The sequence below is a fragment of the Aeromonas sp. 603607 genome (assembly GCF_049171595.1).
Taxonomy (GTDB): domain Bacteria; phylum Pseudomonadota; class Gammaproteobacteria; order Enterobacterales; family Aeromonadaceae; genus Aeromonas; species Aeromonas veronii.
The window spans coordinates 1-44581 of the sequence record NZ_JAAKOV010000027.1 but is presented as its reverse complement, the minus strand read 5'-3'; the positions used below and the strand labels follow the sequence as shown (position 1 = coordinate 44581).

At 59.2% G+C, this 44581-nt stretch carries 43 protein-coding genes, 1 tRNA gene and 1 pseudogene; 17 read left to right on the top strand and 28 right to left on the bottom strand.

All coding sequences use genetic code 11. From position 1 onward, the window contains the following. Position 1 precedes the first annotated feature (1 nt). A tRNA-Gly gene (locus G5315_RS19895) sits at positions 2-74 on the bottom strand. A 178-nt stretch (positions 75-252) separates the two neighbouring features. Beyond that, positions 253-798, bottom strand: a complete 546-nt coding sequence (gene orn, locus G5315_RS19890) for an oligoribonuclease (protein ID WP_058057259.1) — start codon at positions 796-798, stop codon at positions 253-255. Between the two features lie 91 nt (positions 799-889). Between orn and rsgA the strand changes: the two genes are divergently transcribed. Genes rsgA through G5315_RS19865 form a run of 5 tightly spaced genes read left to right on the top strand, consistent with a single transcriptional unit; the run spans position 890 to position 3724 of the window. Beyond that, positions 890-1924, top strand: coding sequence for a small ribosomal subunit biogenesis GTPase RsgA (gene rsgA / locus G5315_RS19885; RefSeq protein ID WP_421333839.1), 1035 nt, complete (start codon positions 890-892; stop codon positions 1922-1924). Positions 1925-1952: 28 nt separating this feature from the next. Then, complete coding sequence (asd, locus tag G5315_RS19880) at positions 1953-2825, top strand: archaetidylserine decarboxylase (RefSeq protein WP_421333838.1); 873 nt, start codon at positions 1953-1955, stop codon at positions 2823-2825. Next, positions 2822-3091, top strand: a complete 270-nt coding sequence (locus G5315_RS19875) for a VF530 family DNA-binding protein (protein ID WP_005349372.1) — start codon at positions 2822-2824, stop codon at positions 3089-3091. Before asd ends, G5315_RS19875 begins: the two co-directional genes overlap by 4 nt. Beyond that, positions 3081-3332, top strand: coding sequence for a DUF2960 domain-containing protein (locus tag G5315_RS19870; protein WP_005338984.1), 252 nt, complete (start codon positions 3081-3083; stop codon positions 3330-3332). Before G5315_RS19875 ends, G5315_RS19870 begins: the two co-directional genes overlap by 11 nt. A 2-nt stretch (positions 3333-3334) precedes the next feature. Further along, positions 3335-3724: a hypothetical protein gene (locus tag G5315_RS19865; protein ID WP_421333836.1), complete on the top strand. Its 390-nt coding sequence runs from the start codon at positions 3335-3337 to the stop codon at positions 3722-3724. Positions 3725-3820: 96 nt separating this feature from the next. Here the strand turns inward: G5315_RS19865 and G5315_RS19860 are convergent, their stop codons facing one another. The 5 genes from G5315_RS19860 to gpt all read right to left on the bottom strand — a co-directional run bounded on the left by G5315_RS19860 (position 3821) and on the right by gpt (position 8755). Further along, complete coding sequence (locus G5315_RS19860) at positions 3821-5074, bottom strand: glutamate-5-semialdehyde dehydrogenase (RefSeq protein ID WP_421333834.1); 1254 nt, start codon at positions 5072-5074, stop codon at positions 3821-3823. Positions 5075-5108: 34 nt separating this feature from the next. Beyond that, positions 5109-6212, bottom strand: a complete 1104-nt coding sequence (gene proB, locus G5315_RS19855) for a glutamate 5-kinase (protein ID WP_201973445.1) — start codon at positions 6210-6212, stop codon at positions 5109-5111. Positions 6213-6391: 179 nt separating this feature from the next. Continuing rightward, complete coding sequence (gene crl / locus G5315_RS19850; RefSeq protein WP_005339003.1) at positions 6392-6784, bottom strand: sigma factor-binding protein Crl; 393 nt, start codon at positions 6782-6784, stop codon at positions 6392-6394. Between the two features lie 62 nt (positions 6785-6846). Beyond that, positions 6847-8115 (bottom strand): esterase FrsA, encoded by a 1269-nt coding sequence (gene frsA, locus G5315_RS19845; protein WP_100654469.1) that lies wholly within the window; start codon positions 8113-8115, stop codon positions 6847-6849. Positions 8116-8287: 172 nt separating this feature from the next. Beyond that, a complete protein-coding gene (gpt, locus tag G5315_RS19840) occupies positions 8288-8755 on the bottom strand; it encodes a xanthine phosphoribosyltransferase (RefSeq protein ID WP_005339007.1) in 468 nt (155 codons plus the stop codon). 947 nt (positions 8756-9702) lie between these two features. Between gpt and G5315_RS19835 the strand changes: the two genes are divergently transcribed. Continuing rightward, entirely contained in the window at positions 9703-11154 is a 1452-nt protein-coding gene (locus tag G5315_RS19835) for an aminoacyl-histidine dipeptidase (RefSeq protein WP_219594688.1), read from the top strand. 81 nt (positions 11155-11235) lie between these two features. On the opposite strand, the gene djlA is transcribed toward G5315_RS19835, so the two are convergent. Genes djlA through G5315_RS19820 form a run of 3 tightly spaced genes read right to left on the bottom strand, consistent with a single transcriptional unit; the run spans position 11236 to position 13767 of the window. Continuing rightward, positions 11236-12072 (bottom strand): co-chaperone DjlA, encoded by an 837-nt coding sequence (djlA, locus tag G5315_RS19830; RefSeq protein ID WP_421333832.1) that lies wholly within the window; start codon positions 12070-12072, stop codon positions 11236-11238. A gap of 19 nt (positions 12073-12091) precedes the next feature. Further along, positions 12092-12760, bottom strand: coding sequence for an N-acetylmuramate alpha-1-phosphate uridylyltransferase MurU (murU, locus tag G5315_RS19825; RefSeq protein WP_421333830.1), 669 nt, complete (start codon positions 12758-12760; stop codon positions 12092-12094). Continuing rightward, a complete protein-coding gene (locus G5315_RS19820; RefSeq protein ID WP_421333828.1) occupies positions 12757-13767 on the bottom strand; it encodes an aminoglycoside phosphotransferase family protein in 1011 nt (336 codons plus the stop codon). Before G5315_RS19820 ends, murU begins: the two co-directional genes overlap by 4 nt. 174 nt (positions 13768-13941) lie before the next feature. Between G5315_RS19820 and lptD the strand changes: the two genes are divergently transcribed. From lptD to G5315_RS19790, 6 genes are read left to right on the top strand one after another with little or no spacing between them, the layout of a single operon-like run. Then, on the top strand, positions 13942-16386 hold the full coding sequence (gene lptD, locus G5315_RS19815) for an LPS assembly protein LptD (RefSeq protein WP_110303425.1): 2445 nt from the start codon (positions 13942-13944) through the stop codon (positions 16384-16386). Between the two features lie 26 nt (positions 16387-16412). Further along, positions 16413-17711: a peptidylprolyl isomerase SurA gene (gene surA / locus G5315_RS19810; RefSeq protein ID WP_421333826.1), complete on the top strand. Its 1299-nt coding sequence runs from the start codon at positions 16413-16415 to the stop codon at positions 17709-17711. After that, on the top strand, positions 17711-18706 hold the full coding sequence (pdxA, locus tag G5315_RS19805; RefSeq protein WP_421333824.1) for a 4-hydroxythreonine-4-phosphate dehydrogenase PdxA: 996 nt from the start codon (positions 17711-17713) through the stop codon (positions 18704-18706). The genes surA and pdxA overlap by 1 nt, the downstream gene beginning before the upstream one ends. Next, the gene (gene rsmA / locus G5315_RS19800; RefSeq protein ID WP_005339016.1) at positions 18696-19508 is read left to right on the top strand and encodes a 16S rRNA (adenine(1518)-N(6)/adenine(1519)-N(6))-dimethyltransferase RsmA; all 813 of its coding nucleotides are present in this window, start codon (positions 18696-18698) and stop codon (positions 19506-19508) included. Before pdxA ends, rsmA begins: the two co-directional genes overlap by 11 nt. A gap of 4 nt (positions 19509-19512) precedes the next feature. Next, positions 19513-19875 carry a Co2+/Mg2+ efflux protein ApaG gene (apaG, locus tag G5315_RS19795; protein ID WP_031227971.1) on the top strand — a complete coding sequence of 121 codons (363 nt, stop codon included), beginning with the start codon at positions 19513-19515 and terminating at the stop codon, positions 19873-19875. Positions 19876-19881: 6 nt separating this feature from the next. Further along, complete coding sequence (locus G5315_RS19790; protein ID WP_005358331.1) at positions 19882-20703, top strand: symmetrical bis(5'-nucleosyl)-tetraphosphatase; 822 nt, start codon at positions 19882-19884, stop codon at positions 20701-20703. A gap of 118 nt (positions 20704-20821) precedes the next feature. Here G5315_RS19790 and G5315_RS19785 read toward each other — a convergent pair whose 3' ends face one another. The 4 genes and pseudogenes from G5315_RS19785 to G5315_RS19770 all read right to left on the bottom strand — a co-directional run bounded on the left by G5315_RS19785 (position 20822) and on the right by G5315_RS19770 (position 22884). Further along, the gene (locus G5315_RS19785) at positions 20822-21322 is read right to left on the bottom strand and encodes a 2TM domain-containing protein (RefSeq protein ID WP_421333844.1); all 501 of its coding nucleotides are present in this window, start codon (positions 21320-21322) and stop codon (positions 20822-20824) included. 123 nt (positions 21323-21445) lie between these two features. Further along, on the bottom strand, positions 21446-21673 hold the full coding sequence (locus tag G5315_RS19780) for a hypothetical protein (RefSeq protein ID WP_421333846.1): 228 nt from the start codon (positions 21671-21673) through the stop codon (positions 21446-21448). Positions 21674-21729: 56 nt separating this feature from the next. Further along, positions 21730-21846 (bottom strand): annotated as a pseudogene (locus tag G5315_RS19775) (VOC family protein); the annotation flags it as partial. A 48-nt stretch (positions 21847-21894) separates the two neighbouring features. Continuing rightward, positions 21895-22884, bottom strand: coding sequence for a luciferase-like monooxygenase (locus G5315_RS19770; RefSeq protein WP_421333822.1), 990 nt, complete (start codon positions 22882-22884; stop codon positions 21895-21897). A 210-nt stretch (positions 22885-23094) separates the two neighbouring features. Here G5315_RS19770 and G5315_RS19765 point away from each other — a divergent pair, with 210 nt between their 5' ends. Continuing rightward, entirely contained in the window at positions 23095-25986 is a 2892-nt protein-coding gene (locus G5315_RS19765) for an HD domain-containing phosphohydrolase (protein ID WP_421333820.1), read from the top strand. 131 nt (positions 25987-26117) lie between these two features. Then, entirely contained in the window at positions 26118-26456 is a 339-nt protein-coding gene (locus G5315_RS19760; RefSeq protein WP_421323789.1) for a hypothetical protein, read from the top strand. Positions 26457-26541: 85 nt separating this feature from the next. Here G5315_RS19760 and G5315_RS19755 read toward each other — a convergent pair whose 3' ends face one another. The 4 genes from G5315_RS19755 to rplU form a co-directional block, all read right to left on the bottom strand. Then, positions 26542-27912: a YjiH family protein gene (locus G5315_RS19755; RefSeq protein ID WP_216952929.1), complete on the bottom strand. Its 1371-nt coding sequence runs from the start codon at positions 27910-27912 to the stop codon at positions 26542-26544. 372 nt (positions 27913-28284) lie between these two features. Further along, positions 28285-29487: an Obg family GTPase CgtA gene (cgtA, locus tag G5315_RS19750; RefSeq protein ID WP_216952928.1), complete on the bottom strand. Its 1203-nt coding sequence runs from the start codon at positions 29485-29487 to the stop codon at positions 28285-28287. Between the two features lie 190 nt (positions 29488-29677). After that, entirely contained in the window at positions 29678-29935 is a 258-nt protein-coding gene (gene rpmA / locus G5315_RS19745) for a 50S ribosomal protein L27 (RefSeq protein WP_005304202.1), read from the bottom strand. 17 nt (positions 29936-29952) lie between these two features. Beyond that, positions 29953-30264: a 50S ribosomal protein L21 gene (gene rplU, locus G5315_RS19740; protein WP_005304210.1), complete on the bottom strand. Its 312-nt coding sequence runs from the start codon at positions 30262-30264 to the stop codon at positions 29953-29955. 242 nt (positions 30265-30506) lie between these two features. Between rplU and ispB the strand changes: the two genes are divergently transcribed. Continuing rightward, positions 30507-31478, top strand: coding sequence for an octaprenyl diphosphate synthase (gene ispB, locus G5315_RS19735; RefSeq protein WP_319919775.1), 972 nt, complete (start codon positions 30507-30509; stop codon positions 31476-31478). Between the two features lie 80 nt (positions 31479-31558). On the opposite strand, the gene G5315_RS19730 is transcribed toward ispB, so the two are convergent. The 10 genes from G5315_RS19730 to G5315_RS19685 all read right to left on the bottom strand — a co-directional run bounded on the left by G5315_RS19730 (position 31559) and on the right by G5315_RS19685 (position 42403). After that, on the bottom strand, positions 31559-31747 hold the full coding sequence (locus G5315_RS19730) for a DUF2065 domain-containing protein (protein ID WP_005339036.1): 189 nt from the start codon (positions 31745-31747) through the stop codon (positions 31559-31561). Between the two features lie 105 nt (positions 31748-31852). Further along, positions 31853-32737 carry a protease modulator HflC gene (hflC, locus tag G5315_RS19725; RefSeq protein WP_319919774.1) on the bottom strand — a complete coding sequence of 295 codons (885 nt, stop codon included), beginning with the start codon at positions 32735-32737 and terminating at the stop codon, positions 31853-31855. 3 nt (positions 32738-32740) lie between these two features. Continuing rightward, positions 32741-33889 carry an FtsH protease activity modulator HflK gene (hflK, locus tag G5315_RS19720; protein WP_319919773.1) on the bottom strand — a complete coding sequence of 383 codons (1149 nt, stop codon included), beginning with the start codon at positions 33887-33889 and terminating at the stop codon, positions 32741-32743. A 48-nt stretch (positions 33890-33937) separates the two neighbouring features. Continuing rightward, positions 33938-35224, bottom strand: coding sequence for a ribosome rescue GTPase HflX (gene hflX, locus G5315_RS19715; RefSeq protein WP_421333818.1), 1287 nt, complete (start codon positions 35222-35224; stop codon positions 33938-33940). A 63-nt stretch (positions 35225-35287) separates the two neighbouring features. Beyond that, complete coding sequence (gene hfq, locus G5315_RS19710) at positions 35288-35551, bottom strand: RNA chaperone Hfq (protein ID WP_421333816.1); 264 nt, start codon at positions 35549-35551, stop codon at positions 35288-35290. Positions 35552-35623: 72 nt separating this feature from the next. After that, positions 35624-36553 (bottom strand): tRNA (adenosine(37)-N6)-dimethylallyltransferase MiaA, encoded by a 930-nt coding sequence (miaA, locus tag G5315_RS19705; RefSeq protein WP_421206022.1) that lies wholly within the window; start codon positions 36551-36553, stop codon positions 35624-35626. Continuing rightward, positions 36543-38408 (bottom strand): DNA mismatch repair endonuclease MutL, encoded by a 1866-nt coding sequence (gene mutL / locus G5315_RS19700; protein WP_421333815.1) that lies wholly within the window; start codon positions 38406-38408, stop codon positions 36543-36545. Before mutL ends, miaA begins: the two co-directional genes overlap by 11 nt. 284 nt (positions 38409-38692) lie before the next feature. Continuing rightward, a complete protein-coding gene (locus G5315_RS19695; RefSeq protein ID WP_421333842.1) occupies positions 38693-40384 on the bottom strand; it encodes an N-acetylmuramoyl-L-alanine amidase in 1692 nt (563 codons plus the stop codon). 23 nt (positions 40385-40407) lie between these two features. After that, a complete protein-coding gene (gene tsaE, locus G5315_RS19690) occupies positions 40408-40881 on the bottom strand; it encodes a tRNA (adenosine(37)-N6)-threonylcarbamoyltransferase complex ATPase subunit type 1 TsaE (RefSeq protein ID WP_227341987.1) in 474 nt (157 codons plus the stop codon). A 10-nt stretch (positions 40882-40891) separates the two neighbouring features. After that, the gene (locus tag G5315_RS19685; RefSeq protein ID WP_421333813.1) at positions 40892-42403 is read right to left on the bottom strand and encodes an NAD(P)H-hydrate dehydratase; all 1512 of its coding nucleotides are present in this window, start codon (positions 42401-42403) and stop codon (positions 40892-40894) included. 60 nt (positions 42404-42463) lie between these two features. Here G5315_RS19685 and queG point away from each other — a divergent pair, with 60 nt between their 5' ends. Continuing rightward, positions 42464-43618 carry a tRNA epoxyqueuosine(34) reductase QueG gene (queG, locus tag G5315_RS19680; protein WP_266135433.1) on the top strand — a complete coding sequence of 385 codons (1155 nt, stop codon included), beginning with the start codon at positions 42464-42466 and terminating at the stop codon, positions 43616-43618. 111 nt (positions 43619-43729) lie between these two features. Further along, complete coding sequence (gene ppgK / locus G5315_RS19675) at positions 43730-44470, top strand: polyphosphate--glucose phosphotransferase (protein ID WP_421333810.1); 741 nt, start codon at positions 43730-43732, stop codon at positions 44468-44470. Positions 44471-44581: the final 111 nt, after the last annotated feature.

The window sequence follows — 44581 nt, the reverse complement described above, 5'->3', positions numbered from 1 at the left end:
GAGCGGGAAACGAGACTCGAACTCGCGACCCCGACCTTGGCAAGGTCGTGCTCTACCAACTGAGCTATTCCCGCAACTACCTTAAAACAGGCCGTACAGCATTTGGTTGCTTGCGCTACTGTACGGGAGCCGAATTATAAGAGCAGTCATTCCAATTGCAAGGGCTTTTTTGTCTGGTTGCGCGCGTTCGCTCAAAAGCTGGCCGAACTGTCGATTTTAGCAGCCAGCGCATGACAAACCCTTGCCGGGGAATCAGATCTTGAAGACGTGGCTGCGATAGAACTGCAGCTCGGCGATGGATTCGCGGATGTCGTCCAGCGCCTGATGGGTGCCGCTCTTCTTGAACTGATCCAGCAATTCCGGCTGCCAGCGGCGTACCAGCTCCTTGATGGTGCTGACGTCGACGTTGCGATAGTGGAAGAAAGCTTCCAGATCGCTCATGTGCTTGACCATGAAGCGGCGATCCTGACCGATGCTGTTGCCGCACAGCGGGCTGGTGCGCTCCGGCACCCACTGGCGAATGAACGCGAGGGTCTCGGCAACGGCTTTCGCCTCGTCATGCTGGCTCGCCTTGACCCGGGCCACCAGACCGCTCTTGGTGTGGGTGTTGACGTTCCAGTCGTCCATCTTGGCCAGCTCTTCATCACTCTGATGAATGGCGATCACCGGCCCTTCGGCCAGCACGTTCAGGTCCTTGTCGGTGACGATGGTGGCAATCTCCAGTACCACGTTCTCTTCGGGGTCGAGACCCGTCATCTCCATGTCGATCCATACCAGGTTCTGCGCGCTGACTGTCATGATTACTCTCTCTGTTGGGAGGAATGGCGGAATTTTGCCAATTTGCATGTATCATACTGGCTTTGGATCTGTTCATAAACTGGCGAATCGAGTGGCAAAGAAAGCAAAACTCAATCTGGGTCAACAAAGACGCGTCCAGGCCAACCGCGAGCGTCGGCTGCAAAAAGAGCACACCACAGAGGTGGATGACACCCTGTTTGGCCCGGCCATCGAAGGGGTGGTGATCAGCCGTTTTGGTCAGCACGCAGACGTGGAAGCGAGCGATGGCACCATCCACCGCAGCAACCTGCGGCGCAGCAGCATCAGCAGTCTGGTGTGCGGCGACAAGGTGGTGTGGCGTCCCGGCCTCAATGCCGCCATCGCCGGCGTCATCGAGGCGGTGCATCCGCGCCACTCGGTACTGACCCGACCGGACTTCTACGACGGGGTCAAACCCATCGCCGCCAACATCGACCAGATCATCATCGTCTCGGCGGTGATGCCCGAGTTCTCCACCAACATCGTCGACCGCTATCTGGTGGCCGCCGAGGATGTGGAGATCCGCCCCCTCATCGTGCTGAACAAGGTCGATATGCTCGATGATGTGGCCCGCGCGCGCATCGAGAGCCAGCTCGAAACCTATCGCAAACTCAATTACGAGGTGCTGCTGGTGAGCTGCGAGAGCGGCGAAGGGCTGGATGAGCTTAAAGCCGCACTGACCGACAAGATCAGCATCTTCGTCGGCCAGTCCGGGGTGGGCAAATCCTCGCTCACCAACGCCCTGATGCCGGGGCTGGATGTATTGACCGGCGAGATCTCCGAAAACTCGGGGCTCGGCCAGCACACCACCACCACGGCACGGCTCTACCACTTCCCCAGCGGCGGCGATCTCATCGACTCCCCCGGGATCCGCGAGTTCGCCCTCTGGCATCTGGAAGCCGACCGCATCACCTGGTGCTTCGTCGAGTTTCGCGACTATCTGGGTGGCTGCAAGTTCCGCGACTGTACCCACAAGGACGATCCCGGCTGTGCCCTGCGCGCCGCGGTCGACGCTGGCGCTATCAGCGCCGATCGCTTCCACAACTATCACCGCATCCTGGAAACCATGCAGGAAGCCCGTCACGGTCGCCAGCAAGCGCGCCTGTGACCCTGTTTAACCTACGTTGATGATGAACATGAGCATTACTGACAACCTGAAAATTGCCGGTCAATACTGTCTGCCCAAGCACGCCCTCTCCCGTCTGATCGGCAAATTTGCCGCTGCCGAAGCGGGCAACATCACCACCAAAGTGATCGAGGCTTTTATCAAGCAGTACAAGGTCGACATGAGCGAGGCGCTGCACGAGAGCCCGGCCCACTACAAGAGCTTCAACGAGTTCTTCACCCGCGAGCTCAAGCCCGGTATCCGCCCCGTGGTAGAAGATGCCATGACTCTGGCGCTGCCGGTGGATGGTACCGTCAGCCAGCTCGGTCCGATCCAGCAGGGTCGCATCATTCAGGCCAAGAGCCACGACTACAGCGCCCGCGAGCTGCTGGGCGGCTATGAGGATCTGGTTGCGCCGTTCAAGGATGGCGACTTCGCCACCATCTATCTGGCGCCCAAGGATTACCACCGCATCCACATGCCGCTGGACGGCGTGCTCGAGAGCATGGTGTTCGTGCCGGGGGATCTCTTCTCCGTCAACCCGCTCACCGCCGAGAACGTGCCCAACCTGTTTGCCCGCAACGAGCGGGTGGTCGCCACCTTCCGCACCCCGCACGGCCCCATGGCGCTGGTGCTGGTTGGTGCCACTATTGTGGCCAGCATCGAGACCATCTGGGCAGGCAACATTGCGCCGACCAAAGAGAAGAAGGTGGTGCGCTGGGACTACAGCGGCGACGAGGCCATTACCCTGCAGAAAGGCGCCGAAATGGGCCTGTTCAAGCTGGGCAGTACTGTCGTCTGCCTGTTTGGCCCGGGCATGCTGGCCGGTTTCGAACCCCATCTGGCCAACGGGGTCACCACCCGCATGGGTCAGCCCTTTGCCAAGCTGGCGGAGCAGGCATGAGCGAGCAACCGAACGCCTCGCAGAAGAACAACCCGCTGCACGGGCTGACGCTGGAAGCCATCGTCACCGCGCTGGTCGAACACTACGGCTGGGAAGAGCTGGGGCAGCAGATCAATATCCGCTGCTTCACCGATAATCCCAGCATCAAGTCCAGCCTGAAGTTCTTGCGCAAGACCCCATGGGCTCGGGAGAAGGTCGAAAGCCTCTACCTCTACGTCCAGCGCAAGCAAGCCAAATCGAAGAAGGAAGGGCAAGATGGCCTTTAAGATTACCTACACCTATAAAAAACAGGCCAAAGAGATCGGCTACGCGAACGACAAGTTCCGCAGCATCTACGACGCCATCGCCGCTGCCGAAGGGCTGGATCTCACCAGTTTTCACGCCATGGAGGCCCAGCTGGCTCAGGTTTGTCGCCGTGACAAAAAGAGCGTGAAGGATTACCAGGAGAACTACTTCAAGGAGCTGGGATTCTCCAACATCGTCATCGAACGGGATCTTCAGGAGTAACCATGCGCACCTTGACTCTGATGGCCGCCTCTCTGCTGCTGGCGGCATGCAGTACACCGGAACAACATCTGGTGGGCGGCGATCGCGACAGCCACGGCTGTATCGGCAGTGCGGGCTATCAGTGGTCAGCGCTGACTGGCAAATGTGTGCGCCTGTTTGAAGAGGGTATCCGGCTCAATCCGACCGATACCAGCCAGACCAGCAGCGCCTTCGTGATGTTCAACACCGACCAGACGCAGGCCGAATTGCATCTGCCAAGCGGCGAGCAGCACCTGCTGACCCGTCAAGGTGCGGAGGGCAACTGGTCGTGGCAGGGCAGCGGCTACACCCTCTTCCCCTGGAAGGGCTATGTGCTCAAATCCGGTGACAAGGTGCTCTATCACGGGGAATAACTCCGAGCGATAGCGCACTGCGTGGTATCGGCGCGATACCAGCGAAAAAAATGCCGACCCAGTGGTCGGCATTTTTGTATCTGACACAACCGGTTATCAGGCGCGGCTGAGGTAATCGGCCTGCCCTACCCACTTGTAGCTGGTGAGCTCGGTCAACCCCATGGGGCCACGGGCATGCAGCATCTGGGTCGAGACCGCCACTTCAGCCCCCAGACCAAACTGGCCACCATCAGTGAAACGGGTGGAGGCGTTGACATAGACAGCCGCCGAACCGGCGCCATTGACAAAACGCTCAGCGTTGGCCAGATCGTTGGTCAGGATGGCATCGGAGTGGCCGGCGTTGTGCTCGCGCATATGGGCCAGCGCCTCGTTCACATCCGCCACTAACTTGACCCCCAGGGTCAGCCCGAGCCACTCGGTATCGAAATCCTCCGGCCCTGCCTCGCACAGGTTGTCGGCACCCGCCAACTGCCTCATGGCGTTGGGCGCGGCCACCAGCGTCACCTTGCGCTCGTTCATCAGCGTCACCAGCTGCGGCAGGAAAGCCGAAGCGACTTTCTCGTGTACCAGCAGGGTATCGAGGGCATTGCAGGCGGAGGGGCGCTGCACCTTGGCGTTGTCGATGACCGCCAGAGAGCGCACCAGATCAGCACTCTCGTCGACGAAAATATGGCTGATACCGAACCCGCCGATGATGACCGGGATGGAGCTGTTCTCCTTGCACATCTTGTGCAGGCCCGCGCCACCACGGGGGATGATCATGTCCACATAGCGGTCTAGGCGCAGCAACTCGCCGACCAGCGCCCGATCCGGGTTGTCGATGTACTGCACCGCCGCCTCGGGCAGACCGGAGGCCGCCAAGGCATGCTGGATCACCCGCACCAGCTCCAGATTGGAGTGGAAGGTCTCGCGCCCGCCGCGGAGTATGCTGGCGTTGCCGGTCTTGAGGCAGAGACTGGCGATATCGATGGTGACGTTGGGTCGCGCCTCGTAGATGACGCCGATAACCCCGATGGGCACCCGACGACGGGAGAGCCGCAGGCCATTTTCCAGCACCCGGCTATCCATTTCAGCGCCGACCGGATCATCCAGCGTGATCACCTTGCGCACATCCGCCACAATCCCGGCCAGCCGGGCCGGATTGAGCAGCAGGCGATCCAGCATGGCTTCTGACAAGCCTGCCTCACGGCCAGCGGCGATATCTTTCGCATTGGCTGCGAGGATCTGCTCACTGCGCTCCTCCAGCTCGTCGGCGATGGCGGCCAGCGCCCGATTCTTCTGCGCCGTGCTGATGGTAGCCAGCTGATAGGCGGCTTCACGGGCCGCCTGCCCCATTTTCTCCAGACTCATCTCGGTTCCCTTTGTTCATGTCGTGCCGCCCTGATTAGAGCAGCACCATATCGTCTCGATGGATGGCTACTGAACCATATCCATAGCCCAGTACCTGCTCAATCTGATCCGAGTGGACGCCACGCAGCTTATCCAGCTCCAGATGGTCGTAACGGCAGATACCGCGCGCCAGCTCAGCGCCTTTGGGATCTAGGATCCGCACCACATCGCCTCGAATAAAGTCACCCCTGACCGCGACGATCCCCTTGGGCAGCAGGCTGGAGCCTTTATCCTTCATGGCGGCGACAGCCCCCTGATCCACATGCACTTCGCCGTGAGGGGGCGGGCCTGCCAGGATCCAGCTCTTGCGCCCTTCCAGCGGGGACGCCAGCGCCGGGAACAGGGTGCCAATCCGCTCACCCTTGGCAAGACGGCCGATCACCTCCGGCATCTGGCCGGTCGCGATCACCACGTTGACACCAGCGCGGCGTGCCACATCGGCGGCCTGCAGCTTGGTAGCCATGCCGCCGGTGCCGAGGCCGCTGACACTGTCACCCGCCAGCGAGCGCAGGGTATCGTCGATAGTCTGCACCTCTTCAATAAGCTGGGCATCGGGATTGGTGCGCGGATCGGCGGTAAAGAGCCCCTTCTGGTCTGTCAGCAGGATCAACAGATCCGCATCCGCCAGAATGGCGGCCCGTGCGGAGAGGTTGTCGTTGTCGCCGACCTTGATCTCGGCGGTCGCCACCGCATCGTTTTCGTTGATGACCGGAATAATGCGGTGATCGAGCAGGGTTCGCATGGTGTCGCGGGCGTTGAGGTAGCGCTCCCGATCTTCCAGATCGGCGCGGGTCAGCAGCATCTGGCCGATATGCAGACCGTAGAGGTTGAACAGATCCTGCCATACCCGAATAAGCTGGGTCTGACCAACCGCCGCCAGCATCTGCTTGTTGGGCAGGGTTGGCGCCAGTGGCGGGTGGCCCAGATGTTCACGCCCGGCGGCGATAGCTCCTGATGTGACGACCACAACCCTGTGGCCGTGACGGTGCAAGGCCGCACACTGTCTGACCAGCTCGACCATATGGGCACGATTGAGCTGGGAAGACCCCCCTGTGAGCACGCTGGTGCCCAACTTGACGACTATGGTTCTGTTTTCCATGGGAGCATAAAGGCTAAAAAGTAAGGAATATCTTTATACCCACGGCCATGGAGCCCTGCAAGGCAATTAACGCCGGAGGGAGGAGATGTGGCAAAGGCCCGGATGATTGCGGGCGGAAGGGAAGATGGCTGACTGATGGCCCGGCAAACAGCGGGATGCTGCTCGCCGGGCATCAGGGATCAAGCGGCGGTCACGGTCAACTCATTGGTGACCTGATCCGCTGGCGCTAACTGGCACTCCAGTGCCGTCAGTTTGTCGCTGATGAGCTTGTAGAAACGGTTGAGGGTCCGCTCCACTTCTACCTGGTGCTTCTTGGGGATCGGCTTGTCCAGCCACTCACCATCAGCATTGTAGAAACCGAGCTGATAATGGTAACGGAAATGGTGATCGTCCTGCTCCAGCACCAGCCACCAGCCCCAGAACTCCCGTTTGTCCGGCGCCGGCTTGGCGCTGACACAGACCGACAGGCAGTCGAAACGATAACGCCCCTCTTCGCAGAGATCCTCACGCAAATAGGGGCCAATGGCAGCAAACTGCCTCAGCAGTCGCTTGTAGGTCACTCTTTCAGACATGTTAACCTCCCTGTTAAACAAGCCGCGCCACCTCGGGATGGCGTCAGTTCTTTAGCGCAATGTCAGGTACACAAATGCTGTTTCAGCCACTCGACGATTTCGTCCAGCGCCTTGTCATACACCTCCAGCAAAGGCTGCTTGTCGAATACGATGGCCTTGCCGTTACGACTGGCCGCCGCCAATGCCCGTACATCCTGCTCGGGACAAATAAAATCTCGCTTGTGTCCAATACTCAATATCGGCACTGAGGTGCGAGTCCCCAGTAATCCTTGTGTTTTAAGTGAAAAAACCTGGCACTTGGTACGCATGCCGTCCCACTGCGCCGCATCGGCCCCCAACCGGTTGGCCAGACTGTCCCGCATCATGCGCGGACACTTGGCAAACAGCTCCTGATTGGTAAACACCTGATTGACACCGGCGCCGACACAGACCACGGTGCGCAGCTTAAAGGGTTCGATAAAGGCCAGTCTGGCTGCGATATTGCCCGCCAGACGCATCCCCACCATGGCGATACGCTGATGATCGACCCAGGCCACTTCGGAGAGGTAATGGAGCACCGCCTGATGGAGACGGCTAGTATCCTGCACCAGCGGCCAATGCTCGGCATAGCCAACCCCGGGCATATCGAGGGAGAGCATGCCGATACCGTTGGGCTCGAGCCGTTTGAGATAGAAGTTGAGGAAATCGAGCTGCAGGGAGTCGATCCCGCCGCTGATGATCACCAGCGGCACCGGTTTTTCGGTAGTCGGCAGGTGGAGATAACCCTGAATATGCTTGCCGCGAAAAGGCACCTGGATCTCTTTGAGCGGCACCTTGAACAGGCGACCCGCCTCGCGATAGGCCATGTTACCGAGCAGCTGGGCCTGATCCGCCAGTTCATCATCCTTGAGATGGGGATAGCTGGCGATGGAGTAGTAGCGCACCGCCTTGAGCAGCTGTTTCAAGGCGCCAGAAGGATCACCCTTCTCGCGCAATTCTCGGCCCTGCTTGAAATAGTTGCCAGCCACCTGGCTCCACTCGTAGATCCAGTTGCCGGGCACATAGCCCTTGATGGTATCGAGATAGCAGTCATGGGTGCGCTCGCCGGTCGCCATGGCGATACGGGCCAGGGTCTGCTCCACTTCGATGGGATCAGCCCCCTGCCAGGTCCAGGAGGGGCGGCGCAGCAGGCGATACCAGCTCTTTGACATGGAGCCGTCGATAAACATCTCGTCTGAGTCGGCTTGCGCCAGATCAGCCGCACTGGAGTTGGAGATCTCGGATGTTTCCAATACCTTCTTGACGCGGGTAAAGAGCTGTTCGGTCAGGTTTAGGTCTTCGTTCAAGTCCAAGATAGTGTCCCATTCATATCAGGCAATAGCTCATCTTAACCACTTTTACTGCCCATCAGCCACCCTACAACAGATTGATACACAAAAAAACAGGGCTCCAAATTGGAGCCCTGTGAAACCATTATTGCCGGTTGCGACCAATGGACGCAGCGAGCATCACATCCCGATCCCGTTACTTTTCGTCGCAGATCGGTGTGGCGAACTCCAGTGCCATATCCCACGGCTGTTCAATCCAGGTATCCTGCGGGATCGCCACTTCGAAATCGTCCAGCAGCGCTTCGCCCATCGGCTTAGCAAAGATCGCGATGAACTTGGCTTTCGGATAGAGCTCGCGGATCGCCTTGGCGGTAGTGCCGGTATCCACCAGATCTTCCACCACCAACCAACCTTCGCCGTCACCGGCGGTGGTGGCAGCCTTCACGACCACCAGCTCGCGCTGGCTGTCATGGTCATAGCTGGAGATGCAGAGGGTTTCCACATTACGAATGCCAAGTTCACGGGCCATCAGGGCTGCGGGCACCAGACCACCACGGCTGACCGCGATGATACCTTTCCACTGGCTGACAGGCAGCTGACGACGGGCCAGACGGCGAGCTTCACGTTGCAGGTTGTCCCACGACACATAGAACTTTTTCGGCATGTTATCGATCTCGAATAGTTATTTAAAAACAATCACTTAAAATAAAAACACCCGCAATTCTCCCTGCGGATGCCAGTAAATGGCGGCCCTTGCCCGACTGAATTCAGATTGCACTTCGGCTGCCTCAGGGCTAAGCCTCGGCAGCAAATCTGATAACAATGGAAGCAAGATGGGCTTATCCGGCGATCGGTTAGATGATGTGTCCAAACCGCGGACAGGCTGTTGGGCCGATATGATAGCACCGTTTGCAGAGAAAATGCCTGGCAAACGTATGCCAAAAACAGGAAAAATCGGCATCACCCTCTCCATTCGGCACATCTAGAGCGCCAAACGACTAACCTGCCGTCCCTGCTGCCGAGTCCTAATGGGCTGTGCGGCAAATCGCAGATAAAAAAATAGCAGGGGGAGGATTTACCTCACGCACCTGCTGCTTTCTCGCCTCTGCCTGGTTGGGCAGCTCGTCTTAGCGACGAGTGACGAAGGGGTTAGGGTAGCTGAAACCCTGGGTATACAAAGAAGGGGCAAACCAATAGGTTGAGTTGCTGCCTGGCATATTGAAACTCCTGATTGCTTAACAAGTTACGTACCTTTAATGCGGGCTCAAATCCTTGAACGAACACTCGGTTCCATGGAGGCGCACTTGCTTTGCTTCGGTTCCCTGGAGGCTTTCATCGTCATCCTGACGTGTGGCGAACCACGGGAGCTAATTTACCAGTCGGTGCGTTAAATTCAATATTTTTGTGAGATCGGTCACACATTTTCTTTTCTATCGGTCAGCGTCGTCCGAACCTGACGATCGTACTGCCTGGTTGCCATCAGCCAGCACAAGCTGCCTGCGATTTGCGCTGATTGCTCACATTTTTGTGTGATTGACTGTATTATCGTTATCCTCTTCCCCGGCCCGCTGATGGGGCCCTGTTAATTCCGTGCTGGTAAGGAGTCCCGACGTGGCACAGCTTAGCTCTCTCTCTCCCAAACTGATTTGGCATTTCTTCGAACAGATCTGCTCCATTCCCCACCCTTCCAAACATGAAGCCAAACTGAGCGCCTGGATCATCCAATGGGCTCAAGGGGAAGGTCTGGCGGTCAAGCAGGACAAGGTCGGCAACATCATCATCAAGAAACCGGCCACCCCGGGGATGGAAAACCGCAAAGCCGTGGTACTGCAAGCCCACATCGACATGGTGCCGCAGGCCAACGCCGACACCAAACACGACTTCGCGACCGACCCCATCGATGCCTATGTCGATGGCGAGTGGGTCACTGCCCGTGGCACCACTCTGGGTGCCGACAACGGCATCGGCATGGCCGGTTGCCTGGCTGTGCTGGCTGACAAGACCATCAAGCACGGTCCGCTGGAAGTGCTGCTGACCACAGACGAAGAGACCGGCATGACCGGCGCATTCGGTCTGGAAGCGGGCTGGCTGGAGGGCGAAATTCTGCTCAACACCGACTCCGAAGAGGATGGCGAGGTCTATATGGGCTGCGCTGGCGGTGTGGATGCCAATATCCGCTTCCCGCTCGAGCTGGTTGACGCCAGCGAAGGCGAAGCGTTCGAGCTGGCCGTAAAAGGGCTGCGTGGCGGCCACTCCGGTTGCGATATCCATCGCGGCCGTGGCAACGCCAACAAGCTGCTGGTGCGTCTGCTCAAAGCAGCCGAGCCGCTGGGTGTGCGTCTGGCCGAGATCCACGGCGGCACTCTGCGCAACGCCATCCCGCGCGAAGCCCGTGCCACCCTGCTGGTGCCTGCTGTCAGCGTAAACGAGTTCAAGGCGCTGGTTGACCGCTACACCGGGATCTACCAGACCGAACTGGCCGCCACCGAGCCGAACCTGACCGTGCTGGTCAACAACGCCGCCAAACCGGCCAAGTTGATGAGCGTCTCCCTGCAGCAGCGCCTGCTGGATGCCCTGATGGCCTGCCCGAACGGCGTGATGCGCATGAGCGATGCCATGCCCGGCGTGACCGAAACCTCTACCAACCTAGGGGTCATCAAGACTCAGGATGGCGAAGTGTACGTCCAGTGCCTGATCCGCTCCCTGATTGACTCCGGCCGCGAGAGCATCGAGCAGATGACCCGCTCCCTGTTCACCCTGGCAGGCGCCAGCTGCGAATTCACCGGTGCCTACCCGGGTTGGGCGCCGAACGTGGACTCCCCCGTCATGGCGCTGGTTCGCAACAGCTACCAGACCCTGTTCGGCACCATGCCCAACGTCATGGTGATCCACGCCGGCCTCGAGTGCGGTCTGTTCAAGAGCGCCTATCCGGAGTGGGACATGGTCTCCTTCGGCCCGACCATCCGCGGTGCCCACTCCCCTGACGAGAAGGTACATATCCCGGCGGTCGAGCGTTTCTGGCAACTGCTGGTGCACGTGCTGGAAGCGATTCCGGCCAAATAACCCGGCCTGCGCGATACGGCAAAACAAAGCCCCGCACTGCTGCGGGGCTTTTTATTGTCTGTTACAGCCAGATTTTGGCGCTTAACGGATGCCGCGAGCTTCGCGGATCCACTCCCAGGCTTGCTGGATCTCCTGGGTCTTCTCCTTGGCCATCTCCATCATCTCCGGCGGTAACCCTTTGGCGGCCAGCTTGTCCGGATGATGCTTGCTCATCTCCTTGCGGTAGGCGCGCTTGATATCCTGATCGCTGTCGCTCTCGCTTACCCCCAACAACTGGTAGGCATTCTTGAGGCGATCCGCAGAGGGTGCCGCCTGCCGATACTGCTGGCCACCGGAATGGCCCCCCTGATACTGCTGGCCATGGGCCTGATTGAAGAAGTTCATCTGCGCTTCGGCCATCGCCAGAATGCGGGCCAACTCGATGCGGCTGAAGCCCAGCTCGTCGGCAATGGTGTGCAGAATGGCGCGCTCGCCCTCCTCCACCCGCCCGTCGGCAAAGGCCGCCTGCAGTTGTACCTCGAGGAAGAAGCGCAGAATGTCGCGCTGCCCGAGGCTAGCACGGCGGAACTCGGCCAGGGTCTCGCGCAGCGGGAAGTCGGCCTCTTTACCGAGACGAAACGACTCCTGTGCCCGGGCACGCTGTTCACCCACGAGCCGCATCCGATCCATCAGGTTGGAGGCAACCCGGATCTCCTGCTCGGTCACCTGACCGCTGGACTTGGCGATATGGCCCATCACCGAGAAGGTGGCGTGGAAGAAGACGGCTTGCTGCTCCTGACTCGGGCCGCGACGAAACGCCCCTTGCAGCCCCATGCCACGGTCGAAACGGTGGCCGATCCAGAGGCCAATCAGGGCGCCGATGATATTGCCGAGCAGAAAACCGAAGAAGGCGCCCAGCACCTTACCCCAAATACGCATGGTTCAAGACCTCTTGAAGTTAATGAGTGCGGGCCTGGAGCTGGCCATCCAGCTCGCGCAGTCGATCGACCGTGCCGATATCACGCCACTCGCCAGCGAGCAGGCTGCCGCCCACCCGCCCTTGCGCCATCCAGTCACGGAGCAGAGGCGCCAGCTTGCGGGCGCCGCCCGCGAGACCGGCAAACGCCGCCGGATCATATAGTCCGACCCCGCTGAAGGTAAACGCTGGCGTATCCACGACTCGCCCTTCTTGCAGGGCAAAGTCCCCGCTCGGGTGCTGGGGCGGATTGGGCACCAGCCAAAGGTGGGCCAAATCATCGCCAAGGGGCTGGCTGACCAGAGTGTGATAATCGAGATCGAGCCAGGTATCACCGTTGATCACCAAAAAGGCTTCAGAGCCGAGCAGCGGCAGCGCCTGCACAATGCCGCCCGCGGTCTCCAGCGCGCTCTCCTCGGCTGACCAGTGGATGGTCACGCCAAGCGCACGGCCATCACCAAGGCTCTCGACCAGCTTGTGGCCGAGCCAGGCGTGGTTGATCACCAGCTCGGTCACGCCAGCTGACTTCAACTTTTCGATATGGTGGACGATAAGCGGTTTGCCCCCCACCGCCAGCAGCGGCTTGGGCAGCAGGTCGGTCAGCGGGCGCATCCGCTCGCCACGGCCAGCGGCCAGGATCATCGCCTTCATGGTTTCACCCCAGCATTGGCGATCCCCGGCAACACCACCTGCTCCAGCCACTGACCAAAACGGGCCAATACCGGATAGGCACTACCATGAGTGCGACAGACATCCACCACGTAGCCGAGGGTACGGGGAATATCCTTGAGATAGCCGGACTTGCCGTCGCGATGATAGAGCCGGGTGAAGATCCCCGCCGCTTTGAGGTGGCGCTGCATGCCGGTCAGGTCGGCATCACGACGGAAACTGGCATAATCGAGCTCGCCAAGCAGACCCGCCTGTTGCAGGGTGGCAAAGCCGTGGCGCATCCCTTCATCGATCACCTCGTCAGGCCAGCGTATGTAGCAATCTTTAAGCAAGGAGACCAGGTCATAGGTAAGCGGCCCGATGACCATATCCTGAAAATCGATGATGGCGAGTTCGCTGCTATCAGGAGTGTCTCCGCCACACACCATCAGGTTGCGACTGTGAAAATCTCTATGCATCACCCCCTGCGGCTGGGCCAGATTGCAGGCGGTGAGGCAGGCAAAGGTCTCGTCCAGCAGTTGCTGCTCTTCATGGCTCAGGGTCAGTTGCAGATGATGACCCAGCAGCCACTCGGGGAAAATGCTGTTCTCCCGCGCCATAAAAGCCGCATCGAAGGGTTCAAGCGCCAGTTCAACCGCCCCCAGGCGGGGCAGCAAATCAATCGCCTTGCCATACCAGGCCAGCACGTTGTTCTCGTTCAGGCAGCTGATCAGCTGGGTATCGCCCAGATCACTGACCGCCAGCAGACCCTGTTCGTAGTCCACCGCCTTCACCTCTGGCGCCAACAGCTGACGCGCCTGCAAGGCGGCCGCGTTACGAACAAACTCATGATTTTTTTCGGTTTTCGGATTGGCATCCACCCACACCAAACCACCACCACGAGAGTAGCGGCGGAAGCTGGCATCACCGGAAATGAGGGTAAGCGTGAGAGTGGCATCACCGGAAATACGGCGTGCCCACTGCAATAGCAGGGAATCGCGATCGTGCATAAGTAGAGGACCAAGGTGGAAAGCAGCACTTGGCTGTTAGCCCTGGCCGCAATAATGCTTTATCATTGCCGGCTAACATAAAGCAATGACATGCAATGTCAACTCGATGAAACCTGTCGTAAAATGCATGCCTTGGATCAACCGTATCTATCACGGATTGCACGAGTCTTTCACATGACAAAATGGACACTGGGGTACCGCTATCCCATCGCCCTGACTATCAGCCTGGCCCCCGCACTCACCCCTATGATGGTGCAGGCGGCCCCGTTCGAAGCGCCGCCAGCCACCGGCATTCTCGATAGTCTCTGCTATGACTATGTTCCCAAGATAGAGAAGCCTGCATCGGATCAGGATGCCAACGCACAGCCGGTCGAGGTTGATGCCGACCGTCTCGAGGCCAAACAGGGCGGCACCGCCGTCTATGAAGGTGACGTCAAGGTTCGTCAGGGTGTTCGCAAGTTTGACTCTGACTATGCCCAGCTCGACCAGAAGAGCCGGGATGTCATCGCCATCGGCAACATCTATTACAACGACGGTCAGGTGACCGTCACCAGCGACAAGACCCTCAAATCCAACCTGGATACCAAGAACTCCGAACTGGAAGAGGGCAAGTATCAGGTGCATGGCTCACCGGTGCGCGGCTTTGCCAAGCGCGTGGTGATGACCAACAACAACCAGAACATCACCATGGAGGGGGCCCAGTACACCACCTGTCCCCCCGGTCAGGAAGTGTGGACCCTCAAGGCGGGCAGTATCGACATCGACCAGAAAGAGGTGTTCGGCGAAGCCTGGAATGCCAGCCTCTGGCTCTATGATTACCCGGTGTTCTACTTCCCCTATATCAACTTCCCCATCAAGGATGAGCGGAAGACCGGTCTGCTCTACCCGGGTTACAAGCAAAGCTCCAGCAACGGCATGGATATCACCCAGCCCTTCTACTGGAACATAGCTCCCAACTACGATGCCACCATCACCTCCCGTTTTATGGATAAACGCGGCCTGATGGAGCAGGTGGAGTTCCGCTACATGCCGGACCCAGCCCACACCGGCACTCTCTATTTTGAAAATCTGGCGGATGACAAGCAGTACAGCCCGAGCAATCCGAGTCTGGCTGGCCTGTCCGATGGACATCGCTACCTGATGAACGTCCGCCACGGTTCCGCCCTGATGGATGGCAGCCTGCGTTTTGGTATCGACTACACCCAGGTGCGCGACAAGGATTACAACTACTTCAACGACTTCAGCCCGCAAGTGGGTACTCAGGTCGACAGCCAGTTGCAGCAATCCTTTACCGCCGGCTACTACCAGCCCAACTGGAACCTCACCTCCGAGGTGCGCCGCTACCAGATCCTGAGCCCATATGCGCTGCTGCCCCACGAGATGCTGCCGCGTATCGACTACAACTACTATCAGCAAGGCAAGTGGTTCGATCTGGCCTGGAACAGTGAACTGACCAAGTTTGGCTATGACAGTGGCAGTGCCGCCACTCTGCAAGCAGGTGAGCGCTATACCGCCACCCGCCTGCATCTGGCGCCAACCCTGACCGTGCCCCTGGTGGATGCACCGGGTTACTACCTGACCAGTCAGTACAAGCTGATGTTTACCTCCTACAACCAGGAGGTACCCGATAATCTGGTTAGCCAGGACCGCAGCCGCTTCACCGATGCAGACAGCAAACAGCTGACCCTGAAAGACGGCACCATTACCCGAACTCTGCCGTCCTTCCGGCTCAAGGGGGGCGTCAACTTCGATCGGCCGCTCGACTGGTATGATGGCAAGGGCACCCAAACCCTGGAACCCGAGTTCCAGTACCTCTATATCCCTTACAAAAATCAGGACGAGATCGGGATCTACGACTCCACCACCACCCGTCAGGACTACTACAGCCTGTTCAGTGACCGCCGCTTTGCCGGTCTCGACCGCATCAGCGATGCCAATCGGGTCACCGTTGGCCTGACCAGCCGGGTCTATGACAATGTGGGTGATGAACGGTTGCGTCTGGCGGTGGCCCAGGCCTTCGAAATGACGCCACCCAAGGTGCGCCTCTACCCTTCAAATCCGGAAAGCACCAACGCCCGCTCCCTGCTCTCGTTCGAGGGGGATGCCCGGATCACCGATGAGTGGTTTGCCCACGCGGGGACCCAGTACGATACCTCCGAGGGTGAATTTACGGCTGGCAACGGTGCAGTCGAGTACCGGACCGGCAAGCTGACCACTCAGGTCAACTACCGCTACATCAAGGATGGCAACCTGGACTATCGCTATCCGACCAACACGGCGCTGGCAGAAGATCTGAGCCAGGCGGGTCTGGTGATGATGGCGCCGATCGCCGATCAGTGGCAGATGTATGGCGGTTACTACCGTGACATCAAGCAGGATGTGAACATTGACCGCAAGATCGGTGTCAAATACGACTCCTGCTGCTGGAGCATCAACATGAGCCTGGAGTGGCACAATCAGCCGGACAACGTCACCCTGAAGCCTACTTCGGAAAAAGTCATTGGTCTGCAGTTTGAAATGAAGGGACTTGGCAGCGTGGGTACCGGTGGCCGTAGCGTCACCCTGGATACCGAGCTGTTGCCCTATGTTCGCCCGTTTAATCTGAAAGGCCAGCAATGATGCTGGCCCAGCCTTGAGAGATGGATATGAAAAAGACCCTGATTGCCCTGCTGACCGCGGGAATGTTCGGTGCTATGAGCCAGGCCGCACTGGCTGCGCCTGAGCTGATGGACAAGGTGCTGGCCGTGGTCAACAAGGACGTGGTGCTGTCCAGCCAACAGGACGCACTGGTCAACAAGGTAAAACTCTCCGCTCAGGAGAGCGGCCAGTCCCTGCCTGACGACGCCACCCTGCGCAAACAGGCGCTGGATCGGCTGATCCAGGAGAGCCTGCAGCTGCAACTGGCGGAGCGCCAGGGGCTGAAGATCAGCGACACCCAGCTGGAACAGGCTATTCAGGGCATCGCTGCCGACAACAAGATGACCCTGGATCAGCTGCGCGCCCAGCTCGCCCGTGAAGGGATGACCTATGCCCAGTATCGGGAAGAGGTTCGCCGCGAGATCCTGATGAACGAGGTGCGCCGCAATCAGGTGCGCCGCCGTATCAACATCTCCGAGCAGGAGGTGAAGCAGGTGGTGGAGATCCTGAAGAAACAGGGTCAACAGCAGAACGAATACCATGTCGGCCATATCCAGATTGCACTGCCGGACAACCCCACTGCCGCCCAGCTAGATGCCGCCAAGAGCAAGATCGAGCGCATTCTGGCCGCCCTCAAGCAGGGTGCCGACTTCCGCAAACTGGCCATTGCCGAGAGTAATGGTCCCAAGGCGCTGGAAGGGGGTGACTGGGGCTGGATGAGCCCGCAAGAGATGCCGACCCTGATGGCCGAAGCGGTACAGGGTGCCCAGAAGGGCGATATCGTCGGCCCGCTGCGCTCCGGTGCCGGCCTACACATCATCAAGGTGTTCGACACCAAGGGTCAGCAGCAAGTGATGCAGAGCGAGGTGAAGGCCCGTCATATCCTGATCAAGCCCTCCATCATCCTGAGCGAAGAGAAAGCCAAGGGGATGCTGGATGGCATTCTGCACGACATCAAGAGCGGCAAGGCCAACTTCGCCAGCATGGCGGAGAAGTATTCCGAAGATCCGGGCTCTGCGGTGCAGGGTGGCGAACTGGGCTGGTCTGATCCCAACGTCTATGTCCCCGAGTTCCGCGACATGGTCAACCGTCTGCAACCGGGCCAGATCAGTGCCCCGTTCCGAACCAGCCATGGCTGGCACATCGTGCAGGTGGAAGATCGCCGCAGCCAGGATGCGACCGACAAGGCTCAGGAGCAGCGCGCCTACCAGCTGATCTACAACCGTCGCTTCGTGGAAGAGTCCCAGGCGTGGCTGGATGAGCTGCGTGACGAGGCCTACATCCAGATCGAAGGAGCCGGTAGCTGATGAGCTGCCGTCGCCTTGCCGTTACCCCGGGCGAACCGGCTGGGATCGGCCCGGATCTGGTGCTGCAGATTGCCCAGCAGGATTGGCCCCACCAGTTGGTGGTGATCGCCGATCCGGCGCTGCTGCGCGAGCGGGCAATCCTGCTTGGGCTGCCCATCGAACTTGAGCCCTACGATGCCGCCGCCCCTGCCCGCCCCCAGCGGGCGGGCACCCTGACCGTCTGTCCGGTCTCCCTCGGCGCCCCCGTGGTGCCGGGCGAGCTGAACGAAGGCAATGGCGCCTATGTGCTGGCGACCCTGCAGCGTGCCTGCGATGGCAACATGAGCGGCGAATTTGCCGCCGTGGTGACCGGGCCGGTGCACAAGGGGATCATCAACCAGGCCGGGGTCTCGTTCAGCGGCCACACCGAGTTCTTTGCCCAGCAATCCAACACCGCCGATGTGGTGATGATGCTGGCAACCGAGGGGCTGCGGGTCGCACTGGCGACCACCCATATTCCGCTGGCCTATGTGGCGATGGCCATCACCGAGGATCGCCTCGGCAAGGTGATCCGGATCCTCAACGAGGATCTCGCCACCAAGTTTGGCATCGCCAAACCCCGTATTTACGTCTGCGGCCTCAACCCCCACGCTGGGGAAGGTGGCCATCTCGGACGTGAAGAGATTGACGTGATCGAACCCGCCCTGGCCACCCTGCGCCAGGAAGGGATCGATCTGGTCGGCCCGTTGCCGGCCGACACCCTGTTCCAGGAGAAATACCTCAAGGATGCGGATGCGGTACTCGCCATGTACCACGACCAGGGGCTGCCTGTGCTCAAATACAAGGGCTTCGGCAGTTCGGTCAATATCACTCTGGGGCTTCCCTTCATCCGCACTTCGGTAGATCACGGCACCGCGCTGGATCTGGCAGGCAAGGGCCTGGCCGCTCCGGGCAGCCTTGTCACCGCGATTAACCACGCCATCAAGATGGTAGAGAAAAAAAGATATGAGCAGTAAGGTGCACATGGGCCACACGGCCCGTAAGCGTTTCGGTCAGAACTTCTTGCACGACCGGTATGTGATCGATCAAATCGTCGCCGCCATCAACCCGCAGCCAGGTCAGAATCTGGTGGAGATCGGTCCGGGTCTGGCCGCGCTGACCGAGCCGGTTGCCGCCCAGATGGACAAAATGACCGTGGTCGAGCTGGACCGGGACCTGGCAGCTCGTCTGCGCGAGCACCCGACCCTCAAAGACAAGCTGACCGTCATCGAAGCGGATGCCATGCGTTTCGACTTCGGCACCCTGATGGGTGAAGGCAAGGGGCCGCTGCGCATCTTCGGCAACCTGCCCTACAACATCTCCACCCCGCTCATCTTCCACCTGTGCGAGTTCGCAGATCGGGTCGAAGACATGCACTTCATGCTGCAAAAGGAAGTGGTGTTGCGTCTGGCCGCTGGCCCGGGCAGCAAGGCTTATGGCCGGCTGAGCGTGATGACCCAGTACTACTGTCAGGTAGTGCCTGTGCTGGAAGTGGGCCCGGGCGCCTTCAAACCGGCGCCGAAAGTGGACTCTGCCGTGGTTCGCCTGATCCCGCACAAGAATCCGACCATAGTCGCAAAAGACATTCGTTGTCTGAATCGCGTCTGTACCGAGGGCTTTGGCCAGCGTCGCAAGACCATCCGCAACAGCTTCTCCAACTTCATCACCGACGCCCAGCTGACCGAGCTTGGTATCGATGGCAACCTGCGCCCGGAGAATCTCTCCCTCGAGCAGTTTGTCATGATCGCCAACTGGCTGGCGGATCAGCAACAGGCCTGATCCTGTGGCACTCCCGCACATCGAGATCCGCCCATACCCCGTGTATGTGGCGGGATCAAAAGACCCTTACCAGTTTCACTATCTGATCGAGATTGAGAATCTGGGGCCCGGCCCGGTGCAACTGCTGCATCGGCGCTGGCTCATCACCGATGCCAATGGCAAGATGCTGGAAGTGGCAGGCCCGGGCGTGGTCGGGGAACAACCCGTCATTGCCGAAGGTGAGACCTACCGCTACCAGAGCGGCGTGCCGCTGGCGACCCCGCTTGGGGTGATGGAAGGGAGCTATACCCTGCAAGATGGCTCTGGTCAGCAGTTCGAGGCGCCCATCGCCCCCTTCACGCTGGCGATCCCCAATATTATCAACTGAGGTTTCATGGCGAACTGTTTTGTCGGTGACATCCAGGGCTGTTACGACGACTTGCGCCGTCTGCTGGATCTTGCCGCGTTCGATCCCGAAAATGACGTGCTCTGGCTCTGCGGCGATCTGGTCGCCCGCGGCCCGGACTCCCTCAATACCCTGCGTTTTGTCAAAGGGCTGGGCAACCGCGCCGTTACCGTGCTCGGCAACCACGACCTGCACCTGCTGGCGGTCGCCGATGGCGTTGCACCGCTCAAGAAGAAAGACAAGCTGCAAAGCCTGATGGATGCCCCTGATCGGGATGAACTGCTGGAGTGGCTGCGCCACCGCCCGCTACTGGCCGAACATCCGGATCTGCCCATCATGATGGTGCATGCCGGGATCTCCCCCGCATGGGATGTCCGCACCGCGCGCAACTGCGCCCGCGAGGTAGAGAGCCTGCTGCGCGGTGACCAGTACAGCTGGCTGCTGCACAACATGTACGGCGACCAGCCCGATGGCTGGAAAGATGATCTGGTCGGGATCGACCGCTACCGCTACATCATCAACACCTTCACCCGGATGCGCTTCTGCTATTTCGACGGTCGTCTCGACTTCAAATGCAAGAAGGGCCCCAAGGAGTCGACCCCGGGCCTGCGGCCCTGGTTCGAGCAGCGCGAGCATCACGTGGACGACCCCATTCTGGTGTTCGGCCACTGGGCAGCCCTGATGGGCAACACCGGCAAGAGCGATATCAAAGCGCTCGATACCGGCTGTGTCTGGGGCAACAGCCTGACCCTGTGGCGCTACGAGGATGATGCCCTGATCGCAACCCCCTGCCCGGTTCACGCCAGCTAGAGGGACGCAGCAATCTGGCGGTCGCTGCCACACGGATTGCAACAACCCGCACCAATAACAAAGCCCGGCAATCTGCCGGGCTTGCTGTTTTAGGTTCCCTGTTTTCCGGCGAATGAAGTTACAACTTGCGCCCCAGCCGCTTCTCAATCTGGCGCCGCTCCCACTCGGGGCCAAACAGCTTGAAGGGCTGAAACACCCGAACAGCATGGGAGGCAAGTCCCAGCCCCCAGCCCAGGGTTGGCCACCAGGCCCAGATATACTCCGGATTGCTCAGGTAGTTGATGACAAACAGCCCGCAGATCACCACCACGTAGCTGGCGGCATGGTGATAGAAGCCCTTGAGCTCCTCCACATAGCGCATTGCCGCCCGCTCCTCTGCCGATACCTGCACCGCATCCTGAGCCATAGTGTCACTTCCTCTCATCTCGCGCTCCTGTTGCTCTGATCCATCCAGTTGAGCCACATCGAGTTCAAAGACAGCGGCCAGGGCCTTGAGAGATTCCAGTCCGGGTTGCTGCCCCTGCTCGATCCGCTGGATAGTGCGGACACTCAAACCAGTCAACGTTGCTAACTGATCCTGGGACCAACCCCGTTGCAATCTCAACTTCCTGACGATCATCTCGAACTCCTTGTGGTAATTGACAGGGCCAGCATAGGGCTTGCGCCGCGAAAGGTGACACGACAGATAGCCGACATACATCTGACAGTCCTTTAAAATCAGCTGGTTAAGATTTTGTTCTTGTCAGTCAGCCGCTCGTTCCCCCAGATATTGCACAAACCGTAACAGATAACCATCGGGATCCTGCAGCAAAAATTCGCGCTGCCCGGCCAGCATCTCGCCCACTGGATACCAGACCTCAGTGGGCTGCCGGAAAAGTGCAATCTCGGCGGCCTGCAATCGGTCGAGTAGCGGCTGGATCTCGGCCAGCTCCATCTGCAGATTGATCCCCCGACCGAACGGTGGCTCCAACGCCCCGACCTGCCAACCCCCGGATGTACCTGCTCCAGCATCAGCTGTATCTGTTGCTGCTCAAGATAAGCAAAAGGAGGGTCATCGCGCCGATAGCGGACCGAGAAGCCCAACAAACCGGTATAGAAAACCAGAGATCGAGCCAGATCGGTAACCGACAGCTCCGGTACCATGGGATTCCAATACGGCCCATCCACCGCGACAGTAGGGTTCGTTATGGCTTACAGGCTCTGCATCAGCTCGGCGCCAATTTCAAAGGAGCGCAATCGGGCCTGATGATCGACGATGGGCCCATTGAACATCAGCTCATCGGCACGGGTTTCCGCCAGCAGCGCCTTGAGGCCGTGACGAACCTGCTCAGGGTCGCCCACCAGAGAGCGGGTCAGGGTCTGCTCCATCGCCATCAACTCACGAGGTGCCCACTCGTCGCCAAGCTGGACGACCGGCGCGGGCAGCTTGCCCGCATCACCGCGATGAAGGCGCAAGAACTGCTGCTGCACGGTAGTGAACTGGAAGCGGGCCTCCTTCTCGCTGTCGGCGGCGATCATGTTGATGCAGACCACCGCATGGGGCTTGGGCCAGCGAGCAGAGGGGCGATACTGGCTACGATAGATCTCCAGCGCCTGCAGCAACATGGCGGGAGCAAAATGGGAGGCAAACCCGAACGGCAAACCCATCGCCGCCGCCAGTTGCGCGCTGTAAAGGCTGGAACCCAGCAGCCAGATGGGCAGATGCAGCCCCTGGCCGGGCACCGCCTGCACCGCGCCGATCTCGTCGCCAAAGTAGCTCATCAGCTCACGCACATCGGCCGGGAAATCATCCACCTCGCCACTGCGCATACGCCGTAGCGCCCGCATGGTGCGCTGATCGGTACCGGGGGCGCGACCAAGGCCCAAATCGATGCGGTCGGGATAGAGAGAAGCCAAAGTTCCAAACTGCTCGGCAATCACCAGCGGCGAGTGGTTCGGCAGCATGATGCCACCCGCCCCGATCCGCAGAGTGGTGGTGGCTTCGGCCAGATGGCCGATCAGCACCGAGGTAGCGGCACTGGCAATGCCCGGCATGTTGTGATGCTCGGCAAGCCAGTAGCGCTGGTAACCCCAACCCTCGGCATGGCGGGCAAGATCCCGTGAACGGCGAAACGACTCGGCAGGCACGGAACCCTCGGCAACAGGCACCAGATCGAGCACGGAATAGGGGATGGCAGACATGGGTCACTCCATTGATTTACAGGCCAGTAACAAGTGAGGCAATGTAGCACGGGATACCTGAATGAATCACTATCTCCTGCCAAGCTCTGCCTGGCAGTGGGCAACCATGGAAAAGCACAGATATCAGGCCATTATTGTCATTTCTGTTATCGTATTGACACACTGCTGACAGATCGTCTCCGCAAGCATCACTGTGACAAGGAAATGTCCATGATCACTGCCAGATCCGGGCGCAAGCCCTTCTACGTTCACATTGCCACCCTGTTTACCCTGCTGTTCAGTGTGCTGGGCATGCTGCTGATTCTGCTGCAGTTCCAGCAGGGTTCTCGCCAGATGCTGGAACATGAGCGCCACAACTTCAAACAGTACCGGGAACAGCTGGCCCTCGCTCTGCAACTGAACGAGCAGCCAGCCCGCATGTCCCTCAGCCTGCTAGCCAGCAGCCGACTGGCCGACATGAGCGATCTGGCAAGCCGACTGGAGTATCTGCCGCAGCTGGCAGAGATCCTGGCCAATCGCGACAGCTATGGTGCCGTCTACATCGGCTATGAGAGTGGCGATTTCTTTCTGGTACGAAAACTCACGGAACGGGCCCGGGCCACGTTGCAGGCAGTGCCTGAAGGCAGCCAGTTGCTGGTTCAGAGCCTGAGTAGCGGGCGGGGAGAGTTCCTCTATTTTGACGAGCAGCTGCAACTTTTGGCACGGCGAGCCATGGCGGATTATCGATTCGATCCCCGCAGCCGCGACTGGTACCGGCTGGCTCGCGGTTCATCAAAGATTGTCGCCACCACCCCCTATCTCTTTTTTACCACCAGGGAGCCAGGCATGACGCTGGCTGTCACCAGCCATAGCCAACGAGCCGTGATCGGGCTGGATGCCAGTGTCGAGGGGCTCTCGGCCTTGATTGGCGAGCTGCAGTTGCCGCTCCAAAGCCAGGTAGTGTTGTTCGATCGCTCCGCGACCCTACTGGCGGCCGATCCTGTACATCTGCCAGCCTATGATCAGCTAACCCAGCTGCCAGCGATCACGGCTCTGGGCAGCCCAGTCATGGCCGAGCTGAAAACTAGGCTAGAGAGGACGCCTGTGCTGCTGGATGGTTCTCCCCGGGAGCTGACCCTGACCACAGGGGAAAAACAAGAGTGGCTGGTCAATATCTCCCCCCTCGGCAAGGACACCCCTTTTTACATCGCCCTGCTGGTCTCGGCAGATCTGCTCTATCAGCAGGCACGCAATGAAGCACTGATCAATATGGCATGGGCGCTGACCAGCCTGTTGTTGCTGCTGCCAGTAATCTGGATGGTCTCCCGCCGTACCGCTACCCCACTGCTGGCCCTGACCCGCGAGGCCGAGCGGATCCAGCGTTTCGACTTTGGCGAGGGGCAGGTTCCAGAATCGGCCATCCGGGAGATAGATGACCTTGCCCGCACCATGTCCGGCATGCGCCAAACCCTCGGCAACTTCATGAACATGGGTAGAGCACTGGCTGCAGAGCACCGCTTCGACTCCCTGCTAAGCCGCATCCTGCATGAAACCATCGCCGCGGTACAGGCAAAAGGGGGGAGCCTCTACCTGGCCCAACAGCAAAAGATGCAGCCGGTCCAGGCCCGCTGGCAGCAAACCGAGCTGCCCCTTGGGCAGGTTCCATGGCCACAACCATTGCTATCCGGCATGGCCACTTCCCAGCGCATCTCCCTCAGCCTGGATGAGGCGACATGGAGGCAACACCTGGACAGTTGGGGTTCCTTTCCCGACCCATGCCAGCTGGTGGCTGAGCCGCTCTGCAACCATCGTCAGGAGCTGATCGGATACCTCCTGCTGATCCTGCCACGCTGCAGCGAACAGGAGCTGGCATCGCGCATCAGCCTCATCGAAGCGCTGGCGGGCACTTCCGCCTCCGCCATCGAGAACCAGCGCTTGCTGGAAGAGCAGAAACAGCTGCTCGAATCGTTTATCGAGCTGATGGCCGGCGCCATCGACGCCAAGAGCCCCTACACCGGCGGTCACTGCCAGCGGGTGCCGGAGCTGACCCGGATGCTGACCGAGGCGGCCTGCGCCCAGCGACAGGGCCCCTTTGCCGATTTCACTCTCAACGAGGAGGAGTGGGAAGCCATCCATATCGCCAGCTGGCTACATGACTGTGGCAAGGTGACCACCCCGGAGTTCGTGGTCGACAAGGCCACCAAACTGGAGACCCTCTACGACCGGATCCACGAGATCCGCACCCGTTTTGAAGTACTCAAGCGGGATGTCTATATCGAGAGCCTCGCTGCCCGCTTGTCATCAGAGATCAGAAGTGCCTGCCGGGAAGAGGCAGCCCCGCGCTGGGCCGAGCTGGATCAGGAGTTTGCCTTCATCGCCGAGTGCAATCTGGGTGGCGAGTGGATGGCCCCCGAGAAGATTGAACGGCTCGACGCCATCGCCAGCCGCACCTGGCTGCGCACCCTGGACGATCGGCTCGGCATCAGCCGGGAGGAGATCAAGCTGCGTCAGAAAGAACCATCTCCCGAGTTGCCCTGCCTCGAGCCACTGCTGGCCGACAAGTGCTGGCACCTTGTGCCTCGTCCGGATGGAGATCGGTTCGACGAGCACAATCCCTGGGGCTTCAAGGTCAAGGTACCGCACCATCTCTACAACCGGGGGGAGAGATACAACCTTGCCATCAGCAGGGGAACCCTCACCGAGGAGGAGCGCTACAAGATCAACGAGCACATCATCCAGACCATACGCATGCTGGAGCACCTCCCCTTCCCCCGTCATCTGCGCTGCGTGCCGGAGATTGCCGGCGGCCATCACGAGCGGATGGATGGCAAGGGTTACCCACGCCAGCTGACCGGATCACAGATGAGCGTACCGGCCCGCATCATGGCTATCGCCGATATTTTCGAGGCTCTGACCGCCAGTGATCGCCCCTACAAATCTGGCAAGACGGTCTCCCAGGCTCTTGCCATCATGCAGAGCATGGTACGTGAACAGCATATCGACCCGGATCTGTTCGTTCTGTTTGTCAGCAGCGGTATCTGGCGCGATTACGCCAGACGCTTCCTCGAGACCGCCCAACTGGATCAGGTGGATGAAACCGCACTGCTGGCCGCACAGGCCTAGCTGGGTCATATCTTCTTACATTTGCGGGCTGGCCTGAACGCCCCGGGCTGGTTATAACGGTGCCCCTATAGCGAAGGGGGAGCAATAGACTCCCCCTCACTCTTTGTCACACCATACTGTTCAGGTTATCTATGTCAAAACATCTCGTTCTGCTGGGCGCACTGACGCTCTCCGGTTGCGCCCTGTTGTCTCCCCCCGCACCTACCGTCACCCCGGTGCACCTTGCCGATCCCAGCCAGCGCGGCTTCTACATCGAGTGCAGCAGCATGAAAGCCTGCTTCCAGCAGGCCAACCAGACCTGCCCGCAAGGTTACAAGGAGACCGATCGTCACCAGCAGACGCTCTACAGCACCCAGTATCTGGGGGGAAGCTATGACAAGGAGAAGAAAATCTACCAAGCTGCCAAGCCCTATAGCATCGCCAACACGGTCCACTCCCTGACTATCCAGTGTCCCGTCACTAGAGGCTGAGCCAGCCTAAGGGCGATGCTCTCCCATTACCGCGGAAAAGAAAACGGTCAACCCAGGTTGACCGTTTTTCACTATGGCGTAGTCCTTAGAACAGCAGATGCGCTACACCGGCAATCACCGGCAGGGTAACCAGGGTGCGCATCAGGAAGATCACAAACAACTCCCACAGTTTGACCGGGATCTTGCTGCCAAGCAGCAGGGCCCCCACTTCGGACATATAGATCAGCTGGGTCACCGACATGGCGGCAATGACGAAGCGGGTCATCTCGCTATCGATGGTCGAAGCCAGCACAGCCGGAATAAACATATCGGCAAAACCGACCATGATAGTCTTGGATGCGGCTTCCGCCTCCGGCAGTTGCAGCAGTTCCAGCAAGGGGACGAAGGGGGCGCCAAGCCAGTTGAAGATGGGGGTGTGTTCGGCCAGCATCAGGGCACAGGTACCGATCGCCATGACCACAGGCAACACGCCAAACAGCATGTCGAGCGCATTTTTCACCCCTTCCCGGGCGACGGCACCGAGACCGGTCATCTGCTCTGCCTTGGTCAATGCACGTTCGAGACCATAACTCATCACACTGTGCTGGTGGGGCACCGCCTCCTGCTTGCGACACAGGGGAGCGCCATCGATATAGATATCCTTCTTCCAGGATAGCGGCGGCAGACGTGGCACCACGATAGCGGCAACCACCCCAGCCAGACAGACAGTCAGATAGAAGGGAACGAACATGTGTTCCAACTTCACCTGGGAGATCACTACCAGACAGAAGGTGATGGAGACGGCGGAGAAGGTGGTGCCAATAACGGCCGCTTCCCGCTGGGTATAGAACTTCCCTTCGTACTGCTTGCTGGTCAGCAGGATGCCGACACTGCCATCCCCCAGCCAGGAGGCAAAGCAGTCTACGGCAGAGCGACCCGGCAACCGGAATACCGGACGCATGATGCGAGTCATCATAGTGCCGACAAACTCCAGCAGCCCGAAATCGAGCAGCAACGGCAGCAGCAGGCCGGCAAAAATGAAGACTGAAAACAGCACCGGCAGCAGATCGTTGAGCACCAGGCCGCCGGTTGCGCCTGAATAAAGCACCTCTGGTCCCACCTGGAAGAAGGTCAGCAGCACGAAGATACCACCCACCACCCGCACGCAGGCCCAGAAAGGAGAGACGTTGAACAGGCTGTTGAGGAATGGTCTACGCACCAGAATCGCCGGTTTGAACAACCAGGTGATGATAGTCATCAGCATGGTGGTAGTGATCACCGCACTGACCATGGCAACCAGATAATCGGCAAAAACCCGCTGCACCAGCTTGGCCAGCACTGCGACGGGGATGGTGACGTTACCGTCATAGACGACCGGCGTCATGAACAGCAAGATACCGATCAGTGACGGTATTAGAAACATCAACAAGTTACGGCGGGTATTAACCGCAGATGCTTCAAGACTCTTTTCCAGCATGATAAGACTGCCCTAATGTTACTTTTCCATAGCCCGGCCTACCTGCGTATTCATGCATTAACCGGCAAAACGGGCGCAAGAATACTCCAAAAAAATGCACAAACAAGCCCATAATGCATAAATCTGCGCATAAAAATTTTTACAGGTAAACCTTCCATCAAAACAATCAGATACAGAAACGCATATCGATTCAATCGACATCGCCAGATGATTGTTTCATTACTGTTAATTTTGATGGGCAGTATAAACAGTTATCAACGGCAGGCAATAAGTGGCATCACAAACATACCTAATGAGCCACTACTCGACAGGCATAAAAAAACCGGAGCCTGTTCAGGCTCCGGTTATCAATGAAATGGACAGACAAGGGTATCAGTCACGGACGTAGATCACTTCCACACCATCATCATCTTCGTCATCCCAATCATCATCGTCGAGACTTTCGTCAAAGGCCATGGAGGCGGCAAGCGCTTCCGCTTCGGCTTTAGCCAGCTGGTTCTTGTGGTAGTCGTCCCACTTGAACTCCACTTTCTCGATCGCCTCTTTGGCATCCTGCTCCAGCTGACGGGGCATGGTATCCAGCAGATCCAGGATGTCGTAGCAGACCTTCTTGGTCCCTTCCTTGCTGATGGCAGTGATGGCGTAGACCGGCCCTTCGTGGTTGAGGGCGGCTTTCACGCGATCCATCACTTCCTGAGCCTCTTCTTCCAGGATCAGATCCATCTTGTTGAACACCAGCCAGCGCGGCTTGCCAGCCAGTTCCGGGCTGTACTTCTCCAGCTCACGCACGATGGTCACGGCATTTTCAGCCGGATCGGAGCCATCAATGGGGCAAATATCCACCAGATGGATCAACACGCGGCAGCGTTCGAGGTGCTTGAGGAAACGGATACCCAGACCTGCGCCTTCGGCAGCACCTTCGATCAGGCCCGGAATATCGGCGATCACGAAGGAGCGGGAGTTCTCACCACGCACCACACCGAGGTTCGGCACCAGGGTGGTAAAGGGATAATCAGCGACTTTCGGGCGGGCGGCAGAAACAGCGCGAATAAAGGTAGATTTACCGGCGTTGGGCAGACCCAGCATACCGACGTCAGCCAGCAACAGCAGCTCCAGCTTCAGGGTACGCACTTCGCCCGGTGTGCCGTTGCTCTTCTGGCGTGGAGCCCGGTTGACCGAACTCTTGAAGCGGGTATTGCCCAAACCGTGGAAACCGCCCTTGGCAACCAGCAACTTCTGCTCGTGGTGAGTCAAGTCGCCCAGCAACTCGCCGGTATCGTCATCGGTTGCACGGGTACCGACCGGCACGCGCAGGATCTTGTCCTTGCCACGACGACCGGTACAGTTGGCACTCTGGCCATTCTCGCCACGCTCGGCAGCATGGAAACGCTCAAAACGGTAGTCGATCAGGGTGTTGAGGTTCTCATCGGCAACCAGATAGACGTCACCACCGTCACCACCGTCACCACCATCCGGACCACCGTTGGGAATATATTTTTCACGGCGAAAACTTACACAACCGTTACCACCGTCACCGGCATCGACTCGAATCTGGACTTCATCAACAAACTTCATAGGTAACCGTCACCTTAATTCGAAAAACCGATACGCAATTATAGTGGTACAGACCCCTGCGGGCGATACGCATCTTGCCTCTCCGGGCAATCTCGGTACCCGGGTCATCTGCGTTCCGTTTTTTCGTCATTATTTCGGAAAAACAAAAGCCCCGCCTGTTGGCGGGGCTTCGGATCCTTGCGGTCCGTAATTACTCAGCAACGATGCTAACGTACTTACGATTCAGCGGACCTTTAACTTCGAACTGCACCTTGCCGTTCGCGGTAGCGAACAGGGTGTGGTCCTTGCCCAGACCAACGTTCTCACCAGCGTGGAACTTGGTACCGCGCTGACGAACGATGATGCTGCCAGCCAGAACTGTTTCGCCGCCGAAACGCTTCACGCCCAGGCGTTTAGCTTCAGAATCGCGACCGTTGCGGGATGAACCGCCAGCTTTTTTGTGTGCCATCTATCGGACTCCTCTAATTAAGCGCTGATGCCAGTGATTTTGACTTCAGTGAACCACTGACGGTGGCCCGCTTGCTTACGGTGGTGCTTACGACGACGGAACTTGACGATAGTCACTTTCTCGCCACGGCCGTGAGCCACAACTTCAGCTACAACCTTGCCACCTTCAACGAAAGGAGCACCTACTTTAAAAGTGTCGCCTGCAGCAACCATCAGCACTTCGTTGAAGTCGATGGTAGCGCCAGTCTCAACGTTCAGCTTTTCCAGACGAACGATTTGACCTTCGGCCACACGGTGTTGTTTTCCGCCGCTTTGGAATACCGCGTACATTTGATTAACTCCGTAAAGGCATGTCTTTTGCTCAAGGCTAGACATGCGCAAAAACCTATAACAATGGGCGGGCATTCTACGCAAATCGATCTGCTCAGGCAAGGCCAATTTAGCAAAAAGTTTATTTTGTGCGCATATCTGCCGCCGTGGATAAACGCCTAACTGTAACCCATTGTGAAATCGTGTAGAATCCCTGCCATTACTAAAATCGCAGTTATTGCTGCTGTCACGTTACGAGACTTATGGACCAACAGACTATCCGTGCGCTCTGTGCCGCCGACATGACGGCGGTCAATGAACTGATCCTGGCCCGACTCCAGTCCGACGTTAGTCTGATTAATCAGCTGGGTTTCTACATTGTCAGCGCCGGCGGGAAACGGATGCGCCCCATGCTGACCGTGATGGCTGCGCGTGCGCTGGGCTATGAGGGTGAGGATCACCTGAAACTGGCCGCCATCATCGAATTCATTCACACCTCTACCCTGCTGCACGACGACGTGGTCGACGAATCCGACCTGCGCCGCGGCCGGGAGACCGCCAACGCCATGTTTGGCAATGCTGCCAGCGTGCTGGTCGGTGACTACCTCTATAGCCGCTCCTTCCAGATGATGGCCGAACTCTCCAACCTGCGGGTGATGGAGATCCTCTCGGATGCCACCAACACCATCGCCGAAGGGGAAGTGTTGCAGCTGATGAACTGCAACGACCCGGATACCACCGAAGAGAGCTACATGACGGTCATCTACTGCAAGACCGCCAAGCTGTTCGAGGCCGCTACCCGACTCGCCGCCGTGCTGACCCATCAGCCCGAGCCCGTCGAACAGGCCATGACCGATTACGGCAAGTATCTGGGCACCGCGTTCCAGATCATTGATGACGTGATGGACTACTGCTCCCAGAGCGAAGAGATGGGCAAGAACGTCGGCGACGATCTGGCCGAAGGCAAACCAACCCTGCCGCTGCTGCGTGCCATGGATGTGGGCACGCCGGAAGAACGCCAGCTGGTGCGCGATGCCATCGAGCACCGCAACGGTATGGAACATCTTGAGCAGATCCTCGGGATTCTCGACCGTACCGGCGCGCTGGAGTACTCCCGCATGCGGGCCCGGGAAGAGGCCGACAAGGCCATTGCCGCCCTCGCCATCCTGCCGGACTCCCCGCACAAACAGGCGCTGGAAACACTGGCCCACATGGCCGTACAGCGCAGTGCCTGAGTAAACGACATGCATGAAAAAGAGGCCTTCGGCCTCTTTTTTATTGTCTGCTATCTGCTGGACAGTGCGTTGCGCCAGACTCAGCGACTCAGCATCCAGAGGATTACGCTACCCGCAACCACTAACGAGCCGCCGATACGGCGCAACTGCTCCGGTGGCTGATCGCTCAGCAGCCGTAACATCTGCTGCCATGCCCTGGGCATCAACAACGGGCCGAGCCCCTCGAACAACAACAGCAATCCCAACCCCATCAGCATGGATGTCAGCATCCGACCTCCTTCAATGCAACCAGCCCCTCGGGTCAACGGCTGGCATTGGCACCAAAAACAAAAGGGTCTGACAATGCAGACCCTTTGAATGTGACCTCGTGGCGATTACTGCTTGGTGCCTTCAGGAGACTTGAAGTAACGGAAAAACTCGCTATCCGGCTTGAGCACCATCAGGTCATTGCCACCGGCGAAGCTCTTGCGATAGGCCTCCATACTGCGCACGAAGCTGAAAAACTCGGGGTCTTTCTTGTAGCTGTCAGCATAGATTTTGGCGGCTTCCGCATCCCCTTCACCGCGCAGTTGACGAGCGTTACTCTCGGCGTCGGCGATCATGACGGTCACCTTGCGGTCGATATCGGCCCGCAGGATCTCGGCCTGCTCACGCCCCTGGGAGCGATGCTCACGGGCCACGGCAGTACGCTCGGCCCGCATCCGCTGGTAAATGGAGTTGGACACTTCCACCGGCAGGTTGATCTGCTTGATCCGCACATCCACCACCTTGATGCCGAGCTCGGAGGAGCGCGCCATCTTCATCAGAGCATCTTCCATCACGGTACTGCGTTCACCGGAGACGATATCCTTGATGGTACGATTACCGATCTCGGAGCGCAGACCGTTGTTGATCTTGCGCTTGAGCAGATCCTCGGCCTGCAACTTGTTGCCACCACCGGTTGCCAAGTAGTACTTGGAGAAGTCCTCGATCTTCCATTTCACATAGGAATCGATGATCAGGTCTTTCTTCTCGGAGGTGACAAAACGGTCAGCCTGGCTGTCGATGGTCTGGATGCGTGCATCCATTTTGCGAACCTGGTCGATGAGCGGCACCTTGAAGTGCAGGCCCGGTTCATAGAGGCGGGGTTCACCGGAGTCAACCCGCTTCACCTTGCCGAACTGCACCACAATCCCCTTCTGGCCTTCATCAACGATAAAGACAGAGGAGAAGCAGACCATGGCCGCGACAGCGATTGCACCAATAGCTAGCTTTTTCATCTATCAGTTTCTCCCTGAGCTGAAGCGGTCACCGCTACGCAGCGGCGTCGGAGTGGAGTTGGCGCCCTCGTTGGAAGCTGGCGTGGACTCGATGGTCGGCGCAGCAGCTGGACGCCCCTGCTGGACGCTCGCCTGCTTGCCAGCCAACTTGTCGAGCGGCAGATAGATCATGCTGTTGTTGCCAGCCGGCATGTCGACCACCACTTTATTGGCCTGCTGATAGAGCTCTTCCATGGTCTCCAGGTAGATACGATTGCGTGTCAGATCGGGCGCAGCTTGATACTGGGGCAGCAGCTCGTTGAAGCGGGCCACTTCACCCTGGGCTTTCAGCACAATCTGGGACTTGTAGGCTTCCGCCTCCTGCTCCAGACGCTTGACCTGACCACGGGCCTTCGGCTCGACTTCACGGGCATAGGCTTCGGCCTCGCGGATGAAGCGTTGCTCATCTTCCTGAGCGGCAATGGCGTCATCAAACGCATCCTTCACCTCTTCCGGCGGACGAGCCGGCAGGAAGTTGACGTCGACGATCTGCAGACCCATCTGGTAAGGCTCGATGATGCCATCAATCACCTGCCAGGTCTCCTGACGCACCTTCTCACGACCGGTGGTCAGCACGTCGTCCATCTTGGTGTGGCCCACAACATAACGCAGGGCACTGTCGGTGGCCTGACTCAGGCTCTCGTCAGCATTCGTTACGCTAAACAGATACTGCTCGGGGTTGACGACACGGTACTGCACGTCCATCTCGACCCGCACCACGTTTTCATCCTGAGTCAGCATGAAACCGGAAGCAGGCAGGGAGCGCACGGACTCGACATCCACAGGGATCACCTTGTCGATAAAGGTGGGATTCCAGCGCAGACCCGGCTCGACAATATGGGAAAACTTGCCAAACCGCAGCACTGCACCACGTTCCGCTTCACGAATGGTGTAGAAGCCGCTGACAACCCACACCACCACAGCGATCACCAGTGCGATGGAGATACCAAAGCGACCGACATCACCACCGGATGTGCCACCACCAAACAGGCCCCCGAAGCGACGGCTCATCTTGCGAAGCATTTCGTCCAGATCAGGGGGCCCCTGATTCTTGCCGTTGTTCCCCCAAGGGTCACGGTCTTTGCCGTTGTTACCAGGCTCATTCCAAGCCATCAGCGTCTCCATTAATACTTGCGGATGGATATCACCTCTATCAGAACATCAATGTCTGATAAAGCGTTGTAAACTCTCACCTTCCTGCTTTACGAGGCGGTTCCAGTCGGCCACTTGCAAGCGGACTTCCAGCACGAAATCTCCCTCCTCGCTAAAACCTTCCTGTTCAATGCCCTTCAACTGATAAAGCGCACTGCGCAATCTTGCTGCCGAGGGTGGCAACTGCAGGGTGTGGTGCACCATGGAGCCGGCCAGCAGTTCAGTCAGCGCCGTAAACAGATGCTCACAACCTTCACCAGTCTGAGCCGACAGCCAGACGCGCAATGGGCGCCCCTCGTCATCTCGCTCCAGACCAGCAGGACGATCAGCCAGCTTGTCGATCTTGTTGCAGATCATCAGCTGAGGCCTGTCGCCAGCTTCAATTTCGGCCAGCACCTGCTGCACAGAGTCGATATTCTCCTGCATCTGCTCATCTGCACAGTCCACCACATGCAGCAGCAGATCAGCTTCACGGGTCTCCTGCAGGGTCGCTTTGAAAGCCGCGACCAGATCATGAGGCAAGTGCCGAATAAATCCAACCGTGTCAGCCAAAATCACATCACCCACATCCCGGATCACCAGTTTTCGCAGGGTCGGATCCAGTGTTGCGAACAACTGGTCGGCAGCATACACGCTGGCAGCTGTAAGTTGGTTGAACAAAGTGGATTTTCCGGCGTTTGTGTAACCAACCAGAGAAACTGTCGGTACTTCGTTGCGGTTGCGGGCACGACGTCCCTGCTCCCGCTGCTTGGCTACCTTGTCGAGCCGGCGCAAAATCGCCTTGATGCGTTCCCGCAGCAGACGTCGGTCAGTTTCAAGCTGGGTTTCACCCGGACCACGCAGACCGATCCCGCCCTTTTGACGCTCAAGGTGGGTCCAGCCTCGCACCAGGCGAGTGGAAAGGTGGCGTAACTGGGCCAGCTCGACCTGCAGTTTACCTTCATGGGTTCGGGCGCGCTGGGCGAAGATGTCGAGGATCAGACCGGTTCTGTCCACCACCCGGCACTGGAACAGACGTTCCAGATTTCGTTCCTGGGCAGGAGTCAGGGCATGGTTGAAGATCACCACATCCGCATCCAGCATCTGGACTTGGGACGCGATCTCTTCAGCCTTGCCACTGCCGACAAAAAATTTGGCACTGGGCGCACTGCGACTGGTGGTAATTACCCCCAGCGCATTGACTCCGGCCGAGCTCACCAACATCTTGAGCTCTTCCAGATCCTCCCGCTCACCCTCATCACTGAAGTTGACATGCACCAGAACGGCCTGTTCGCCAGCTTCATAACGGTCAAACAAGCGCTTGCTCCTTAACAGGAATCATGATGAATCTGAGTTGGCGAGTCGACTCGCCCAGGGATATCACGCCTCGGCATCACCCTGTTCATCAACCGCGCCACCCGGAGTGGGCTGATGATGATTGACGGCACGGGCCGGTACGACAGTCGAGATGGCATGCTTGTAAACCATCTGGCTCACGGTGTTTTTCAGCAGGATAACAAACTGGTCAAAAGACTCGATCTGACCTTGCAGTTTGATGCCGTTCACCAAATAGATAGAAACAGGAATCCGCTCACGGCGCAGCGCATTCAAAAACGGGTCTTGGAGAGATTGCCCCTTAGCCATTTTTCTTTTCCTTATAGTTTGTTGTTTTTAAACACCGAATATCAATATAACAACCTGATTATACAGGGAGTGTCAAGCCGCACCAGCGCGAGCAAGCACGCGGTCGAGATTGCCAGACTCACCAGATTCCAACCAGGTCACATCGGGCCAGCCGCGCAACCAGGTCATCTGTCGTTTTGCCAATTGGCGTGTGGCAACAATGCCACGATAACGCATCTCATCATACCCCACTTCACCGCACAGGTAGTCCCACATTTGGCGATAACCCACACAGCGAATGGAGGGAAGATCCGGGTGCAGATCGCCGCGCGCCATCAGCGCACGAACCTCCTGTTCAAAGCCGCCTTGCAGCATCTTGTCAAAGCGCAGTTCGATCCGCTGATGCAGCACGGCGCGTTCGCTCGGGGCGATGGCAAACTGCAGCACCCGATAGGGCAAGCCCTCCCCCTGCACCTGCGTCAGCTCGGTAAGGGTCTTGCCGCTGATACGGTAGACCTCCAGTGCCCGAGAGAGTCGCTGCGGGTCATTGGGGTGGATCCGCGCCCCGGCCACCGGGTCGATGCGCACCAGCTCATCGTGCAGCGCCTGCCAACCGAGGCGGGCAGCCTCTTCCTCAATCCCGGCACGAACGGCGGGATCGGCGGAGGGTAATGGGGACAATCCCTCCAGCAACGCCTTGAAATAGAGCATGGTGCCGCCCACCAGCAACGGAATGCGGCCACGGTCGGCGATCTCTTTCATCTCCCGCAGGGCATCCTTGCAAAAATCGGCAGCCGAATAGCTCACTGCGGGATCGAGAATGTCGATCAGCCGGTGCGGGGCCTGTGCCAGTTCATCGGCGGTCGGCTTGGCCGTACCTATATCCATGCCGCGATAGATCAGCGCAGAATCGACGCTGATGATGTCGCAAGGCAATACCTGGCACAATTCAATGGCGAGATCCGTCTTGCCGGAGGCCGTCGGCCCCATCAGAAAAATTGCGGTCGGCAAGTCACTCGCCATGTTCAAACTCCTCCAGCACGGTCGCCAGCGAAAGGGGGCGCACCATGCGAATGTCTGCCAGTTGGTCACTGAAATCGGTCACAAGTTCCGTCAGCAGACGACTAGCAGTTGAAAAATCGTATATCTTCTCGCGGCTTATCCCCTGCTCCACCAGCCATTGGCATAATACTTCAGCCTGCTGACCAGCATCACTGTCAGATCCGCCCTCGATAATTTGCAGCAATTCGGGTAACAGACGCACCAGATCGGTCTGGCGCAGCAGAGCCGGCACCCGAGTCAGGATCATGGTGTCGCGCCCCCCGCTTTTCAACTCCAGCCCCATCCGTTTCAGCAAACGCTCCTGCTCGGTCACCAGCGCGATCAAATTCTTCGGCAATTTGAAGGAGACCGGCAGCAACAGTGGCTGGGCCGCCAGTCCCTGACCCCAGGTCTCCAGCAGCCAATGGCGTAGCAGCACACGCTCGGCGCGTACCAGCGAGAGCAGCGCCAGCTGATTATCCCGCTCGATCAACAGGTAGGCCTGCTCCACCAGTGTCAGGGCGCGACATCCCCCCTGTTTGGGTGACGGCACTGGATCAGTGGGCTGCACAGGAGCAGCCTCAGCTTCGATAGGTAGCGTAGTGAGCAGAGCGCCCATGCCGCGCATCGCCTCCCGGCTTGGGGGCTCGGGCGGTTGATAATTGCTGGCTCGGCCAGCCCCACCGCCCCCCTCCCGCACCTGTGCAGGCGCCCGGTAGCTGTGCTCGGCACCGTACCACTCCGGGCGTGGCGCCTGACCGGGATATTCAATCTGCGGACTGACCGGCAACTCGACCAGGGTTTCGGCCAGCAGCGCGTCCTGATGAGCGGCGCTGACTCCTTCGCGGCGCAGCGCAGTAAACAGCGCCTGAAAGATAAAGTCGTGGATCAGTCGCGCCTGATGGAAGCGCACCTCATGCTTGGCCGGATGGACGTTGACATCTACCTGACGGGGATCCAGCTCGATATAGAGCACATAAGCGGCGAAGCGGTCGGGAGGCAGCAGCTCGTCATAGGCCTGACGAATGGCGTGGTTGATGAGCTTGTCGCGCATCATCCGGCCGTTTACATAGGTGTATTGCAGGTCGTTTTGCGGTCTTGCCCCCTCCGGAGTCGCCAACCAGCCCCACAGCCGCACGTCGCTATGCTCGCTCTCCACCGCCAGCGCATGGTGCATGAAGGGGGTGCCGCAAACGGCGGCGAGACGTCGCTCCTGCTCCGGCACGGTATTGGCGGCCTTGTACTGGCGCACCACCTTGCCATTGTGGCGCAGGATCAGGGTGGCATCGAAGCGGGAGAGCGCGATGCGGCGCACCAGCTCGTCAATATGGGCAAACTCTGTCTTTTCGCTGCGCATGAATTTGCGCCGCGCGGGGGTATTAAAGAAGAGATCCACGACCTCCACCGTGGTGCCCACCGGATGGGCCGCAGGCTTGATGGTGACGCTCATCTCGCGCCCTTCCGCCTGGGCTTGCCAGGCTTCGGACTGCTCGGCGGTGCGGGAGGTGAAGGTGAGACGGGAGACAGAGCTGATGGAGGCGAGCGCCTCGCCACGAAAACCGAGGCTGTTGATCCCTTCCAGATCATCCAGCGTGGCCACCTTGGAGGTTGCATGACGCGACAGCGCAAGTACCAGCTCATCTTTGGCGACGCCGCAGCCGTTGTCACGGATGCGGATCAGCTTGGCGCCCCCCTTGTCGATGTCGATCTCGACCCGGTCGGCCCCCGCATCCAGGCTGTTCTCCACCAGCTCTTTCACCACAGAAGAGGGCCGCTCCACCACCTCTCCGGCTGCAATCTGGTTGGCCAGAATGGGTGGCAAAATACGGATCGGCATCATTTACTCCTGAATTTCAATCTTGCGGATAGAGAGCCGTTCCACCACCTCTCCACCAACCGGAATCTGGTTGGCCAAGATAGGGGGCAATATACGGATCGGCATCACTTACTCCTGAATTTCAATCTTGCGGATAGAGAGCCGCTCCACCACCTCTCCACCAACCGGAATCTGGTTGGCCAGAATCGGGGGGTAATATACGGATCGGCATCACTTGCTCCTGAATTTCAATCTTGCTGATGGTATTGGCTAACAGCGAGAGCGGTATCACCCGCTCCCGCGCGTCAGTTTTGCGGAATGTAGAGCACCTGCCCTACCTGAATATTCCGCGATTTGAGCTTGTTGATCTCTACCAGTCGCGCCTGACTCACCCCATGCTTCTCGGCAAGGCGGGAGAGACTCTCCCCCCGCTTGACCACATGGCGGATCATCTGCGACTTGTCATCACTGCGAACGGGGGCGGCAGCGCGGCTCTGCCCCTGCTGGGGAATATAGATGGTCTGACCAATCTGAATATCCCGGCTGCGCAGCTGGTTGATCTCTACCAAAGTGGATTGACTCACTCCATGCTTCTCGGCAAGGCGAGAGAGACTCTCGCCACGTTTGACCACATGGCGGAGCATCCGAGATTTGTCATAGTCGCCCACATTGCTAACCGGCGCACCAGAATCTTGCGCAGCCTCCGAATAGGGCTTGATCACCCCGGCACCTGAACCGGTCGCAGCCGCGCCGTCACGTACTGTCGCTGGCATCTTATTGGTCACCACCGGCTGCGACTGCACTGGCTTGGGCTGGCTCACCGGCTGCGAAGCTACCGGTGCAGAGCGAGTGGTCGCGGCAGGCCTGCTCGCCTGTCCCTTGCCGGTCAACATGGCTCCCTTGGTCGGGTGGGCGCGGTAGTAGTTGCGGATCCCCTCGAAAATGGCGCGGGCCAGCTGATCCTGATAGCTTGAGGTAGCCAGCAACTTCTCTTCCGCATGGTTGGAGATAAAGCCGGTTTCGACCAGCACCGAGGGAATATCCGGCGCCTTCAGCACAGCCAGACTGGCATGCTCCGGGGCCTTCTTGTGCAGTCGGGCAACCTTGCCCAATGAGCGCAGGATCTGACGGCTGACGTCGTAGCCTTCGGCACGGGACTTGTCCATGGAAAGGTCTAGGAAAGTTTGCGCCAGATAGGGATTGGGATCGGATTCCGCCAACACCTTGCCGACCCCGCCCAGCAGCTCGCCCTGCTTCTCCTGCTTCTCCAGCCAGCTGCCCATCTCGCGGTTGGCACGGTTGGTCGAGAGGACCCAGACAGAGGCGCCGCGCGGAGTGGAGTTATGGAAGCTGTCCGCATGGACCGACACCAGCAGATCCGCCTTGGCCTTGCGGGCAATCTCGGAACGCTTGTTGAGGTCGACGAAATAGTCGCCACGACGGGTCAGCACGGCGCGCATCCCCGGCTCGCGGTCGATCAGCGCCGCCAGCTTCTGGGAGACTGCCAGCGTAACTCGCTTCTCATAGGTACGACGCGGACCGATGGAGCCCGGGTCTTCCCCACCGTGGCCCGGGTCGATGGCAATCACCACCCCCCTGCCCTTGCCACCGACGGGCGTGGATTGCACCGCAGCCGCCGAGCGCTTCTCTTCATAAGGCAGATCGATCACCAGACGGTGACCATAGGGCCCGGCTGGTGCCAGCGGAAAGACCACCGGCTTGATGGCGGAGCTGAGATCAAGCACCAGCCGCAGGCCCCCCTTCTCCAGCGGAGTGCTCTCACGTATCTTGCGCACCAGCTCGCTGTTGTTCTCGACCCGGGCCAGATTGGTGGCATTGCTCGCCCCTTTCAGATCGATCACCAATCTATCGGGGCCAGCCAGGGTGAAGTAGTTGTAGTTGGGGGTACTGCTCATATCGAGCACCACCCGGGTGTTATCCGGTGATGGCCAGATTCGCACACTCTTGAGCTGATTCGCCCAGGAGGGTAACGCCATCAAGGAGAGAGCAATAACAAGGATCAAGCGCACGTAGATGACAACCGTTCCAGAATGGCTTCGCCAATAGCAGTGCGGGCCTCTATCAGAGCCTCGCGCTGCTCGCCTACATAAGTAAGGGTAATTTCAAGGTCAGGAGCCGGTAACCAGCCCTCGCCCTTCTCGGACCACTCCACCAGACAGAGAGTATTGGCGGCAAAATAGTCCCGAATGCCCATGAACTCCAGCTCTTCCGGATCAGCCAGACGATAGAGATCGAAGTGATAGACCTGCCAGCCATCGAGTTCGTAGGGCTCGACCAGGGTATAGGTCGGGCTTTTTACCTTGCCCTGATGGCCAAGGCCCTGCACCCAGCCGCGGGTCAGAGTGGTTTTACCAGCACCAAGCGTGCCATGCAAAAACACTGTGGTCGCCTGCTGGCAGGCCTGTGCCAGACGGCCACCCAGTGCCACGGTTGCTGCCTCGTCCGGCAGTGTCATCATCAACTGTTTTGCCATGTTCTTCTTTTTAACTTGTAATGGTGTCGGGATTAACCAGTTTGCGGATCAGCGGCAGCAGATCTGACGCCAGCATGCCCCGTTCGCCGTCAGCGGCGGCCTGATCTGCAGCCTCGCCGTGGATCACGGCGCCCAGCCAGCTTGCCATGGTGGCAGACCAGCCCTGGGCCAAAAGGGCGGCGATTATACCAGATAACAGATCGCCCATGCCGCCACTTGCCATGCCTGGGTTGCCTTCACAACAGAGTGCGACCCGCTCGCCGTCATAAATAAGTGTCCCCGCCCCTTTTAACAACACCACACCGCCATAGCGCCGCTGCAGCGCCTGCACGGCGGAAAACCGGTCGGTTTCAATGTCGGCAATGGTGCATCCCAGCAGGCGCGCCGCTTCGCCGGGATGGGGCGTGAGCACCCAATTATCCTGATGGCGGGGAGATTGCGCCAGCCAATTCAATCCATCGGCGTCCAAAACCAGTGGCAGCCGGTCGGTGAGATAACGGGCGATTTGCGCTCTTCCCCACTCATCCTGACCGAGGCCGGGGCCAATGACCCGCACCGACGCCCACCCCTCGTCATCTGCGGTAGTGAGACTCATCAGTTCGGGTTGATAGAGGCTGACCGGCGGATGTTCCGGATGCTGACATACCCGCACCAGCCCGGCCCCCGCCCGCAGGCAGGCGCGGGCAGCCAGCACGATGGCCCCCTGCATGCCGCGATTGCCCCCCACCAGCAGTACCTTGCCATAAGAGCCCTTGTGGGAAGCGCACGGGCGCGGGGTCAGTTGCGTGCTGAGCAGCGGATAATCGATACGCCAGGCGGCGGGCAGCATAGTGTCATCAGGCGTCACGCCAAGGGGATCACAATCGAGCAGGCCGACGCAATCCACCCCGTCGCCGGTGAGCATCCCCTGCTTGATACCGATAAAGGTGAGGGTGCGAGTGGCCTGCACCATGGCCCCCATGGCACGGCCGGTATCGCCGTTGAGGCCGGAGGGGAGATCCACCGCCAGCACGGGCACAGCCAAGCCATTGATTGTTGCGACGATCTTTGTCAGTAGTGGCGAGAGAGGCGTGTTGACGCCGGTGCCAAGCAGGGCATCGACCACCAGATCCGGGGCGGAGTGCTGGTCCCCATCAAACTGCTCGGCCAGCCAGACCCGGCCACCGGCCGCCAGCCACTCATCGGCGGCCCGTCTGGCATCCCCCTTCAGCTGGTCGGGTGTCCTGGCGGCAATCACCACCACCTCGATGCCAATCTGGCGGGCAAGGCGGGCCAGCACATAGCCATCACCGCCGTTATTACCGGGGCCGACGAAAATCCACCAGCAGCGACTGTCAGGCCAATGCAGAGTGGCATAGGTGCGCAGCACGGCACCGGCTCGCTCCATCAGGGCATAGAGAGGTTGCCCCTCACGCGCGGCCCAGTTGAGCTCCAGTGCGCGGATCTGTTCAGTCTGCCACAGCCCCTGTGGTAAACTGCCCCCCTCTTTTGTGCCCAACGCGCCCCTGATGATCTCTACCATGACGGCTCCCGCCTCTTATCAATCGACCCACGCCAGCAAACGCCGGCCAGGCCAAGCCGCATGAGCGCACCTGACTTCCACCAGCTGGCCCAAGATATCAAGCTCTGGGCACGGGAGCTAGGATTTGACCAGGCGGGCATCACCGACACCGACCTGCGTATCGAAGAGCCGAGATTGCAGGCCTGGCTGGATGCGGGCTATCACGGCAGCATGGATTACATGGCGCGCCACGGCATGATGCGCGCGCGCCCCCACGAGCTGCTGCCGGGCACGGTGCGGGTGTTGTCGGTACGGATGAACTACCTGCCGTTCGAGGCGGGCTTCGCCGCTACCCTGCGCGATCCGACTCTCGGCTATATCAGCCGCTATGCTCTCGGTCGCGACTACCACAAGGTGCTGCGCAACCGGCTCAAACAGCTGGGTGATCGCATTGAAGCGCGCTGCGCCGAGCTGTTTCAAGGCACTGAAGAGACCTTGGGTGAGTGGCGCCCCTTCGTCGACTCCGCCCCCATCCTCGAGCGGCCACTGGCAGCCAAGGCGGGCCTCGGCTGGGTTGGCAAACACTCACTGCTGCTCAACGAATCGGCCGGCTCCTTCTTCTTTCTCGGTGAGCTGTTGCTCAACCTGCCGCTACCGCTCGACCAGCCAGTGGAGAAGGAGCAGTGCGGCAAGTGCGTCGCCTGCATCAACATCTGCCCGACCGGCGCCATTGTCGCACCCTATGTGGTGGATGGCCGCCGCTGCATCTCCTATCTCACCATCGAGAATGACGGCCCTATTCCGGAAGAGTTCAGGCCCCTGATGGGCAACCGCATCTACGGCTGCGACGACTGCCAGCTTATCTGCCCCTGGAATCGCTACGCCGATGCCAGCCCGGAACCCGATTTTAGCCCCCGCCCCAGCCTGCACCGCCCGCCCCTGCTGGCGCTGTGGTGCTGGAGCGAGAGCGATTTCCTCAAACAGACCGAGGGGAGCCCGATCCGCCGCATCGGCTATCAACGCTGGCGCCGCAATCTGGCAGTCGCCCTTGGCAATGGCCCGGCGACCCCCGAGGTGATCGCGGCCCTGCAACTGGGGCTGACCACCGCCGAGCCCATGGTGGCCGAACATATCGAATGGGCGCTGGCCACCCTTGCCCGGCGTCAGGATGAAGAGAACAAGAAGACCCGTTTGCTGATCCGCTGCATCGAAAAAGGTCTGTCGGATCACGCATAAGTGATCTGCCCCTTGCCGGATTGCAGCACTTTTTTCATGCTCTGCCGACCTGCAGTGCCCATAACAGCGTGGTCACTGCAAACTGGTCGGCACACAACAAGGACAACACAGATGCATATGTTGGGAGTGGATATTGGAGGCTCGGGGATCAAGGGCTGTCTGGTGGATACCAAAACCGGCGAATTGATTGGCGAGCGCCATCGCATTGCCACACCGCAACCGGCCACCCCGGCCGCCATCGCCCATACCCTCAAGGCGCTGGTCGAACACTTCGACTGGAAAGGGCCGGTGGGCTGCGGCTTTCCTGCCACCATCCACAACGGGGTTGCCAAGAGTGCCGCCAACATCGACAAGAGCTGGATCGAAACCGATGCCGAGCATCTGTTTGCCGATGTCACCGGCAAGCCCTGCTATGTGCTGAATGATGCCGATGCCGCCGGTCTGGCCGAGATGCGCTTTGGTGCCGGCAAGGATCGCAAGGGGGTCATCGTCCTCATCACGGTCGGCACCGGCATCGGCACCGCCATCTTCGTCAACGGCCATCTGCTGCCCAACACCGAGCTGGGCCATCTGATGCTGGAAGGAATGGTCGCCGAGCACTACTGCTCCGATGCGGCGCGCAAACGGGAAGATCTCTCCTGGAACCGCTGGGGCAAGCGCTTCAACAAGTATCTGGCCCGCCTCGAGTTTCTCTTCTCCCCCGACCTCTTCATTCTGGGGGGCGGCAGCGCAGCCAAGCTGGATAAGTTTGTCGATCGCATCGAGACCCGGGCGCCGCTTATTCCGGCGGCCAGCCTCAATCAGGCGGGCATTATCGGGGCCGCCCTCTACGCGGCCGAGCAGCAGGGCTGACCGACGCTCACTGCAAGTCAGCAGATACCAATGGAAAGGCTCTGTCCCAATTACGTGTTGAAAGGCTAATCTTGAAGTAGGCCATCACCTTGAGGTCTACCATCATGGATA

Coding starts and splice junctions, on each gene's coding strand:
- orn (WP_058057259.1), bottom strand. CDS start 798: ATGACAGTCAGCGCGCAGAACCTGGTATGGATCGACATGGAGATGACG.
- asd (WP_421333838.1), top strand. CDS start 1,953: ATGAGCATTACTGACAACCTGAAAATTGCCGGTCAATACTGTCTGCCC.
- G5315_RS19875 (WP_005349372.1), top strand. CDS start 2,822: ATGAGCGAGCAACCGAACGCCTCGCAGAAGAACAACCCGCTGCACGGG.
- G5315_RS19870 (WP_005338984.1), top strand. CDS start 3,081: ATGGCCTTTAAGATTACCTACACCTATAAAAAACAGGCCAAAGAGATC.
- G5315_RS19865 (WP_421333836.1), top strand. CDS start 3,335: ATGCGCACCTTGACTCTGATGGCCGCCTCTCTGCTGCTGGCGGCATGC.
- G5315_RS19860 (WP_421333834.1), bottom strand. CDS start 5,074: ATGAGTCTGGAGAAAATGGGGCAGGCGGCCCGTGAAGCCGCCTATCAG.
- proB (WP_201973445.1), bottom strand. CDS start 6,212: ATGGAAAACAGAACCATAGTCGTCAAGTTGGGCACCAGCGTGCTCACA.
- crl (WP_005339003.1), bottom strand. CDS start 6,784: ATGTCTGAAAGAGTGACCTACAAGCGACTGCTGAGGCAGTTTGCTGCC.
- gpt (WP_005339007.1), bottom strand. CDS start 8,755: ATGCCGAAAAAGTTCTATGTGTCGTGGGACAACCTGCAACGTGAAGCT.
- djlA (WP_421333832.1), bottom strand. CDS start 12,072: ATGCGTATTTGGGGTAAGGTGCTGGGCGCCTTCTTCGGTTTTCTGCTC.
- murU (WP_421333830.1), bottom strand. CDS start 12,760: ATGAAGGCGATGATCCTGGCCGCTGGCCGTGGCGAGCGGATGCGCCCG.
- G5315_RS19820 (WP_421333828.1), bottom strand. CDS start 13,767: ATGCACGATCGCGATTCCCTGCTATTGCAGTGGGCACGCCGTATTTCC.
- lptD (WP_110303425.1), top strand. CDS start 13,942: ATGACAAAATGGACACTGGGGTACCGCTATCCCATCGCCCTGACTATC.
- surA (WP_421333826.1), top strand. CDS start 16,413: ATGAAAAAGACCCTGATTGCCCTGCTGACCGCGGGAATGTTCGGTGCT.
- pdxA (WP_421333824.1), top strand. CDS start 17,711: ATGAGCTGCCGTCGCCTTGCCGTTACCCCGGGCGAACCGGCTGGGATC.
- rsmA (WP_005339016.1), top strand. CDS start 18,696: ATGAGCAGTAAGGTGCACATGGGCCACACGGCCCGTAAGCGTTTCGGT.
- G5315_RS19790 (WP_005358331.1), top strand. CDS start 19,882: ATGGCGAACTGTTTTGTCGGTGACATCCAGGGCTGTTACGACGACTTG.
- G5315_RS19785 (WP_421333844.1), bottom strand. CDS start 21,322: ATGATCGTCAGGAAGTTGAGATTGCAACGGGGTTGGTCCCAGGATCAG.
- G5315_RS19770 (WP_421333822.1), bottom strand. CDS start 22,884: ATGTCTGCCATCCCCTATTCCGTGCTCGATCTGGTGCCTGTTGCCGAG.
- G5315_RS19765 (WP_421333820.1), top strand. CDS start 23,095: ATGATCACTGCCAGATCCGGGCGCAAGCCCTTCTACGTTCACATTGCC.
- G5315_RS19760 (WP_421323789.1), top strand. CDS start 26,118: ATGTCAAAACATCTCGTTCTGCTGGGCGCACTGACGCTCTCCGGTTGC.
- G5315_RS19755 (WP_216952929.1), bottom strand. CDS start 27,912: ATGCTGGAAAAGAGTCTTGAAGCATCTGCGGTTAATACCCGCCGTAAC.
- cgtA (WP_216952928.1), bottom strand. CDS start 29,487: ATGAAGTTTGTTGATGAAGTCCAGATTCGAGTCGATGCCGGTGACGGT.
- rpmA (WP_005304202.1), bottom strand. CDS start 29,935: ATGGCACACAAAAAAGCTGGCGGTTCATCCCGCAACGGTCGCGATTCT.
- rplU (WP_005304210.1), bottom strand. CDS start 30,264: ATGTACGCGGTATTCCAAAGCGGCGGAAAACAACACCGTGTGGCCGAA.
- ispB (WP_319919775.1), top strand. CDS start 30,507: ATGGACCAACAGACTATCCGTGCGCTCTGTGCCGCCGACATGACGGCG.
- G5315_RS19730 (WP_005339036.1), bottom strand. CDS start 31,747: ATGCTGACATCCATGCTGATGGGGTTGGGATTGCTGTTGTTGTTCGAG.
- hflC (WP_319919774.1), bottom strand. CDS start 32,737: ATGAAAAAGCTAGCTATTGGTGCAATCGCTGTCGCGGCCATGGTCTGC.
- hflK (WP_319919773.1), bottom strand. CDS start 33,889: ATGGCTTGGAATGAGCCTGGTAACAACGGCAAAGACCGTGACCCTTGG.
- hfq (WP_421333816.1), bottom strand. CDS start 35,551: ATGGCTAAGGGGCAATCTCTCCAAGACCCGTTTTTGAATGCGCTGCGC.
- miaA (WP_421206022.1), bottom strand. CDS start 36,553: ATGGCGAGTGACTTGCCGACCGCAATTTTTCTGATGGGGCCGACGGCC.
- mutL (WP_421333815.1), bottom strand. CDS start 38,408: ATGCCGATCCGTATTTTGCCACCCATTCTGGCCAACCAGATTGCAGCC.
- G5315_RS19695 (WP_421333842.1), bottom strand. CDS start 40,384: ATGGCGTTACCCTCCTGGGCGAATCAGCTCAAGAGTGTGCGAATCTGG.
- tsaE (WP_227341987.1), bottom strand. CDS start 40,881: ATGGCAAAACAGTTGATGATGACACTGCCGGACGAGGCAGCAACCGTG.
- G5315_RS19685 (WP_421333813.1), bottom strand. CDS start 42,403: ATGGTAGAGATCATCAGGGGCGCGTTGGGCACAAAAGAGGGGGGCAGT.
- queG (WP_266135433.1), top strand. CDS start 42,464: ATGAGCGCACCTGACTTCCACCAGCTGGCCCAAGATATCAAGCTCTGG.
- ppgK (WP_421333810.1), top strand. CDS start 43,730: ATGCATATGTTGGGAGTGGATATTGGAGGCTCGGGGATCAAGGGCTGT.